This window comes from Prauserella halophila (genome assembly GCF_024171895.1).
Classification (GTDB): domain Bacteria; phylum Actinomycetota; class Actinomycetes; order Mycobacteriales; family Pseudonocardiaceae; genus Prauserella; species Prauserella halophila.
Genome location: NZ_JAMTCQ010000008.1, coordinates 402,094 through 458,249, shown reverse-complemented (window position 1 = coordinate 458,249; position 56,156 = coordinate 402,094). Strand labels below are relative to the sequence as shown.

Here is a 56,156-nt window from a genome sequence, read left to right as displayed (position 1 = left end):
CTCATCGACCTGTGCCCGGCTGTAACCGCGCTTCTCGAAGTCGAAGCCGGCCCCCAGTGGCACGAGATCCCGTTCGTCGCCAAGGCTCATGTCCCCACCCTAACCGCACGCCTGATCGCCACGCCGCTGAATGCGCTCGTGGCGTCGTGGTGCTTCACATCGGGTTCACAGCCGCGCAGGAACGTGCCTGCCGATCTCGCGCCGACTCCGTCGTGCGCTGGGTAAACGGGGATGTTCGGACCATCGCGCCGGGATTGACCGGGGGCCGGCCGAGGCGCATGCTGAGGTCAGGGGCCGCCGTCGTCACCGTGTCGTTCGGCAGGCCGGTCCACCGGCGCAGCTGCCGGCGCGTGGTCCGGCGGTCGTCCCCGGCAACGGGCACGTCGGTGTGCTCGTTGTGGGCCGACCTCCAGGAGGTGATCACGATGGCCGGATCATCGACCCATCCGGCACGTGCGTGGACCCGGCCGCACGACTGGGCCGAGGTCGTAGCAGGCGCCGTACTGGCGCTGTCTCCGCTCTGGATGAGCACCGGGGCCGCGGCAGCGTGGACCATGTCCGTGCTCGGCGCACTCATCGCCATCGACGGGGTGGTCTCACTGGCCATGCCCGGCATGATCGTCGGCGAGGGAATCCAAGTGGTACTCGGTGCGCTGGCGTTCGTGTCGCCGTGGGTGATGGGTTACACGGCCCTCACCGGCGCGGCGTGGACGTCCTGGATCATCGGTGCGCTGACCGTGCTCGTGGGCGCGGCGGCGGTGCCGGTGGCCAGCGCAGCACATCGGATGGCGGGCCAGCACTAGCGGCCGGGACACCGTCGCTCACGGCGTTGCCGCCAACGCCGTGAGCGCATCGCCGGCCCGCCGAGCCAGGCGGACTGCGCCGGTGTCAGGCGGGCTGCACCAGTTCCACGAGCACGCCGCCCGCGTCCTTGGGGTGTACGAAGTTGACCCTGCTGTCCGCGGTGCCGCGGGTGGCCTCGGCGTACAGCATCCGCAACCCCTTGCCGCGCAGCGCCTCCGCGGCGGCCTCGACGTCGGTGACCCGGTAGGCGAGCTGCTGCAGCCCCGGTCCCTTGGAGTCGAGGAACTTCGCGATCGTCGAGTCCTCGCGCGACGGGGCGAGCAGCTGCACCGCGGTGCCGCCCTCGTCGCCCGGTGCGTGCAGCATCGCCTCGCGCACGCCCTGCTCCTCGTTGACCTCGACGTGCGTGGCTTCCAGGCCGAAGCTGTCGCGGTAGAACGCGATCGCCTCGTCCAGGTCGGCGACGGCGACACCCACGTGGTCGATCGTCGTGATGAACGGCGCCAGCGCCGCGGTTGCCTGTTGCTGCATACGCGCAGGATAGGCCTGCCGGTGCAGCGGCGGGCGTGCGCTTGTTCACACCGTGGGATGCGGCGCCGCGGCGGCCGATTCCCCCGCGGGGACCGGTATCGTTTCCGGGCGAAGCGCCGCTGGGTGCACAGTGCACGCGAGACCCGTCGGGTCGGCGCCGAGAAGCATCGTCAACGCTTGGAGGAAGACACGTGTCCGGTTCCGTGATCCTGGGGGCGGCCCGCACGCCGATCGGCCGCTTGCTCGGTTCGTTGAAGGACTTCTCGGGTGCCCAGCTCGGTGGCGTCGCCATCAAGGCCGCGCTCGAACAGGCAGGCGTGGCGCCCGGGAAGGTGCAGTACACGATCATGGGTCAGGTGCTGACCGCGGGCGCCGGGCAGATGCCGGCGCGGCAGGCGGCGGTCGACGCGGGCATCCCGATGGACGTGCCCGCGCTGTCGATCAACAAGGTGTGCCTGTCCGGTCTCGACGCCGTCGCGCTGGCCGACCAGCTCGTGCGGGCGGGCGAGTTCGACCTGATCGTGGCCGGGGGCCAGGAGTCGATGACCCAGGCGCCGCACCTGCTGCCGAAGTCGCGCTCCGGGTTCAAGTACGGCGACGCGACGCTGGTCGATCACATGGCCTTCGACGGCCTGCACTGCGCGTTCGACCAGGTCGCGATGGGCGTGTCGACGGAGAAGTACAACGAGCGCTACGGCCTGACCCGCGAGCAGCAGGACGAGTTCGCCGCACGGTCGCACCAGCGGGCGGCCAAGGCCATCGCCGACGGCGGGTTCGCCGCCGAGCTGGCACCCGTCGCGGTGCCGCAGCGTAAGGGCGAGGCGGTCGTGTTCGACACCGACGAGGGCGTGCGCGGGGACACCACCGCGGAGTCGCTGGGCAAACTGCGCCCGGCGTTCGCCGCCGACGGCACGATCACGGCCGGCACCGCGTCGCAGATCTCCGACGGTGCCGCCGCGGTCGTCGTCGCGAGCCCGGAGATGGCCGAGAAGCTGGGCCTGACCCCGCTGGCCGAGATCGGTGCCCACGGTGTCGTCGCCGGCCCCGACGCGAGCCTGCACGAGCAGCCGTCGAACGCCGTCAACGCAGCACTGGGCAAGGCCGGGCTCGAGGCTTCGGCGCTGGACCTGGTGGAGATCAACGAGGCGTTCGCCGCCGTCGGCCTGGTCTCGACCGACAAGCTCGGCCTCGACCCGGAGATCGTGAACGTGGACGGCGGCGCGATCGCGCTCGGCCATCCGATCGGTGCCTCCGGCGCTCGCCTGGCCGTGCACCTGGTGCACGAGCTGCGCCGTCGCGGCGGCGGTCTCGGTGCGGCCTCGCTGTGCGGTGGTGGCGGCCAGGGAGACGCGCTGTTGCTGAACGTGCCGAAGTAGGCGAGGGCGCTCGACCACGCACCACAACTCGCATCACGCACCACCTCCGGCGCCGGTGAGCCCCGCGGCTCCCGGCGCCGGTCCGTGTCCGCAGCCGTCCGCGCTCACCGCGGTTGCGGCGCTTCGGTGGGCAACAGCTCGGCCGCGACGTCGTTGATCGCCTCGAGCGACTCGGTGACGAGCGGATGCCCGGCGTGACCGCTGCGCGTCGCGGCGAGCACGCGGCGCGCGGGCGCGGGATCGCCGGACAGGGGGACGCGCGCCACGGGCCGGTCGTCGTGCAGCCGCGCCAGCCGGGGCACGAGGATCACACCGAAGCGCCGCGCGACGAGAGCAGCTCCGGTGTCCCATTCGTCGGCGTAGTGCGCGATGTTGGGGGAGAAGCCCGCCGCGGAGCACGCGGTGCGCACCAGATCGTGATACGCGGTGCCGGGACGGCCGAGGATCCAGTCCTGGTCGGCGGCGTCGGCCAGGGTGACGCGGCGCCGCGTGGTGAACGGGTGGTCCGCGGGTACGACCAGGTCGAGCGGATCGTCCAGCAGCGGCTCTTGGTGGAACCGGTCGTCGCCGGTCGGTGGCGTGTGGGCCGTGTTGATCACCAGGGCCAGGTCCGCATCGCCCGCCAGGAGCAGGTCGAAGCACCGGCCGGGCTCGGCCTCGATGACGCGCATGCGGACGTGGGGGTGCCGATCGCGCAGGGTGGCGGCCACCGGGGGCAGCAGGTGGGTGGCCGACGTCGAGAAGCCGCACACGGTGAACGGTCCGCTGGGCTCGCCGGCGAGTGTGGCGAGCTCGGCGTAGGCGCGTTCGGCCTGTGCCGACAGCACGTCGACGTGCCGCAGCACCGTGCGTGCCGCGGTGGTCAGCTGGACCCCGCGGCCCTGCGCCTCGAGCAGCGGGACGCCGAGCTCCTCGGCGAGCTGCCGCAGCTGGTAGGAGACGGCCGACGGGGTGTAGTGCGAGGCCGCCGCGGCCGCGGTGACGGTGCCGTGCTGGGCGACGAGCTGGAGCACCCGCAGCTTCGGATCGATCATGCAATCATTTTGCATGATCCTGAGGAAAATCGTTTGATTCTCCTCAGAGGAAAATCCGGCCATCATGGTCCTGTGCTGCTGCTGGAACGTCTCGCCTCCCCTCGTCGTCTCCCCTTTCTCACCACTCCGGCGAGCACCGGTGCCTACGTGCTCGTCGTGCTGACTTTCGGTGCCTATCTGCCGAGCACGCTGTATCCGGCGTACCAGCAGACCTTCGGCATCGACGATCTGACGATGACCGTGGTGTACGCGACGTTCGCCCTGGTCAGCGCTCCGGCGCTACTGCTGTTCGGGCAGGCGACCGACGCGCTCGGTGCGCGGCCGGTGCTGCGCGGGGCGCTGATCGTCGCGGCGGCCGGTTCGGCGTGCTTCGTGTTCGCCACCGACACCACGTGGCTGCTGGTGGGCCGCGGGGCGCAAGGACTCGCGCTGGGCGCGGCGACGGCGGCGGCGAGCGCCCTGACCTCCCTCCACGGCGGCAGGCGGATCGCACCCGCGGCCTTGGCCGGCATCGCCTTCGTGGGCGGCACCGCCGCGGGACCGGTCGTCGGCGGACTGCTCGCGCAGTACGCGCCTGCTCCGGAGACCCTGCCGTTCGTGCTGCACCTCGGACTGGTGGCGATCGGCTGGCGCCGGGTGGCCGGCCTGGGCGGCAGCGCTCCCGGGATGGCCGTGGCGGTGGGCACCTCGGGCCGTGCGGGATGGCGTCCCACGCGGCCGGCGATCCCGCGTGGCATGCGCAGGGTGTTCGCCTCGGCTGCGGCCGCGGGCTTCGTCGCCTGGACGGTGGCGGGGCTGTTCCTGGCGATCATCCCGACGCTGCTGGACCGCGCGGGGCAGACCGACCCGGCGGTGACGGGCGCGATCCTCGGCCTGGTGCTGGTGTGCTCGGTGGCGACCCAGCCGCTCGTGGGCAGGGTGCGCGACCGGCGGGCACAGGTCCTCGGGCTCGCCGCGCTGTTGACGAGCCTCGCGTTGCTGGCGATCACGGCGGGCGGGTCGACGGTGGTGACGCTCGTCGCCGCCGTGATCGCCGGTGCCGGGCACGGCCTGGCCTACGGCGGTGCATCGGCGGCCGTGGACGCCGTCGCGCCCGTCGCACGCAAGGGAGCGATCACCGGGGCGCTGCACGTGGCGTTCTACCTCGGTTCCGGGGCGCCCGCAGTGGTGGTCGGGCTGATCACGCTCGCGCATCCGCTGGCCACCGCCACGACCTGGGTCACGGCCGCCGCGGCCGCGCTGGTGCCCCTGGTCGCGGCGGCGGTCGTCGCCTTCCAGCGCCCCGCGTACCCGGTCCGCCGGATGCGCGTGTGGTGGCCGGGCGGCCTGCGGCGCGGCCACGGTGGCAGCCGCAGGGCGTCGGCCGGGCCGTCGCGGACGTCCGCGACGCCGACCCGGGTCACCGGTGCGCCGTCGCGCGAACGCCGCATCCGGCACGCCGCCGCGCACCCCGGCCGCGGCCCGGCGTTCCTGCGCCCGCGCACGCGGTCGGCCGAGCGCCGGCGCAGGCACGCAGGCCGTTGAGCACCCGCCGGGGCCGCCGCCCGCAGGTCAGGCGGGCGGACGGCAGCGCAGGACGGTGACGTCGCCGGACAGTTCCGGCGCGCCCGCGCCGTAGGGCACGACGACGGTGTCGCCGCGGACGATCGGCGTGCTGCCGCGCTCCGACGTCAGCGTGCCCGCGCCGTCGATCGCCACGAGCACGGTGAATCCCGGTGTGAGCGTGACCGCGGAGGAGGGCGCAGCCGAGGGACGCAGGCGATCGGCGCGGAAGAATCCGTCGGCGAGCGGCGCGAGCAGTTCGGCGACCGCGGGGTCGGATGCTGCGTGGTCGGCGGGCGTGTGACCGGCGGGCGTGGGACCGGCGGGATCGCCGCTGCGCCGGATGATCGAGGCCAGGCGCTGCTCGTCCCACCCGGAGGTGTCCAGCACCTGCAACGCGGTGTCGAAGCCGAGGCCCAGGTGGCCCTTCTCCGGCGAGTCCAGGAAGTCCCGCCACTCCATCGTGAGCGAGAAGTCGGTGGGCTGTTGCAGTTCGACGACGAACACGCCCCCGCCGATCGCGTGCGGCAGGCCCGCCGGGATCACGACCGTGTCACCGGCGGCGACCGGGACGGCGTTGAGCGCCTCGAGCATCGACGGTGCGTCCTGGTCGCGCACCCAGTCCCGGACCGTCGCGGCAGGCGTCGTCTCCCGGAATCCGGTGTAGACGGTCGGCTCGTCGCCGGAGGTGCCGACGACGATCCACGCCTCGGTCTTGCCGAAGTGCGAATCGAAGTGGGAGCGGGCGAACCGGTCGTCGGGGTGGAAGTGAACCGGCAGCCGCTGGCCTGCGTCGAGCAGTTTCACCAGCAGCGCCGTCGAATCGCCGAACCGCCGCAGGTGCGCGTCGCCGAGCCAGCCGCGGGGATCGGCGGTGACGGCCTCGGCCAGCCACCGGCCGTCGGGCAGGCGGGTCAGCCCGTCGGGACCGCCCGCGAACCGCGTGGTCGTCGAGGCGATCCAGTCCTCGGGGCCGTACTCCCGGGCCTCGTCCCCGCGTAGCGCGGCGATCGCGGCCCCACCGCGGTAGAACTGCGGCGGCTGGTTGGCTGGCAGGACGATCGGTTCGAGTGGTTCCGGCACGGCTCCGCACTGTAGGCCACGCGCACGTCGGGCGGGGTGCGCGTGGCGACCCGTGTGTTCCGGTCGGTCGTGGTCTGATCGGCCGCGGGCAGTGATGCCGGATTCGAGGACAGGCGGTGGGATGTCGGAGACGACGCGCGGCGAATCCGTCGCGGGCGGGGCACTGCGCGCAAGCGTGGTCCCGGTTGTGAGCGGCTTGCTGGCCGGTGCGTTCGTCGCCTGGTGCTACTACGACGACGTCCTGCGTTCGCTGGCCCACACCTTCACGGTCTGGGTGGTGCTGGCCGTGGCGGTCGCCCGTCGGCGCACACTGGCGGACGCGTACGTGCGCGTGGCGGCGCTGCTGCTCGCGGCGGTGTTCTCGTTCTACGGTTTCCGCTCGGTGTTCTACGTGGTGCTGTACGGGGGTTTCTATCCGCCGCCACTCATGCGCCTGGTGACGTGGTTCGTGCTGGCGCTCGCGGCGGGGCTGGTGCTGGCGTTCGTCCTGCGCCACATCGGGGTCGAGAGCTGGTGGGGTTCACTCGCGTGTGCGGGTGCGATCGGGCTCGTGCTCGGCGATCTCGTGCGCCAGTTCGACGACGACGATGTGGCGCTGTTGGCCGTCTCGGGTGCGGCGATCGGCGTGATCGCGTGGCTCGGCATTCCGTCGGCGCGCCAGGCCGCACGGGTCGCCGGTGCCGTCGTGCCCTGCGCCGTGCTCGGGTTCGGTGTCGTCCTGCTGCCCGACCTGCTCGAAGACCTCGTCATGTGGTGACCACGTGTCCTGCGTGCCCGGGGACTCGTCGCCTGCGGCGGTCCCGGCGGCACGCCGCAGGCGTCAGCCCCAGACCTTCGCGGCCGTCTCGACGATCAGCTCGAGTTTGCGGATCTGCTCATCCTCGGTGATGTCGTTGCCCTCCTCGGTGGAGGAGAAGCCGCACTGCGGGGACAGGCACAGCTGGTCGACGTCGATGTACCGGGAGGCCTCGTCGATGCGCCGCCGCAGCCCGTCCACGGTCTCCAGCTCACCGCGTTTCGTGGTGACCAGGCCGAGTACGACGTACTTGTCCTTGGGGACGTGACGCAGCGGTTCGAACCCGCCGGAGCGTTCGTCGTCGAATTCGAGGAAGTAACCGTCCACGTCGAGCTCGTTGAACAGTGCCTCCGCGACGAAGTCGTAGCTGCCCTCGGCGGCCCAGGACGAACGGTAATTGCCGCGGCACAGGTGCGTGGTGATCGCCATGCCGTCGGGCTTGGCCGCGATCGCGGCGTTCATCGTCCGGATGTTGCGCAGGTGGAGCGTCTCGGGGTCGAAGCCCATCTCGGCGACGAACTCGCGCTGGTTCGGGTCGTTGAGATAGGCGAGGCTCGTGTCGTCGAGCTGCAGGTACCGGCACCCGCGTTCGCCGACGGCCGCGACCTGCGCGGCGTACGCGGCCCCGAGGTCGGCGAAGAAGTCGTCGAGATCCGGGTAGACGCCGAGGTCGACGGCCGCCCTGCCGCCGCGGTAGTAGACCATGCTCGGCGACGGGATCGTGAGTTTCGGCATGACCCCGGTGTCTACAGTGGACTGTAGGAAGTCGAAGTGGTCGCCGAAGATCGTGTGTCGGAGACCGACCTTGCCGTCGACCTTCAGGCCCGACGGGCTGAATTCGAGTTCGCCGTCGGCGTTGCGGAACGTCACGTGCAGCTTCTCGTCGCTCGTCGAGATGCCGTCGAGCTGGTAGATGAAGTCCATGTGCCACGACGAACGGCGGAACTCGCCGTCGGTGGCCGAGCGCAGACCGACCTTGCGCTGCATGTCGACGACCCCGCGGATCGCCTCGTCCTCGGCGGCTCGCAGCTGTTCGGCCGTGATGGCGCCCTGTGCGGCCTGCCTGCGCGCCTCGTGGAGTACGGCCGGGCGCAACAGGCTGCCGACGTGGTCCGCGCGGAACGGCGGTGTTTGACGCTGAGTCATGGTCGTATCGTCACACGGTTATCGGCTCCCATCAACGGCTCCGACAACGAGCCGAATCGGCTCCGGCCTCCTGGCGCCGCAGTCGTTCTCACCGCACCGTTCGTGGCCGGAACGACTTCGCCGTCCGGCGCCGGAACGATTGCGCCGTCCCATGCCGGTTCGGCCGGGAAACGCCCCGCGGGAGCAGCACGCCCGAAGCGGTGACAATTCGCACCGCACGGTTACGTGTCGTCCCCGTCTCACCAGGTCACGCCGATGTTCGTGAGTACCGTCACGGAACGCACGGGCATGTTGCGCGTCGCGGGCGGCGTTGGCGTATACAGCAAGTGACGTGGCCGCCCGTCCGTGGCGGCACAATCCCGAGCAGAGGAGGAACCGTTGTCGAACAAGGCTGCTGTCTTGTTCCGCGTGATCGCCGTGGCCGAAGCCCTGTCCTGGGCCGGCTTGTTGATCGGCATGTTCCTGAAGTACGCCGTCGAGCTCGGCGAGGGCGGCGTGCCCGTCCTGGGCGCCGTGCACGGTGCGATGTTCGTGGTGTACCTCGTCGTGACGCTGGGCGTCGCGAAGTCGCTGGGATGGAGCGTCGGCACCACCGTCACCGCGTTGCTGGCGAGCATCCCGCCGCTGTTCACCTGGTGGTTCGAGACGTGGGCGCTGCGCCGCGGCAAGCTCGACGGCCCGCAGCACGCCGAACGGGGCGGCACGGCGCTGTTCCGCCGGGAACCGGTCGGCGTCTGAGCCCGTTCACTCTCCCGTGACCACGACTGTGCCGTGACCACGGCTGGTTCGTGACCGCGGCTGTTCTGTGACCACTGTTTCGTGATGGATCGCTGTGTCGTGATGGATCGCTGTGCCGTCACGGCCGTGTCGTGACGGCCGTGGCCGGTGCCCGCATCGGCGGGCGGCTCACTCCGTGAAGTCGCCCGCCGCTTTGCGCACCTTGGTCAGCAACTCGGTGAGCTGCTGCGTCTGCCGTTCGGTCAGGCCGTCGAGTCCGAAGTCGATATCGGTGACGGCCGTCGTCGCCACTGCGTGGCGGTTGCGGCCGTCGTCGGTGATCTCGACCAGTGTCGTGCGCCGATCCGTCGGATGCGGCTGCCGGGTGACCAGCCCGCCGGACTCCAGCCGATCGACGATGTTGGTGACGCTCGTCGGGTGCAGCTGCAGCCGTTCGCCCATCACCCGCATCGGCAGTGCGCCGTGGCGGGCGAAGGTGAGCAGGACCAGCGCCTCGTAACGGGCGAACGTCAGCCCGTGCGGCTTCAGCGCACCGTCGACCGCCGATTGCACGATCTGCTGTACCCGCATCACACCGGTGACGGCCGCCATCGTGTCGGAGGGCCCGATGCGGTCCTCCCACAGTCGCGCCGCGCGGGCGATCGGGTCGAACGGCAACGGACGGTTCATGGCGTCCGAAGTTAGCAGCGTGGACGGACCTGCCGGGGATGCGCCCCGAGTCGGTCGCTCCTCGTCGTTCCCCGTGACCCGCGGGAACGAGTGACGACGCCCCGTGCCGACCGGGACATGACCGTGCGACGAGCGGATCACGGCCGGTGACGGCCGGTACCGTGGAGGCATGATCGTCGCCTTCAGCGTCAGCCCCGCCGGAACCGCCGAGTCGGACGGCGGGGTGAGCGAGGCCGTCGCGGCCGCCGTCCGGGTCGTGCGCGAATCCGGGCTGCCGCACCGCACCGGTTCGATGTTCACCGAGATCGAGGGGGAGTGGGACGAGGTGATGGACGTCGTCAAGCGCGCGACCGATGCCGCGGGGGAGAACGCCGCACGGGTCGGCCTGGTGATCAAGGCCGACATCCGTCCCGGGTACACCGGCCAGCTCGATGCCAAGATCGACCGCGTGGAATCGCACCTGCGCGACGACTGAGCAGCCACACCCGCCACGCTCGCCGCACCCGCCTCCGCGCGACCGTGCGGAGCTGCGGCTTCGTTAGAATTCCACCAGTAACCCAGCTCCCGTCAGTCCGTGCCAGGATGGAACCGTGACACAGCCACGCAACACTTCAGGGGTCCCGGCGGCGCTCTCCGGAGCGGTCGACCTGTCCGGTTTGAAGCAGCGCGCCGAGGCCGCGAAACAGCCGCAAGCCGGCCCGTCCGCGGCGAGTGGCGAGGCGCCACCGCAGTCCACGGGTGCCGGTGGTGGTTCCGGCGGTGCCGTGATCGATGTGACGGAGTCGTCGTTCCAGTCCGAGATCGTCGAACGTTCGATGCAGACGCTCGTCGTGGTCGATCTGTGGGCCGAATGGTGCCAGCCGTGTAAGCAGCTCAGTCCGTTGCTCGAGAAGCTCGCAGGTGAGTCGGGCGGCGCGTGGACGCTCGCCAAGGTCGACGTCGACGCCAACCCGCGGATCTCGCAGCTGTTCGGTGTGCAGTCGATCCCCACGGTCGTGGCGATCGCGGGCGGCCAGCCCGTCGACGCCTTCTCCGGCGCGCTGTCCGAGGCCGAGATCAAGCAGTGGCTGAACAAGCTGCTGGACGCGCTGCGCGACAAGCTGCCCGGCATCCGCGCCGCGGAGGAGGGCGCGACCGCGGAACCCGCGGAGGAACCGGAGGACGAGCGGTTCACCGCTGCCGAGGACGCGTTCGCCCGCGGCGATCTCGCCGCCGCCGAGGCCGCCTATCAGCGGATCCTCGACGCCGAACCGGCCAACGAGCAGGCCAAGGCCGCGCTGAACCAGGTGCGGTTCGCCGCCCGCGCCGCGGAATCCGATCCGTCGGCGGTCGCCACCGCCGATGCCGATCCGTCCGACCTCGACGCTCAGCTCGCCGCCGCCGATCAGGAGGTGGCCCAGCAGCAGGTCGAGGCCGCGTTCGCCCGCCTCATTGACGCGATCCGCCGTACCGCAGGGCCGGACCGCGACCGGGTCCGCGAGCATCTCGTCGGCTTGTTCGAGCTGTTCGACCCGGCCGACGAGCGGATCGGCAAGGCCCGCCGCGACCTCGCCAGCGCCCTGTTCTGACGCCGCTCGGCGGGACCGTCGTGACGCCGTGCCGACACGGCCCCGCACACGACGGCCCCGCACACGACGGCCCCGCACACGACGGCACGGCGCACGTCGGGGCCGGGTGACACGTGCCCCGGCCTCGTCGTGCTCTCACGCGATCGCGTCGACCAGTGTCGTCGCACCCAGCGCGCAGAGCGCCAGGCTTGCGCCGAGGTCGAGCCCCAGGCGCACGCGCGGCCGGGCCAGTATCGCGCCGAGCGAGCCGAGCGCCGTCACGTAGAGCGTCCACCACAGCGCGGCGCACCCGATCACCAGGCCGCCGAGCACCAGCGTCTGCACCGGCACCGAGCCCTCCACGCGCACGAACTGCGGCAGGAACGTCAGATAGAAGATCAGTGCCTTCGGGTTGACGACGTTGCAGGCGAATCCCTGCAGCACCGGTGACCCGGTGCGGCCGTGCGCCCCGGCGTCGGCGGTATCGGCGCTCCGGGAACGTGCGGACAGGGCGAAGGACACCCCGAGCCAGACGAGGTACCCGCCGCCGCAGATCCGGAGCGTCAGCAGCACGGCCGGGTCCGTGGCCGCTGCGGTGACCCCGGCCGCTGCGAGGAGCGTCAGCAGCACGAGCCCGCCGCAGATGCCGACCGTGGTGGCGTGGCCGCGGCGCGCTCCTCCGGTGGCGGTGTTGCGGGTGACGAGGACGAAGTCGGGACCGGGGACGACGAGCATCAGCAGCGTGGTCGCGAGGAACACGGACAGGTGCTGCGGCATGGGGACTCCCGCGTCGGTGGGACGGACATCCCGCAGCATCGGTGTGACGTCGGCAAGGATCCACACACTCCGGCTACAGTTCCTCGCATGAGTAAGAACGCCGAACTGGATTCGGTCGACGTGCGCATACTCGCGGCGTTGCAGAACGATTCCCGGATCCCGAACAAGGACCTCGCCGCCGCGGTGGGCATCGCGCCGTCGACCTGCCTGGACCGGGTCAACCGACTGCGTGAGGCGGGAGTCATCCTCGGCTACAGCGTCCGGGTCGACGCCGAGAAGATCGGGCGGCCGCTGCAGGCACTGCTGTACATCCGGGTCCAGCCGCACCGGCGGCCGTTGGTCGACCCGTTCGTCCAGCACGTGCTCGCGCTACCGGAGACGCAGGAGCTCTACCACGTCAGCGGGCCCGACGACTTCCTCGTGCACGTGGCGGCCGAGAACCCGCACGATCTCCAGCGGTTGGTGCTCGACGAGTTCACCGATCGTCCCGAGGTCGCGCTGGTTCACACGAACCTCGTCTTCGAACGCTGGGACGCGGGCCCGCTGCTGCCGCCCGAATGATCCGCGAGCCGGGAACCGGCCCGGTGTCGAGTCGTCGCACCGGTCCCGGGCGCTACGTGTAGGTCTCCGTGCAGACCGACGAGCCGTCGAGGTAGCCGTTGCGCAGGGCCTCGATACGAGCGAAACCGTTGGCGACCCGGTGCCCGAGGATGTCGGCGGCCAGCAGGCTGCGCGGCTGGAGCAGCTCGGCGATCGCTTCGTCCAGGTCGCCGGGGGACAGGTACAGCGTCGAGCCGCTGTCGGGGTTGTTGGCGAACTTGGCCCATGCGCCCACGAGACAGGCCGTGCGCAGTCCCGCCTGACCGCCCTCGGTCGGCGCGCCCACGCCCAGCTGGATCCCCTGCACGTACCGGGACGCCACCTCGGAGAACACGGCGAAGTCGCCGAGCCCCGCGTCGGGTGACTTGTCGCCGGTCAGCTCGCCCACCTGGTCGGCGGGCTGCCCGATCTTCTCGAGCGTGGCCAGGTCGATGTTGACCTCGTTGTCCTGCTCGCAGTACGACACCGGCGGCGTGGACCTGCCCTGCTCACAGGTGCCGTCGCCTTCGACGATCTGCGGGGGGTCGACGCCGGTGGCGGAGAAGGCCGAGTCCAGGCTGCGCTGGACGTGCACCATCGTGCCGCCGGTGATGGGCGCCTGGCCCTGCTGCGCCTGGTCGGTCTCGTTCTTGAACGGCACCTCGGTGATGCGCTCGTCGACCTCGTCCTGATCGATCTCCGCGCACCGCTTCGCGCCCTCTTCGAAGCCGAGCTGCACCGCGTAGGTCCGGTCGAATCCGGAACCGTGCGCCCCCCGCTCGTTGGCGTGCGCGCCCGGTGCGTCGCGGATCAGGAACAGCGCACCGAGCACCTCGTTCACGCCGTCCGATGTCGACAGCTCGAAGTACGTGCTCTCGTCCTCGGCGATCCAGCGCATGTACGAGCCGGTGACGCAGTCGGCCTGCTGCTCCTTGACGATCGTCCCCGTGCCGTCGTCGATCCCGGCCTTGTCCCCGAGCCGGGTCTGGACCGCGTGCCCGAACTCGTGGGCCAGCACCGCGGATATGGCCATGTTGCCGAACTTGTTGCGCAGCAGCGGCAGCAGGACTCCGCGGTCCCAGGCGACCAGGTCGTCCTTGGGGCAGTAGAAGGCGTTGAGCGCCATGTCCCGCGTGCTGGTCCCGCAGACGTCCTGCGCCTCGTCCTCCGGGTCGTACGACATGAGTTTGTCGACGCGGGCGAACTTCTCGCCGAAGTGCTCCGGCATCTGCTCGTCCCAGTAGTCGGTCACGTCGGCGATCGAGGCCAGCGCCAGCCGGTCCTCGATGACGTCGGTCGCGCCGTCCGCCTGCACGTCCGGTTTCGGCGCGTCGTCCTTGAGTCCGCTCTCGAAGTGCGTGACCGGCAGTCCGGCGACGTCTCCGACGGTCTGCAGTTCACCGGTGACCTGCTCACCCGCGCAGCCTGTCGCGGCCAGTGCCACGACGGCCGATCCGGCGATGAGTCGTGCTGCCTTGACGCGTCCCGGGCGCCCCCCTGTCCTCATGGGGCTGCACCTTACTGAGTACCCGTGTCCGGTACGCGACGATCCGGGTATCGAGGGCCCCGAATGCCGCCGATCCCGGCCCCCGTGCAGCGCGCGCGTGATCCAGTAGGTTGAATCGCAGCATGAGAGCAGTCCGCCGCTTCACCGTGCACGCGCACATCCCGGACCAGCTGGCCGGGCTCACTGCGCTGGCCACGAACCTGCGCTGGACCTGGCATCCGCCCACGCGTGACCTGTTCGCGTCGATGGACGACACGCTGTTCCGGCGGATCCGCGACCCGCTGCGCATGCTCACCGAGATGCCCGCGGCCCGGCTCGAGGAGCTGGCCCGCGACGAGGCGTTCCTGGAACGCACGCGCGAGGCCGTGGACGGACTGCACCGATACCTGACCGAACCGCGCTGGTACCAGCGGCTGGCCGCCGACCACGATCGCGTGCCGTCGGCCGTGGCCTACTTCTCGATGGAGTTCGGCGTCCACGAGGCGTTGCCGAACTACTCCGGCGGACTGGGCGTGCTGGCGGGGGATCATCTCAAGGCGGCCTCCGATCTGGGCGTGCCGATCATCGGCGTCGGCCCGCTGTACCGCGCCGGGTACTTCCGCCAGTCGCTCTCGCTCGACGGCTGGCAGGTCGAGCACTACCCGGTGATCGATCCCGACGGCCTGCCCCTCGAACCGGTCACCGAGGACTCGGGGCAGCCCGCGCTGGTGAGCGTCGCGATGCCCGGTGGTCGGGAGCTGCACGCCCAGTTGTGGAAGGCGAGCGTCGGCCGGGCGGTGCTGTTGTTGCTCGACACCGACGTCGAGGGCAACGACGACGACCTGCGGCGGATCACCGACCGCCTCTACGGCGGTGACGCCGACCACCGCATCCGCCAGGAGATCCTCGCCGGCATCGGCGGCATGCGCGCGGTGCGGCGGTACTGCGAGCTCACGGGACATCCGCAGCCGGAGGTGTTCCACACCAACGAGGGGCACGCCGGCTTCCTCGGCCTGGAACGCGCCAACGAGATCCTCGGCAGCGACGGGCTCGGCTTCGACGAGGCGTTGTCGGCGGTCCGCGCGGGCACGGTGTTCACCACGCACACGCCGGTACCAGCGGGCATCGACCGGTTCCCCGCCGATCTGGTGGAGCACTACTTCGGCGACGGCGCGCTGCTGCCGCACGTCGACCCGCGGCGGGTCCTCGCGCTCGGTGCCGAGGACAACCCCGGCATGTTCAACATGGCACACATGGGCCTGCGGCTGGCCCAGCGTGCCAACGGCGTCTCGGCGCTGCACGGACGTGTGTCGCGGCGGATGTTCGCCGGGTTGTGGCCGGGGTTCGACGTCGACGAGGTGCCCGTCCGCTCGGTCACCAACGGGGTGCACGGCCCGACGTGGGTGGCGCGCGAGATGACGGCGCTGCTCGGCGGCAACGACGAGGAGTGGGGCCACGAGGGCGAGGGCGACGGCACCCGTATCGCCGCGGACGTCACCGACGAGCAACTGTGGGCGCTGCGGCGCGAACTGCGGTCGAATCTGGTCGGCGAGGTGCGGCGGTGCGCGCGGGAGGCGTGGCTGCAGCGCGGCGCCTCGGCGCTCGAACTGGGCTGGACGGAGCAGATCTTCGACCCGGACGTGCTCACGGTCGGTTTCGCCCGGCGGGTGCCGACGTACAAGCGGTTGACGCTGATGTTGCGCGATCCGGAGCGGCTGCGTGCGCTGTTGCTCGACGAGCACCGGCCGATCCAGATCGTCGTGGCGGGCAAGTCGCACCCGGCGGACGAGGGCGGCAAGGCGCTCATCCAGCAGATCGTACGGTTCATCGACGACGATCCCGAGGTGCGCAGGCGCATCGTGTTCCTGCCCGATTACGGCATGCAGATGGCCCGTTACCTCTATCGCGGCTGCGACGTCTGGCTGAACACGCCGATGCGTCCCCTCGAGGCGTGCGGCACGTCCGGGATGAAGGCCGCGCTCAACGGGTGCCTGAACCTGTCCATCCGTGACGGCTGGTGGGACGAGTTCTACGACGGCAGCAACGGCTGGGCGATCCCGACGGCCGACGGCGTCACCGACCCGCTGCAGCGGGACGACCTCGAGGCCGCGGCGCTGTACGACCTGCTCGGCCAGCAGATCGCACCGCTGTTCTACGACCGGGATTCCCACGGGGTGCCGAAGGGGTGGATCTCACGCGTGTGGCACACGCTGCGCACCCTCGGTTCCAGCGTGCAGGCCTCGCGCATGGTGCGGGAGTACGTCGAGTCCTACTACCTTCCCGCGGCCGCGACGGTCGCGGAGGCCACCGCTGACGGCTACGCCGGCTCGCGCGCGTTCCACGACTACCGCACCCGTCTGGAGGAGGCGTGGCCGCGGGTGCGCGTCGTCGACACCGAGCTGGTCGCCGACGGGGTGGAGACGCTCGTGGTGGGCGGGGATGTGCGGGTGCGCGCCCAGGTCGATCTGGCCGGCCTGGACGCCGCCGACGTCGAGGTGGAGGCCGTGGTCGGCCGGGTCGGCGACACCGACGATCTCGCCGACGGTGTGCACGTGGCGATGGAGCCGGCCGAGCGCGGCGTGTTCGAGGCCGGGCTGCGGTTGCCGCACGCGGGCGCACTCGGCTACACGGTGCGGGTGCTGCCGCGGCACCGGCTGCTGGCGAGCCCGGCCGAGCTCGGCAAGGTCATCGTGGCGTGAGTCCACGGATTGGGCACGGCGGCGTGATGCGGGCCCACGCGCGGGCGCGCGTAGGCGGTCGGTGAGAATGTCCCCGTGAACGCGGCGCACGACACTCCACGGGACGATTCACGCACCGGCGAACCGGACAACCTCGAGGATCTGGTGGTCCACGCCTCGGGCGTCGAGGTCCGGCGGGGCGGCAGCAAGCTGCTCGCCGATTTCGACTGGTCGGTGGAACTCGACGAACGCTGGGTGATCCTCGGCCCCAACGGTGCAGGCAAGACCACGCTGCTCAAGCTGGCGGCTGCGGAGCTTCATCCGACGGCAGGCGCCGTGCACGTGCTGGGGGAGCGGCTCGGCCGCACCGACGTGTTCGAGCTGCGCCCGCGGATCGGTTTCACGTCGGCGGCCGTCAACTCGCGCGTTCCGGCCGAGGAGAAGGTGCGGGACGTCGTGGTCAGCGCCGGGTACGCGGTGATGGGCCGCTGGCGGGAGCGCTACGACGAGCTGGACACCGAGCGCGCCGACGAGCTGCTCGCCGCGCTCGGTATCGCCCACCTGGCCACGCGCGAGTACGGCACGCTCTCCGAGGGGGAGCGCAAGCGCACCCTCATCGCCCGCGCGCAGATGACCGATCCGGAGCTGTTGCTGCTCGACGAACCGGCCGCGGGCCTGGACCTCGGTGGGCGGGAAGACCTGGTGGCGCGGCTCTCGGAGCTGGCGCTCGACCCGGATGCGCCCGCCATGGCGCTGGTCACCCATCACGTCGAGGAGATCCCGCCCGGTTTCACCCACGCCCTGCTGCTGGCCGAGGGCCGTACGGTCGCGGCGGGCCTGCTCGACGACGTGCTGACGGCGGAGAATCTGTCGGCTACGTTCGGCCAGGATCTCGTGCTGGAGCGCTCGGGTGATCGCTTCTTCGCACGGCGCAGGTAAACTCATTACCGGCCGGTAGCTTCCGGTCGCAGGCACGTCGGGCAAGCGTTCAAGGAGGAAGTCGTGGGCGAGTTCGTACGACTCGAGGTCGAGGCAGGCGTCGGCACCATCAGGCTGGACCGGCCGCCGGTCAACGCGCTGAACAACCAGCTGCAGCGCGAGCTCGCCGAGGCCGCGGAGGAGGCGGCCGACCGGGACGACATCCGTGCGGTGATCCTCTACGGCGGCGAGAAGACGTTCGCGGGCGGTGCCGACATCAAGGAGATGTCGGCCAAGTCCTACGTCGAGATCAACAAGTTCGGTGCCGAGCTGCAGACGTCGCTGGCCGCGATCGCCGAGCTGCCGAAGCCGACCGTCGCGGCCGTCACCGGCTACGCGCTCGGCGGCGGTCTGGAGCTGGCCATGACCGCCGACCGCCGGATCGTCGGCGACAACGTGAAGGTCGGCCAGCCCGAGATCCAGCTCGGCATCATCCCGGGGGCGGGCGGCACGCAGCGCCTGACCCGCCTTGTGGGCCCGAGCAAGGCCAAGGACATGGTCTACACCGGACGGTTCGTCAAGGCGGAGGAGGCCCTGGCGATCGGCCTGGTCGACGAGGTCGTCGCGCCGGACGAGGTCTACGCCGCGGCGCACAAGTGGGCCGCGCAGTTCGCAGGCGGCCCCGCGATGGCACTGAAGGCGGCCAAGGCCGCGATCGACGGTGGTCAGGACCTGGACCTGCGCAATGCGCTGAAGCTGGAGACGCAGCTGTTCACGGCGCTGTGGGCCACCGAGGATCAGACGGTGGGCATGGAGTCGTTCCTCGAGCACGGCCCGGGCAAGGCCGAGTTCCGGGGGAAGTGACGCGCGTGTCCGACCGGACGGAAAGCCTCGCCCCCGCGCCGAACCCGCACGCGAGTGCCGACGAGGTGCAGGCCGCGTACGAGGACCCGAAACTGGCCAACGTGCTGTACCACGACTGGGAGGCAGGCACGTACGACGAGAAGTGGTCGATCTCGTACGACGAGCGCTGCATCGAGTACGCGACCGACGTGTTCACCGCCGTGGCGGGCGAGGAGGACGGGCCGTACCCGACGGCGATGGAGCTGGGCAGCGGCACCGGCTTCTTCCTGCTGAACCTCATGCAGGGCGGGGTGATCAAGAAGGGCTCGGTGACGGATCTGTCGCCGGGCATGGTCGAGGTCGCGCTGCGCAACGCCGAGCAGCTCGGGCTCGACGTCGACGGCCGGGTCGCGGACGCCGAACGGATCCCGTACGAGGACGACAGTTTCGACCTCGTGATCGGGCACGCCGTGTTGCACCACATCCCGGACGTCGAGGCGTCGCTGCGTGAGGTGCTGCGCGTACTCAAGCCGGGCGGGCGGTTCGTGTTCGCGGGTGAGCCGACCAAGGTCGGTGATCTCTACGCTCGCAAGCTCGGCCAGCTGACGTGGTGGCTCACGACGAACCTCACCAAGCTGCCCGCACTGAGCGGATGGCGGCGCGGGCAGGAGGAACTGGACGAGTCCTCGCGTGCGGCGGCACTCGAGGCCGTGGTCGATCTGCACACGTTCGACCCGTCCGAACTGGAGCGGCTGTCGCTGGCGGCAGGGGCGGTCGACGTACGGGCGGTCACCGACGAGTTCAGTGCCGCGCTGGCGGGCTGGCCGATCCGGACGTTCGAGGCCGCGGTGCCGGACGAAAAGCTCACGCTCAGGTGGCGCCTGTTCGCCTACAAGCTGTGGCTGCGACTGTCGGCTGTGGACAAGAAGCTGCTGTCGAAGGTGCTGCCGCGTGAGCTGTTCTACAACGTGATGATCACGGGCACCAAGCCGCCCGAGCCCGTCGAGCTGTAACCGACCCGCCTCCCTGGAGCACCGGAACCGTTGCCGTACGCCTTCTCGCCCGACGACGTCGCCTTCCTGGTCTCGGCCGAGGGTGAGAAGGCGATCGCGGCCTGTGACGGGCTGACGCTGACCGACGCGAGTTGGTTGGCCGACGTGACGGCGGCCCGTCGTCTCGTGGGTGACCGTTATGCCGCGGTGCTGGAAACCGTTCTGCTACGCCGAAAAGCGACGTCCAAACTGGACGAGTCGGATTCCTGGTTGATGACGTCCGACGCGCTGCAACAGGCGAGCGCCTCGCCCGTGGCGCGTAGTCGTGCGGAGCGGCTCGCGGGCCGCGACGTGCACGACGTGACGTGCTCGATCGGGGCGGACCTCGCGGCGCTGGCACGGACTGCGGCGCGGTGTGTGGGTTCCGACCTCGACGAAACCCGCCTCGCCATGGCCCGGCACAACACTGCGGCTGCCGGAGTGTCGCCCGGACTGGTGCGCGCCGATGCGCTCGCACCGGTCACCCGGGACGCCGTGGCGGTCGCCGACCCCGCACGCCGGGACTCGTCGGGGCGCCGCACGTGGAAACCGGCCGATTTCGTGCCCGCGTTGGACGAACTGGCCACCGCTTACGACGGCCGCGACCTGGTCGTGAAATGCGCGCCGGGACTGGACCCGTCGATCGTTCCGTGGGCGCGGGAAGTGGAAGTCGTCTCCCTTGACGGGCAGGTGCGCGAATCGTGTCTGTGGAGCGAGGGCCTCGCCACGACCCGCAGGCGCGCCACGGTGCTGCGGAACGGAGAGGCCGGGTCCGGCGGTACACAATGGACGATCACCGACGAGGAGCCGGACGAGGCCGGGGTCGGGGAGCCCGGAGAGTGGATCGTCGACCCGGACGGTGCCGTCGTCCGGGCCGGGCTGGTGCGCCACTACGGCGTGCGGCACGGTCTGTGGCAGCTGGACGAGCGCATCGCCTACCTCACGGGCGACGCGCCGCCACCCGGGGTACGCGCGTTCCGGGTGCTGGAGTACGGCCGCTACAGCGAGAAGGAACTGCGTTCGACGCTGCGGCGCCACGACGTCGGCAGGGTGGAGATCCTGGTGCGCGGGCTGGACGTCGACCCGAACACGCTGCGTCGCAGGTTGAAACCGTCCGGATCGGGCGAGGCGAGTGTCGTGCTCACCCGGATCGGGCGCAGGCCCACGGCGTTCGTCTGCCGAGCCGAACGCGTGCCCGCCTGAGCGGGGCGTCATCACCCGCGCGGGTCGATATCGCGGTTCCTGCGCCCGAGCCGGGTCCGGCGAGGCACAATCCGGCGCATGAATACCGCCACCCTCCTGTTCGCCCTGGCCGGCGTTCTCATCGCGGTCACCGTGCTGGCACTGTTCGCGATCAAGCGGAAGGGCTCGATCGCGACGGTGCCGATGACCAAGCGCCGGCAGGGCGTGCGCACCGGCGCGCCGCCGCAGCAGGTCTACGGCTGGATCACACAGCACTGTCCGGACGGGTTCTCCGTCGTGGACACCGACCCCGGGCGGGGCCTGGTACTGCTCGACTCACGAATATCGGCGGCCACCTGGGGCTTTTTCTACCCGGTCCTGGTGACGCCCGAGCACACCGGCACGCGGGTGGAGATCGGCATCAAGTCCAAGGCGGTGCAGTACGGCCCGCTGGTGACGCGTCAGCACCGGAAGCTCGCCGACGCGCTGGCCGCCCTGACGCACGGCCGCGTCGAGGCGGGGTGATCCGCCTCGCTCGGGCGCGCGAGCCCACCCTGTCGGCATTCACGGTCCGCGGCGGTCGGCGGCATCGACGAGTTCGTCGAGGCGGGCGAGCGTGGCGGTGAGCTCGTCGATCTGCGCGCGGATGCGGTCGCGTTCGGCCCTGAGCATCGCTCGTTGATGGTCGGTAGTGGTGTCGGTGTCCATGCACGGGAGCAGTTCGGCAATGCGGCGGCTGGGCAGGCCTGCGGCATAGAGCTGTTGTATGGCCCGAACCCGTTGGACGGCGTCCTCGGTGTACTCGCGCTGCCCTCCGGGGCTGCGGCCGGGGACGAGCAGTGCCTGTTCTTCGTAGTACCGCAGCGCGCGGGCGCTGACTCCCGATCGCCGGGCGATCTCTCCGATGCGCACGGCTTCCTTTCTCTCGACATCCCGGCGCGAGACTTGCACCTCACGTCCACGTGAGGTTTTAGCGTACGTGACATGACATCGAACACCGAATCCGTCGGACCCATCGCCCCGGTTTCCGGCCTGCGCATTGAGGGTGCCGTCGCGCTCGTCACCGGGGCGAACCGAGGGCTGGGCCGCCATTTCGCCCTGCAGCTCCTCGAACGCGGCGCGGCACGCGTGTACGCGACGGCCCGGCGGCCCGAGACGATCGACCTGCCCGGCGTCGTTCCGCTGCAACTGGACGTCACCGACGACGAGGCGGTCCGGGCCGCGGCCGCCGCGGCGACCGACGTGACGCTCGTGGTGAACAACGCCGGGCTCAGCAACTTCACGAGCCTCGTCACCTCCGACCCGGCAGCCGTCCGTGCGGAGATGGAGACGAACTTCTGGGGCACGCTGGCCGTCGTGCGTGCCTTCGTCCCGGCGCTCTCGGCGGGTGGAGGCGGCGCGATCCTCAACGTGTTGTCCGCGCAGTCCTGGCATCCCTACCCGGGCACGAACGGTTACCACGCGGCCAAAGCCGCCCAGTGGGCATTGACGAACGGGGTGCGCACCGAGCTCGCCGACCAGGGCACGCTGGTGACCGGTCTGCACCTGGGCGCCGTCGACACCGACTTCAGCGCCGCCTACGACGGCCCCAAGGGTGACCCGGCCGTGGTCGCCGGTGCGGGCCTGGACGGCGTCGAGGCGGGCTCGGTCGAGGTGCTCGCCGACGACTGGAGCGCACACGTCAAGGCTTCGCTGGCAGCCGATCCTCGCCGGATCTACGACGAGATCCGCGCAGGCGTCGTCTGACCGCTACCCTGTGCCCGGAGGCGAGAGCCACGACTCCGCGGCCGTGCGGGGTGCTCGCGAGTGCCCCGCACGGCCGTTACGTCACGACTGTCCCGACAGGGCGGCCTCGAACATGCCGGGCTGGTAGGACCCGCCCCGCTGGTGGACGAGCACGGCCATGCGGTTGGCCGCGTTGACCAGGCTCACGAGCGCGACGAGCGCCGCCGTCTCGTCGTCGTCGTAGTGTTCGCGCACCGCGGCCCACGTCTCGTCGGACACTCCCTGGTGGCCGTCGGCCAGCCGCGTCCCCTCTTCGGCGAAGGCGAGCGCCGCCTGCTCGGCCTCGGTGAACACCGTGCTCTCCCGCCAGACCGCGACGAGGTTGAGCCGCAGCGCGCTCTCGCCGTGGGCCGCGGCCTCCTTGGTGTGCATGTCGACGCACCAGCCGCAGCCGTTGATCTGGCTGGCACGCAGCGAGACGAGTTCCTGGACCGAGGTCGGCAGCGGTGACGCGGTGATGACGGCGCCGGCATTGGCGAACCGCTTGGCGAATGCGAGCGCCAGTTCGTTGCCGAACATGTCGAATCGGGTTTCCATAGCGATGGTCCTCCTCGTTGTCGTGGGACGTCGCTGTAACGCGTTGTCGTGGGACGAGCAGAAGACGCCGACGGCGCGCGACGTGTGACAACCGCGGCCGTTGTCGCGTGCCGGTTCCACCCGGGATGCCGTCGGGATGCGCGGTCGTGGCCGATCGGTGCCCCGGGGCCGTCACAACTCGGCGGTCGACGGCGTCGTAGGGGTGTCACCGCCGAAGGGAGACCCATGACTGCCACGCCACATGCGTCCGCGCGGGACGCCGACACGGCCACCGAGGTGTTCGTGGCGCACCGGAATCTGCTGTTCACGGTCGCCTACGAGATGCTCGGCTCGGCGGCCGACGCCGAGGACGTCCTGCAGGAGACGTGGCTGAAGTGGACGGGCGTCGACCTGGCGCGGGTACGTGACCGGCGGGCGTACCTGGTGCGGATCACGACCCGGCTGGCGCTCACGCGGATGCGCACGCTCGGCAGGCGCAAGGAGTCCTACGTCGGTGCGTGGCTGCCCGAACCGCTGGCCACGGCGGCCGACGTGGCCGAGGACGTGGAGCTGGCCGAGAGCGTGTCGATGGCGATGCTGCTGGTGCTGGAGACGCTGTCGCCGACCGAACGGGCCGTGTTCGTGCTGCGGGAGGTGTTCGCCGTCGGCTACGAGGAGATCGCCGAGGCGGTCGGCAAGAGTCCGGCGGCGGTTCGGCAGCTCGCCCACCGGGCGCGCGGGCACGTGAGCGCGCGCAGGCCGCGGAGTGCGGCCGCCTCGGACGAGGCGCAGCGGGCGCTCGAGGCGTTCCGCCGCGCGGTCGACACGGGCGACCTGCAGGGCCTGTTCGACGTCCTGGCTCCCGACGTCGTGCTCATCGGCGACGGCGGCGGACTGGCGCAGGCCGCGCCGAAGCCCGTCGTGGGTGCGGCCAAGGTGGGCAGGCTGTTGGCGTCCGGCCTGTGGCACCTACCCGAGATCGGCACGCTCGCCCCGGCGCGCGTCAACGGCCACCCTGCACTGGTGCTGCGGCGCGGCGACGAGGTCGACACCGTCGTGGCCCTGCGTATCGACGACGGCCTGGTCACCGGACTGTACGGGGTGCGTAATCCCGAGAAGCTGTCCCGCATCTCCGGCGAGACGGTCCTGACTCGCTGAGCGGTCCGGCCCGCGCCGGAAACCCTGCGGGAAGAAAATCCGAAGAATGTGGCCGCGGTGTCGAGAATGAGATGCCGGCTCCGTCCCAGGGGCACACGCGTTGACGAAGGGCCGCCACGACGAAGAGGTCGTCGACGCCCAGGCGCTGGCGCCGGAGGGCACGTTCGTGCGCTACGACGGCGCAGGACGCCACCGGTGACCGACGGTCCGTTCGCCGAGACCGCCGAGTGACCGCATGGACACGTCGTTGCTGCGGGAGCTGGTTCCACGGTGACCGGGGTGCTGGTCCGGCGCGGCGCGGTTTTCTCCTCGGCCGAGGACGCGGTGCCGGAAGCCGTGCTCCGGGCGCTGGAGAGCTGGCCGGATGGCCCGCCTCGTGGCCCGAAGGCAACCGATCCATGCCGAGCCCGGCTCGGCACCGCGATCCCTGCCCCTGAATTTCACGGGTCTCACTCGAACATGCGGTAGATGGCTTCCACTGCGCAGGCGGGGCGCTCGCTGCCTTCGAGTTCGATGGCCGCGTCGACGGTGAGCTGGACACCGCCCTTCGGCAGGTCCTCGTACTTACCGAGGGTGGCGTTCAGGCGCACCCGACCGCCCGCGGGCACGGGGTTGACGAATCGGACCTTGTTGAGACCGTAGTTGACCTTCGTGCTCACGCTGTTGACGGTGAGAACTTCCTCCCACATGGGAATGATCAGCGACAGGGTGAGGTAGCCGTGGGCGATGGGACCACCGAACGGGCTTTCGGCCTCGGCGCGTTCGGGGTCGGTGTGGATCCACTGGTGGTCGTCGGTGGCGTCGGCAAAGGTGTTGATGCGCTGCTGTTCGATGGGCAGCCAGGAACTGGTTCCCAGCGGCCTGCCTTCGAATGCCCGGAGATCGGCGAGGGTCTCCACGGTCGTGGTGGTCGTGGCGGCGTCGACGGACACGGTTCCTCCTTGTGTGAGGGGATGAAAAGACGGGACGGTTGCGCTACAGCAGGCCCAGGATCTTCAGCGCGTTGTCCTTGAAGATCAGCGGGCGGACTTCGTCGCGGATCTCCAGCTTGTCGAAGTCGCGCATCCAGCGGTCGGGTTGGATGACGGGAAAGTCCGAGCCGAACAGGACCTTGTGCCGCAGAATCGAGTTGGCGGCCTGCACCAGCTGCGGCGGGAAGTACTTCGGTGACCAGCCGGACAGGTCGATGTACACGTTGGGTTTGTGCGAGGCGCTGGAGATGGCGGCGTCCTGCCAGGGCACCGAGGGGTGGGCCATGATGATGGTCAGCTCGGGAAAGTCGGCCGCGACGTCGTCGAGCAGCATCGGGTCGGAATAGCGCAGTTTGATGCCGTGCCCGCCGGGCAGGCCGGCACCGATGCCGGTCTGCCCCGTGTGGAACAGGGCGGGCACACCGCACTCGGTGAGCGCCTCGTAGAGCGGGTAGAAGTCGCGGTTGTTGGGTTCGAATCCCTGCAAGCTGGGGTGGAACTTGAATCCCTTGACCCCGTACTCGTCGACCAACGTGCGTATCCGGTTGACGGCGGTTCTGCCCTGCCAGGGATCGACGGAGCCGAACGGGATGAGCACATCGTTGTGCCGGGCCGCCTTCTCGGCGATCTCCTCGACGGAGTTGACCGGGTGGCCGGTGGCGGAGCCGGCGTCGACGGTGAACACGATCGCGGCCATGTTGCGCTCGCGGTAGTACTCGGCCATGGATTCGATCCCGGGGGTGCGTTCCTGGCCGGACTTGAAGTATTTCTCCGAGGCCGCGATCAGGTCGTCGTCCAGGGATTTGTGTCCGCAGCCGTCGATCTCGACGTGGGTGTGGACGTCGAGCGCGGTGATGGCTTCGACGTCGATGCCGTAGCTGTAGCGGCTCATCGTGTTGTCGCCTCCTCGGGGAGCTTCTCGCCGACGGATTCGAGGTGCTCGGCGAAGGTGGTCGGCCATTCCGCGGCGATCGCGTCGGGGTCCCAGCCGCCGTCGTGGTAGGCGGTGACGGTCATGTCCGGGTGCGACCACAGCGCCAGGCGATCCCCACCGACAGCCACGGCCTGTCCGGTGATCTCGGCGGCCTCGTCGCCGGCGAGGTAGGCCACGATGCCGGTCGCGTCCTGTGGGCCGCCGAAGCCGAGTTCGCGTCGGGCGAAGGCGGGCAGTTCCTCGCCACCCCGCATCGCCTCGACGTAGGGCTTGAGGAACGGCACGGTTTCGGTCATCGCGGTGGCCGCGACCGGCACGACCGCGTTGGCGGTGATGTCCGCGCGCCGGAGTTCCATCGCCCAGGTGCGAACCATGCCCACGATGCCGGCCTTGGCGCCGGAGTAGTTGGTCTGCCCGAAGTTGCCGCGTTGGCCGGCCGGTGAGCCGATGCAGATGATGCGGCCACCCTCGCCCTGTTCTCGCATCCTGATCACCGCGGCACGTACGCAGGTGAAGGTCCCTCGCATGTGGACGTCGAGGACCTGGTCGAAGTCCTCGTCGCTCATCTTCCACACGACCTTGTCGCGCAGGATGCCGGCGTTGGTCACGAGGATGTCGAGCCGTCCGAACGCCTCGACCGCGCCGTCCACCAGGGCCTGGGCGGTTTCGGCGCTGCCCACGACGCCGGCGACGGCGTGGGCCTTGCCGCCTTCGGCGCTGATCGAGGCGACGGCGGCCTGGGCGGTCTCGGCGTTGATGTCGTTGACCACCACCGAGGCGCCACAGCGGGCCAGCTGCTGCGCGTAGGCCAGGCCGAGCCCCTGGCCACTGCCGGTGACGATCGCGACTTTGTTGCTGAGGTCCATGGGAACTCCCGACTGCTCGTGTCCGCGTGTTCGATAAATGACATCAACTACAGTTGATGATGTCAATTGTTGATGGATGGTACAGTGTTCGCAGTACGAACGAGAGGACCTCCGATGCATGCGAATCACCCGCTGACCGAAGACCTCGGTTTCCTGTTGTCCCGCGCCAGTGGGGTGCTGGCCCGGTCCGCCAGTGAGGCACTCGCCCCGTTGGGCCTGCGGGTCCGCTCCTACTCGGTGCTGGACCTCGTGGACGAGGACGGTGATGGGGTAACGCAGCGGCGTCTGGCTGCAACCATGGGGCTGGACCCGAGCCAGATCGTGGCTCTGGTCGACGATCTGGAGAAACGCGATCTGGTCACCCGTGCCCCCGATCCCACCGACCGGCGTAACAAGCTGATCGCGATCACCGAAGCCGGCCACCAGGTTTGCCGACAGGCGCGGGAGCGGGTCGCCGCGGCATCGGACGGCCATTTCGAGGGTGTTTCCCCGCAGGACCTCGATCATCTGCGTTACATGCTGCGGCGGATCGCGTTCCCCGAGTCGGACCTCGACGATCGGGAAGCCGTCGCTCTCGGCGGGCACGGGAACTGAAGCGGGGTGGTGCCGGTGGCACCGGCCACTGGCACCGCTGCACGGACGAGCCCGCGATGGTGAACGTTCCTTCCTCAGAAGGTGTCCTGGGTGAGCTCGTTGTCCTGGCTCTCGCGAGTGAGCAGGATGGCCACCACGCTGATCGGTCCCACCGCCGCCAGGAACCACACCACCGACATGATGTCGCGCCCACTGGCGACGTACAGCGACGTGAGGATCATCGGGGTCAGGCCGGCACCGAGCAGCCTCGCGAGCTGGTAGCCCGGGGACACGCCCGTGTAGCGGGCCGTGGTGCCGAACTGTTCGGGGATGGAGGCGGCGAATCCACGCCGCTTCTTGTTCGCGTGTTCCAGTGACATCAGTGCGGCACCGCCCCATTCGCCGCCCACGGCGATGCCCTGACGGATCCGCAGCTGCACCGGAATGACCGCTCCCCAGGATCCTATGGCCGCCAGCAGGCGGGATGAGGCCGATGGGGAAGGAGGCCACGCCCATGATGCTCACGGACACGACCAGCATCCGTTTGCGCCCGAGCAGGTCCCCGAAATCTCCCAGTACTGCCCCGCCGAGGGGACGCGCGAGGTAGCCGGCTGCGAAAGTGCCGAAGGAGGCGATCGTGGCCGCCAGCGGGGCGAGATTGGTGAAGAAGACCGGCCCGAACACCAGGGCTGCGGCAGTGGTGTGGAGCAGGAAATCGTAGTACTCGTGCTGCCGAGGTAACTGGCGAGGACGACCCTGCGGATCTCTCTTTTGCGTTGCGCGGCCGGCATGGCCGCGGCGACATCGGTAACCATCATGGGATTCCTGATCGGGAGGCGGTTTTTTTCGGGCAGGGCGGAGTGGGCGGCGAATGTCCGCCCGATGTCATGCGAATTCTCAGGAGAAATGGGAACGCCACCGGAAGGGCCGGTGCGGCGGGTCAGCCCGCGTAGTGCTCGCGGAGTTCGTTCTTGCGGATCTTCCCGCTGGCGTTGCGTGGGATCTCGTCGAGAAAGAGGAACGATTTCGGGACCTTGTACTTGGCCAGTCGTTCGAGCAGGAACTCGGTCATGTCCTGTTCGGACAGTTCGGATCCTTTTTCGAGGGTTACGGCGGCGCGGCCGACCTCGCCCCACTTCTCGTGGGGTACGCCGAAGACCGCACACGCGGCCACGCCGGGCAGGTCCAGCAGTGCGGCTTCCACCTCGGCGGGGTAGATGTTCTCCCCACCGGAGATGATCATGTCTTTCAGTCGGTCGACCACGGCCACGAAACCGTCCTGGTCGGCCACCCCGACATCACCGGAACGGAACCGTCCCTGTTCGTCGAAGGCGTCGGACGTGGCTTCCGGGCGATTCCAGTACCCGCTCGTGACGTTGGGCCCGCAGATTCGGATTTCGCCGCGCTGGCCCGGCTCGACCGGTTCGTCCGAGGGGCCGGCCAGGGTGACGTCGGTGAAGAAGTGGGGGACCCCGGTGGTGCCCAGCTTCCGCTCGACGTTGTCGGGGGTGAGGATCAGCGCGCCGGGGCCGGTCTCGGTCAGGCCGTAGCCTTGACAGAGCTTGACACCGCGCTCGGCATAAGCGTGCAGGGTCCGCGGCGGTACCGGCGCGGCGGCGACGATCATGCGTCGGATCGAGGACAGGTCCGTCGAGCTCCAGTCCGGGTGCTGGCTGAGGTCGTCGCACATGGTGGGTGCGCCGAACGTGTAGGTCACGCCCGCACGTTCGATCGCCTGCAGCACCTGCTGCGGGTCGAACCCTTCCTCGATGCACACGAGCCCGCCCTTGAGCAGGGTGGGCAGCGCGACGAAATCCAGTGCCGCGGTGTGGAACAGTGGCGCGCACACCAGCGAGACCTCGTCGCTGAGCAGGTCCAGGTCGACGACCGCGTTCATCACCGAGAACACGATGTTGCCGTGGGTGAGCACCACGCCCTTGGGGCGCCCGGTGGTGCCCGAGGTGTACATGATGAAGCAGGGATCGTTGTGCGAGACCACCTCGGCGAGGCGGTCGGTGCCGGCGCGGGCGATGATGTCCTCGTAGCCGACCGCGTCGCTGTCGGGGGCACCGTCCACGACGACGCGTTGCCGTGTGGCGGCCTGCTCGGCGGCGGTGATGCCGACTTCGGTCAGCTCGGCGGAGTGGATCAGTACCGACACTCCGGCGTCTTCGAGCGAATAGGCGAGTTCGGGCGTGGAAAGGCGCGCGTTGAGTGGGACGAAAATCGCCCCCAGTAGTCCCGAAGCGAACAGTGCCTCGAGGTAGGACGGATGATTCCTGCTCAGCAGCGCCACCCGATCCCCCTTGCCGACCCCGAGTTCGCGTAGGGCACGGGCGAGGCGCGTCACCCGCTCGTCGAGCTGAGCGTAGGTCAGGCTCTGTTCGCGGAACGTGATCGCGGTCTTGTCGGGAGCCAGTCGGACCCTGCGGTAGGGCCAGGACCCCACACCTTCGTTGCGCATGCTCGGTTCTCCTTGCGGGGAATGCGGATCATTGCCGGGTCAATTTCCGCCCGATGATTTCCTTCATGACCTCGGTCGTGCCCGCGTACAACGTGCTGCCGCGGCAGTCCAGGTAATCCTTGGCGACGTCGTATTCGGTCATGAATCCGTAGCCGCCGTGCAATTGCAGACAGCGATTGACGACCTTCTGCTGCAGTTCGGTCACCCACCACTTGGCCATCGCGGCGGTGACCTCGTCGAGCCATCCGTGGGCGGCGTCGAGAACGCACCGGTCGACGAAGGTCTGTGCGATCTCGATGTCGGTGGCCAGTTCGGCGAGGTAGAAGCGATTGGCCTGGAAGTCGGCGATCCGGGTGCCGAAGGCGGTGCGGTCGCGAGTGTGGTCCAGGGCCTGCTCGAACGTGCGCCGCATCGCCGCCATCGCCGTGACCGCGACGCTGAGCCGCTCCTGCGGCAGATTGCCCCGCAGGTAGCCGAAACCGTCGTTCTCGTTGCCGAGGATGTTGGCCCGCGGTACTCGGGCGTGATCGAAGGTCAGTTCTGCGGTGTCCTGAGCGGACAGGCCGACCTTGTGCAACGGGCCGGTGCGGGCGAACCCCGGAGTATCGGCCTCGACCAGCACGATGCTGAAACCCTTCCGTCCGGCCGCGGGATCCGTGCGGGCCACGACGAGGAAGACGTCCGCCGTCGTGCCGGTGCTGATGAAGGTCTTGGTCCCGTTGAGCACCAGCTCGTCGCCGTCGGGTATGGCCGTGGTGGTCAGAGCAGCCAGGTCGCTGCCCGCGCCGGGTTCGGTCATCGCCAGTGCGCCGATGAGGTCGCCGCTGCACAGCGGAGCCAGCCAGCGCCGCTTCTGCTCGTCGTCGGCCAGCGAGATCAGGTAGGGGGCGACGAGGTCGTTGAAACCGCTGAGGTTCATGGTCACCACAGTGGCGCCCACCCGGCAGAGCTCCTCGATGAGCACGGCGTGGAACCGGAAGTCGTCGATACCTCCGCCGTTGTGCTTGTCCTCGGCGGCGATTCCCAGTAGGCCGAGTTCGCCGGCGCGGCGGTAGAGCTCGCGGTCGACGTGACCCTGACGGGTCCACGTGTCCAGGTGCGGGGCGACCTCACGCTCGGCGAACGTACGGGCGGTGGTCCGGAACAGTTCGTGATCGGAGTCGAAGATGGTTCTGGGTAGAGCGGCCGGATGCATGGTCCTCCTCTCCTCGGGACGTCGCGAACGGTCCGATGGCGACGGCGTGGACCGGCGTGGTGTCGGGCTCGTGTCGTCGCGTCGGCGCCTCGCTTCGGACACCGTCCATGTTGTAGATCACAGAAAAACAGCAATCGTTGAGAATGTCAACAGAAGAGGAAGTCAAGGATATGAGGACGGTGAGCGAGGCCGTGCGCCCGGAGGATCGGCACTGTGGCCGGGAAACGTGAAGGCTGTGCGCTGTGGAGAGACACTCGCGGACGGGCGTTCAAATCCTCGGTGATCGTGGGTGACCTGTGTGCCCTCGGTGGCGGGGCACCGCCGACGGCAACCGCTTGCGTGCCGGTGTCCGGGTCGATGCGTTTGTCGTCGACCCGTGCCGCCGTGACCTCGACTGCGATGCACGAGAAACCAGGAATGCCGTGGCGCGGCGACGTTTTCCGTTCCGGCCGGCAAGCCCGCCGTGACCGGCCGGCTCGAGTAGGTGCCGCTGCGCGCCTACCGCGCGAGCATGACCGCCGCGACCTCGTCGGTGAGGTCGTCGGGGATGGCGGTCGCGGCCCGGTCGAGCACGTGCAGCTGGGCATCGGGGATCTCCCGCGCGAGGGCTTCGCCGTTGCCCACCGGGAAGAACGGGTCCCTGCGGCCGTGCACGACGAGCGTCGGAACGGCCAGTTCGGCGAGCCGTTCCCGCCAGCGCGGAGTGCAGTCCAGTGCGGCGAAGACCATGCCCAGCTGGTTGGCCCGGCCTGCCGCGGGATCCGCCGACGGCGTGCGATCGACGACGCGCGCGGCGGTGGTGCGTGCCGCTGCGGGGTCGTTGCCGAGGATCTCGGCGTGCGCTGCGGCGAACGCGGCCACGGCGTCGCGATCGGACCAGTCGGGCATCGGCAGCGCGAACATCCGCTCCATGGTGCGGGCGTCGTGGTCGGGCAGGTCGGCGTCGACCGGGCCCGGTGCGACGGGCCGCGTCCCGGCGAGGGTGAGCGCCGAGAACGCGTCGGGGTGATCGAGCGCGGCGACCTGGGCGACCATGCCGCTGATCCCGATGCCGCCCAGGTGCGCAGGCAGGTCGTCCAGACCACGGGCGAGCGCGGCGGCGTCGTCGGCGAGATCGCGCAGGGTGTAGTCCGGTGACTCGGGGTCGCCGGACGTCGACGCGCCCGCATCGCGCAGGTCGTAGCGCACGACGTGGCGTCCCCGGCGAGCCAGCGTCTCGCAGAGCGCATCGGGCCAGGAGAGCATGGTCGGCGCGCCCGCGAGCAGTACGAGTGGCGCGGCCGGATCACCGAAGTGCTCGAGTCCGAGCGTGATGCCGGCGGGCGTGCGGAAGGATTCGGTCGTCGTCTCCATGGTCACGCCACCGGCCGTCCTGCGCCGGCGTAGGAATCGCCCGGCTTGCGGTAGTTGTGCACCTGCACGGCCTGGCCGAACGTCGGCGCGTCGATCATCTGCTGGTTGCCGATGTACATCCCGACATGGTGGATCTTCGTGTTCGGATCGCCGAAGAAGACCAGATCGCCCAGCCGGGGTTGCTCGTCCGGGCCGATGATGGGGACGGACGAGTACTGCCAGTGTGCGGTGCGTTCCAGCGACACGCCCGCCGAGTCGTACGCGGCGGTCGTCAGGCCGGAGCAGTCGAAGCCGGCATCGCCCTGCTCCTGGCCGTTGCCGCCCCACACGTACGGCAGGCCGATCTTCTCGATGGCGAACGTGACGGCCTGGAGCACCTTCTCGTTGGGCGGCTCGTCCTCCATCCCGACCGTGCCGTAGACGTTGGCCGTCGCCAGTACGCGGTGCAGGAACAACGGCTCGTCGTGCAGGGAGGAGACACCCTCGAGCCACTGCTGGCCCCGGTCGAGGTCACGTCCCTCGTCGCACAGCGCACGGCCGGCGGTGAGCGCCGCGTCGTCGATGTCCTGGACGTTCGGTGCCGATCCGGCCGAGGTCGCCGCCCACTGCTGCCACACCGCGGGGGAGAGCTGCATCGGGCCTTTCGCGCCGGTTTGAGAGATGACGTCGCCGGAGAAGTCGCGCAGCTCGATGGTGCCGATGGGGGAGGTGGGCCTGCCGTCGCGGGTGAGGCTGCGCTCGCCCGTGCGGCCGTGGTCGCTGGCAGTGCGCCCGATGCCGGCGAGCGTGACCCACGACAGGTTGCAGCCGGGCTGTTCCTGTTCCATCCGGACGGTCGCGGTGGCGTAGGCACGCATGGCGCGCCGGGGAATGTCGAGCCAGCCCGCGACCTCGCCGACCCATTCCTCGAACTGCGTGCCCTGTTCCTGTGGCACGCGCTGAGCAGGGGCTGTCCGGTCGGGCGTCGGCTCGGGCTGCGGGCTCTGCCGGGACGGGGTCTGCCCGGACGCGGGTGCGCTGCCGGGGCCGGGTGCCTGCGCACCGGAGTCGGTGCCGTCCGCCGCGGCGGCCGCGGCGCCCGTGTCACCGGCCGGCGCGGGTGACAACCGGAGGACGGTGAGCACGCCCGCCGTCAGCACGACCGCGGTGGCGAGCGCGAGCAGCGCGGCGAACCGGCCCCGGCCGGGCCGGGCCGGGGCAGTGCGTGTCGAGGCTGTGTGTGCCGCCGCTGTGTGTGGCGACGTGGCCGGTGCCGTGGACGACGGTGCCGTGGACGACGGTGTCTCGGTCTCCCCCGATGTCATGGCTCAGAGGATACGGAGCGCTGCGAGGCGGGGCATCGTCGAGTCAGCGCAATCCGTCGAGCAGGAGTGCGCGCAGCGCGGTCAGGTCGGTGTCGACGGCGAGCTCGATGTCCGGTGCCGGATCCGGATCGTCGGTCGAGGCGCGCAGCGCGGGCAGGCGCCGATCGGCGTGGGTGGCGCCGCGGCCCGGTCCGAACGAGCACTCCACCTGCACCGGAACCCGCTCGGTCTGCAACGTGCCCGGGCGGATCGCCTCGGCGACGGCCACCGCGTCGTGGATCACCATGCCGTCCCAGCCGAGTGCGCCGCGATAGTGCTCGCGATAGTCCGGGGTGAGGGCGTGGAGTGCCGCGCCGATCGGTCCGGACGAGTCGAGCTCGTCGAGCCACGCCGCGTCGACGGCACAGCGATAGGTCAGGTCCATCGGCACGAGCACGCACGGGGCCTCGCCGCCCGTCAGTGCACGCTGGGCGGCCTCGGGGTCGCTCCAGATGTTGAACTCGGCGGCGGCCGTGGTGTTGCCGTGGCCGAGTGCGCCGCCCATGATCACGATCCGCTCGATCTTGGCCGCGGCGGCCGGATGCGCGGCCAGCAGCGCGGCGATATTGGTCAACGGGCCGATCGGGGCGATCGTCACCGGTTCGTCGGAGGTCTCGAGCAGCTCGGCCATCAGGGTGACGGCGTCGCGTTCGTCCAGCGGTCGGGCCGGTTCGGGCAGCGCCGCCGACCGGCCGGACAGGCCGTCGGCGCCGTGCACGTCACCGGCTTCGTTCGGGTGCCGGTGCACCAGGGGCCGGGCGGCGCCCGCGGCGACGGGCACGTCGGCCCGCTTGCACAGTGCCAGGATGCGGCGGGCGTTGATCGTCGTCGCCGACAGCGGGACGTTGCCGTACACGCTGGTCACGCCCAGCAGGTCGACCTCGCTGCTCAGGGCCGCCAGGGCGAGGGCGATCGCGTCGTCCACGCCGGGGTCGGTGTCGATGATCAGCTTCTTCGTCACGTCCGCTCCTCGCCGTCGGGTCGCCATCGTCTGGTCGTCAGCGTCTGGTCGTCACTGTTTGCCTGCCTGTCGACAGGCTACGGCTGCCGGATACGGGGGAGACGGCTGCATTCGGCCGGCGGAGGGTCCCCGGCCGTCGAGGTGGCAATGGCAGGTTCGTCAACATATCCACATTTCTTGCTGTCGAATGTTCGTGCGATAGCAGTGTAGCTCGATTCGGCACCGTCGCGCCATACCTGGTTGTGCTGGGTGATCGTGCGGCCGGGGGAGGGCTCATGAGCGCGCGGGTCGTATCAGTACAGGTCGGGTGGGTCGTATCAACAGGAGTGGCGGCCCATCGGCGACCGGCCGACGCCGGTCCGGGATTGGCCGTGGAGTGCAGGACTCTCTCCGCCGTGCCGGTCTCGCGGTCGCACTACACCGCAGCGGAGGAGCCTGCGACCCTCCATCGGGTGACACGCCGAGATCTGTCGTATCGAATACTGGTTCGATACTGTCGACGAGTGAGTGGTCCTGCGGACGATCGGGACTGCGTTGAGTTCTGTCACTGTAGTTCTGCCACTGGGGGTGTCATGAGTCGCGCGGAGTGTGCACGGGCTGAGCGTGCACGGGCGTTACGGGTGCGGCGTGCGCAGGTCGATGCCGAGGAAGTGGCGTTCCTTGCCGAGGCGGCCGCGGTGGAGGACGACTGGTGGAGTCTGGCCGAGGAGCTGACTCCCGAGCTGCGGGCCTCGCCGGTGGCCGTACGGGAGCGGATCCGACGTTCGGTCGAGCTGGCACGGCGAATGCCGCGAATACTCGAGGCGATGCGGGCCGGGGAGCTCGAATCGTATGCCGTGCAGCGGGTTCTGAAGGTGACCGCGGCCCTGGATGACGAAGCGGCTCGCGCCGTGGACCGGTTGCTGGCGGGGAAGCTCGACGGGGCAGGAGCGACGTTGTGGCAACCGCGGAATCTGACCCGGTGTGCGGCGAGGTTGGTGGAGAAGGTCGACCCGGGTGGGCAGGCCGGCCGGGCACGGAGAGCGCGTGCGGAACGCCGGGTCGAGCTCGTACCGGGCGAGAATGCGGTGTCGGTAGTGTCGGCGGAGTTGCCGGCCGAGGTGGCAGCGGCGTGTTACGCGCGGATCGAGGCGATGGCGCGGTCACTGCGCCGCGGCGGCGAGCAGCGTACGTGGGATCAGCTGCGTGCGGATGTCACCGCGGATCTGTTGCTGGGCAACGATCCGGGTGCGGCACCACCCGCGGCGCCGACGATGGTGCATCTGCACCTGCCGGTCGACACCGCCTTGTCGATCTCCGAGCAGGGGTGCGAGTTGGACGGTTACGGGCCCGTGCCCGCCGTGATCGCTCGGGAGATCATGACCGGTCCGGCCAGTGTGTGGCGCGCGGTGCTGTGCGATCCCGGAACCGGGGAACCGGTGGATCTGGGCAGGTCGCGGCGGCGACCCAGCGAGACGATCCGGCAGCTGGTGCGGGTGCGGGACCGCGAATGTGTCGTCCCGTGGTGTCATCGGCCTGCCCGGCACTGCGATCACGATCACGAACGCGAGTGGGTCAAGGACCGTGGAGCGACGTCGGTGGCCAACGCTGGGCCTCGATGCCGACGCCACCACCGGCTGAAGAACGACCCGCGGTGGGCCACCCGCTACGACCCGGTGCACGGCACCACCACGGTGACCACCCCGAACGGCGCCACCTACACCGGCCGCCGCGAACCCGTCCTGGCTCCACGGGAGGCTGGTACCGACGGCGCGGAGCGGCCGGAAACCGGCGGATGCTTGCCCCGTGTCGGTCCTGACCGCCGGGCGGGTTCCGACCAGCGCACCGGTCGTTGACGGCGCACCGGCAGTAGGCACGGCACCGGCTATGGACACGGCACCGGCAATGGACACGGCACCGCCGTCGGTCCGGCGCAGTGGGTCGGAGCTCCCGCCCACCACCCGACCGGAGACGCTGCATGGCACAGCTACTCTCCGGGGCATGACGTCGATGTGGGGTTCGCCGGTGCTGCACCGCGTCCAGGTCTGGCGACGGACGCGCAACGACCCGGCCCAGGCCCGGTTCCTGACGAAGGAGTCGTTGCGCTGGGTGTTGCGCCACCGCGCGTACACACCGTGGTATCTCGTCCGCTACTGGCGGCTGCTGAAGTTCCGCATCGTGAATCCCCACATCGTGCTGCGCGGCATGGTGTTTCTCGGCAAGAACGTCGAGATCCACGCTCGCGCCGGGTACGGGCGTATGGAGATCGGCCGGTGGGTGCACATCGGTGACGGCAACGCGATCCGCTGTCATGAGGGGTCGTTGCGCATCGGTGACAAGACGGTGTTCGGCGAGCAGAACGTGCTCAACGGCTATCTCGACATCGAGATCGGCGGTTCGTCGATCATCGCCGACTGGGTGTACGTCACCGACTTCGACCACGTGACCACCGACATCAACCTGCCGATCAAGGATCAGGGCATCGTCAAGGCCCCGGTGCGGATCGGGCCGGACACCTGGATCGGCACGAAGGTGTCGGTGCTCAAAGGCACGCGGGTGGGACGCGGCTGCGTACTCGGGGCGCACGCCGTGGTCCGCGGCGACATCCACGACTTCGGCATCGCGGTCGGCGCACCGGCGCGCGTCGTGCGCGACCGCCGGGCGGATTACGAGGCCGACGCCGAACGTCGTGAAGCCGTCAAGGACATGGCGCGCAAGGCCGACGAAGCCCTGCGGCAGACGCTCGACGAGTCCTGAACCCGTTCCGCGGGGCGTCCGGTACCTCCGTTGCCGCCCGCGGAGCGAGCCTGCCCGGCGTCCGATTCCCGCCCGGTTACGCGGGCAGGCCCGTCGTCGAGGTGATGTGGTCGGGGATGTCTCCGTCGTGATCGCCGGTACTGAGTGTTCCGGTCGGTTCGAGCAGCATCACCGCCGCGCCCTCCGGTGACTCCGGGCAGTGCTCGACCCCGCGCGGGACGACGAAGGCATCGTGCCGCGCGAGGTGCACGACGGTTTCAGTGGCAGCGGTTCCAGTGGCGGCGGCCTCGTCGCCCGACTGCCGGAGACGGATGTCGAGACTGCCGTCCAGCACGACGAACAGTTCGTCGGTGTCCGGGTGGGAATGCCACACGAACGCTCCCTCCACCTTGACCAGGCGCACGTCGTAGTCGTTGACCCGTGTGAGGATCCGCGGGCTCCACCGTTCCTGGAAGGAGTCCAGGACGGCGTCGATGTTCACGGCCGAGTTCGTCATGCCCCGATCCTGCGGCTTGCACTGCGCCGCCGACAGTGCAAGGAATGACACATGTCGCAAGATTCCTCGCACCGGCACACGGTCGTCGCCCTGGTCGACGCGGGCTCGAACCCGTTCGAGCTGGCGTGCCTGACGGAGGTTCTCGGCATCGACCGGCCCGAGATCGGCGGGCTGCTCTACGACGTGCAGTTGTGCGCGCGCGAACCGACGGTGCCGATGCGACAGGGCTTCTTCGCCATGACCGGCGTCGCGAGCCTGTCGGCGCTGCAGCATGCGGACACGGTGATCGTTCCGAATCGGCCCGACACCGCGACGCCACATCACCCCGACGTGCTGCACGCGATCGCGCAAGCCTCCGCACGGGGAACACGCATGATCGGGATGTGCACCGGGGCGTTCACCCTCGCCGACGCGGGCGTGCTGGACGGGCGCCGCGTCACGGTGCACTGGCAGTGGACCGACGAGTTCCGCGCCCGCCATCCCCGGGTGCGCGTCGACGATGCCGTTCTCTTCGTCGACGACGGCGACGTCCTCACCTCGGCGGGTAGCGCGGCGGCCCTCGACCTGGCACTGCACGTCGTCCGCCGCGATCACGGCGCCGAAGTCGGCGCGGCCGTCGCGCGCCGCCTCGTGTTCCCGGGACATCGCCCGGGCGGGCAACGGCAATTCATCGAACGTCCCCTCCCCGCGGAGGCCGAGAGCCCGCTGGCTGCGGCGCTGAGCTGGGCCGAGCAGCACGCGACCGGACCCGTCTCGGTCGCCGACATCGCCGCACGCGCGGCCATGAGCCCGGCGACCCTGCACCGGCGTTTTCGCACCGAGCTCGGCTGCACCCCGATCCAATGGTTGACCACGGTGCGGGTCGAGCACGCTCGCCGGCTTCTCGAACGGACCGACCTCGCCGTCGACCAGATCGCGCACCACAGCGGCCTGGGCACGGCCGCCAACCTCCGCAACCGCCTCACCGAGCACACGGGCCTCACGCCGACCGCCTATCGCCGGGCCTTCGCCGCGTGATCCGCTGCGGCGCGTCACTCCCGCGAGGCGCCGCAGCGGCCGAGCCGGGAGCCGGCGAGCCTTCCCGCGGCGGGTGTCACTCCTCGGGCTTCGGCACGGCCGGGTAGGGGACGAACGTGCTGGTGTTCTCGTCGACCGTGAGCTGCTTGCCGATGTGGGGGAACGCCCGCTGCGGACAGGCGGGACGTTCGCAGACCTTGCAGCCCATGCCGATCGGCGTGGCCGCGGTGCGGTCGTCGAGGTCGAGCCCGGCCGAGTACACTAGCCGCCGGGCGTGCCGCAGTTCGCAGCCGAGTCCGACCGAGAACGTCTTGCCCGGACTGGCGTAGCCGCCGACGTTGCGGGAGATCGTCCGCGCGATCCAGAAGTAGCTCTTCCCGTCCGGGAGCGTGGCCACCTGGGTGATCACCTTGCCCGGCGAGGTGAACGCCTCGTAGATGTTCCACAGTGGGCACGCCCCGCCGACCCGGGAGAAGTGGAACCCTGCTGCGGACTGGCGCTTCGACATGTTCCCGGCCCGGTCCACGCGCACGAACGAGAACGGCACCCCACGCGCTTTCGGCCGCTGTAACGTCGACAGCCGGTGACACACCGTCTCGAACCCCACCCCGAACTCGTCGCACAGCCGCTCGATGTCGTAGCGGTACTTCTCGGCCATCGACAGGAACGGCCCGTACGGCAGGATCAGGGCGCCCGCGAAGTAGTTGGCCAGGCCCACGCGCGCCAGTGAGCGTGCGGCGGGGCCGGAGAACGCCCACGAGTCGGCCAGTTCGGTGATCAGGTCGTCGTACTCCAGCAGCGCGATCTGCGAGGCCATGCGGAACGCCCGTTGCCCTATGCGCAGGCTCGGGGCCAGGCGCAGCACCTTCGCATCCGGCTCGTAGCGGTGTTGCTGACCCGCCGACTCGTCGATGCCGTCGCTGGTGACCTGCACGCCGTAGTGGTCGGTGAGCCGGTCGAGCAGCGTCCGGTGCACGGTCTCGCCCCGGCGCAGGGCCATGTCGGACGCCATCCGTTCGGCACGCTCGTCGAGCTCGCCGACGTAGTTCTCGCGCTCGTAGAAGAAGTCGCGCACCTCCTCGTGCGGCAGGAGAGCGGCGGCACTGCCGTGCTGGCCCATGCCGTTCTCGGTCACCAGCGCGGCGGTGGTCTCGACGGCACTGCGGTAACTGCGGTGCAGCTTGACCAGCGCCGAGGCCACGTTCGGCAGGTTCGAGGCGAGTTCGTTGAGTTCACCGGTGGTCGCCTCGATCCCGACCGCCTCGTCGAGCAGCGCCTCCTTGACGTCGGCAACCAGGCGCGCCGTGTCGGTGTTGGAGAAGAACTCCGTGTCGACACCGAACGTTTCGGTGATCCGCAGCAGCACCGGAACGGTCAGCGGACGGGAGTTGTGCTCGATCTGATTGAGGTAGCTGGGCGAGATGTCGAGCAGTCTGGCCATGTCCGCCTGGCTCATCGAGCGGCTTTCCCTCAGATGGCGCAGCTTCCCCCCGGCGAAAGTTTTGTCCATCGCAGCATCACGTCCCGTAGATCTTTCGTACCGAAACGGTCAAGTAACCGGTTCAGTCTTCGCCTTTTCCCGTTGGTGCGAACACCTCGTTCACAACCTTCGCAACATGGTACGTAAATTTTGCAGAAATTTGCAAATTGGAGATGTGGTCGAGTTTTCGCAGCGCATGTCATGGTCGATCTACACAGCGAGTCAATCGCAAAGTTCGCAAAGGTGGAGAGTTCGATGGCACAGAACCTGGAGCAGACGGCCGCGGAGCTGAAGAAGCAGTGGGACAACGACCCCCGTTGGAAGGGTGTCGAGCGCGCCTACTCCGCGGAGGACGTGGCCAAGCTGCGCGGCAGCGTCGTCGAGGAGAACACGCTCGCGCGCCGTGGTGCCGAGAAGCTGTGGGACCTGCTGCACACCGAGAATTACGTTCACGCCCTCGGTGCGCTGACCGGTAACCAGGCCGTCCAGCAGGTGCGTGCCGGCCTCAAGGCGATCTACCTGTCCGGTTGGCAGGTCGCGGCCGACGCCAACCTGTCGGGCCAGACCTACCCGGACCAGAGCCTGTACCCGGCCAACTCGGTCCCGGCCGTCGTGCGCCGCATCAACAACGCGCTGGGCCGCGCCGACCAGATCTCCTGGTCCGAGGGCAACACCGACATCGACTGGTACGCCCCGATCGTCGCCGACGCAGAGGCGGGCTTCGGTGGCCCGCTCAATGCGTTCGAGCTGATGAAGGGCATGATCAGCGCCGGTGCGGCCGGTGTGCACTGGGAGGACCAGCTCGCCTCCGAGAAGAAGTGCGGCCACCTGGGTGGCAAGGTCCTCATCCCGACGAAGCAGCACGAGCGGACGCTGAACGCCGCCCGGCTGGCCTCGGACGTGATGGACGTTCCGTCGCTCATCATCGCCCGCACCGACGCCGAGGCGGCGACGCTGATGACCAGTGACGCCGACGAGCGCGACCAGCAGTTCCTGACCGGCGAGCGCACCTCCGAGGGCTTCTACAAGGTGCGCAACGGCATCGAGCCCTGCATCGAGCGTGCCAAGGCCTACGCGCCGTACTCCGACCTCATCTGGATGGAGACCGGCACGCCGGACCTCGAGGTGGCCCGCAAGTTCGCCGAGGCGGTCAAGTCCGAGTACCCGGACCAGATGCTCGCCTACAACTGCTCGCCGTCGTTCAACTGGAGCAAGCACCTCGACGCCGACACGATCGCGCGCTTCCAGCGCGAGCTCGGCGCCATGGGCTTCAAGTTCCAGTTCATCACGCTGGCCGGCTTCCACGCGCTGAACTACTCGATGTTCGACCTGGCCTACGGCTACGCCCGCAACGGCATGACGGCCTACGTCGACCTGCAGGAGCGCGAGTTCGCCTCGGAGGAGCGTGGCTACACCGCCACGAAGCACCAGCGTGAGGTCGGCACCGGCTGGTTCGACCTGGTGTCCACCGCCCTGAACCCGGAGAGCTCCACCACGGCGCTGACCGGCTCCACCGAGGAAGCGCAGTTCTGAGAAAACAGCGTGTCACGGCCGTTGCGTAGCGCTTCCCGTGACACCCCATAGCGGGTGGGCCGGTCACTTCCACCGGGCCGGCCCACCCGCTTTCCCATCCCACTCCGGACATCCAGTGCCCGGGGTGCCGCCCGAGAGGGGTCCGATCATGGCTGACAGGTTCGACCACAGGCTGACCGTCACCGGCGAGACTGCCGACCGGTACGACGAGATCCTCACTCCCGCCGCCCTCGCGTTCGTGGCGAAGCTGGACAACGCCTTCGCCGAGCGTCGCCGTGAGCTGCTCGACACGCGGCGCCGCCGTCGGGAGCGGATCGCCGCGGGTGAGGAGACGCTCGACTTTCTGCCCGAGACCGCCGCGATCCGCGACGACGCCTCCTGGCAGGTGGCGGCCCCCGCCCCGGGGCTGGAGGACCGCCGGGTGGAGATCACCGGCCCGGTCGAGGCCAGGATGACCGTGAACGCCCTCAACTCGGGCGCGAAGGTGTGGCTGGCCGACTTCGAGGACGCCACGTCGCCCACCTGGGCCAACGTCGTCGACGGGCAGCTGAACCTCTACGACGCGATCCGCCGGGACATCGACTTCGAATCGGGCGGCAAGCACTACACGATCGGTGAGGACCCGGCCACACCCGTCGTCCGGCCGCGCGGCTGGCACCTGGTGGAAAAGCACGTCCGCATCGACGGACGTCCGGTGTCGGCGAGCCTGTTCGACTTCGGCCTGTACTTCTTCCACAACGCCAAGCGCCTGGTCGCGAAGGGGATCGGCCCGTACTTCTACCTGCCGAAGCTCGAGAGCCACCACGAGGCGCGGCTGTGGAACGACGTCTTCCGCCTGGCTCAGCGCGAGATCGGCCTGCCGCAGGGCACGGTCCGCGCGACCGTGCTCATCGAGACGATCACCGCGGCGTTCGAGATGGACGAGATCCTCTACGAACTGCGTGAGCACGCCGCGGGCCTCAACGCGGGCCGCTGGGACTACATCTTCTCGATGATCAAGACGTTCGGGACCGTCGGTGCGGACTTCGTCCTGCCCGACCGCGGCGACGTCACGATGACCGTCCCGTTCATGCGCGCCTACACCGAGCGCCTCGTGCAGACCTGCCACAAGCGCGGTGCGCATGCGATCGGCGGGATGGCCGCGGCCGTCCCGAGTCGGGACGCCGATGCGAACGCCGCGGCGTTCGCGAAGGTGCGCCGGGACAAGGAACGTGAGGCGGGCGACGGCTTCGACGGCTCGTGGGTCGCCCACCCGGGCCTGGTCGGCACCTGCCGCGAGGTCTTCGACGGCGTGCTCGGCGCCGAGCCGAACCAGCTCGGCGTGCTGCGCGACGACGTCGACGTCACCGCGGCCGACCTGCTGGACGTCGCCAGCGCGGGCGGCGAGGTCACCGAGGAGGGCGTGCGCGGCAACATCAACGTCGCGCTGCGGTACCTCGATGCGTGGTTGCGCGGCACCGGCGCCGCCGCCATCCACGGGCTGATGGAGGACGCCGCCACGGCGGAGATCGCCCGCTGCCAGGTGTGGCAGTGGATCCGCCATGACACCAAGCTCACCGACGGCACGGTCGTCACACGTGAGCTGGTCACCGAATGGCTCGACGAGGAACTCGCCGCGGTGCGTGCCGATCTTGGGGATGAGACCCGGCTGTCCGACGCGCGCGAGCTCTTCGTCGAGACCGCGCTCGGGGAGAAGCTGCCGGGCTTCGTCACCACGGGTGCGTACGCGCGCTACTTGACCAACGCCACGGTCTGAGCAGCGCGACCCGGGCACCGTCTGCAGCGCCGCCTCGCGGCAGACGGTGCCCGTTCGTGTGCGCGGGAGCCCGGCGCCGAAATCGCTCGGACGGCAACGGCGGGATGCCTGCCTCTGCCAGGATGGCGCTCATGACAGGGCGGACACCTCAGCGGCCGGTGGGCGGCGCGCAACCACAGCAGCCCTGCGGCGACCCGCGGCAGCCGGCGCAGGGGAGGCCGTCGCACGGCGCTCCGCCGCAGCAGCAGTCGCAGCAGCCGCAGCAGTCGTACGGCGCCTCACTGCAGCGGCCCCGGCGCGTGCATCCCGGAGTGCTGGCCGGGGTCGGCCTGTGGCGGCTCCTCGTCGCCGGGTGCGCGCTGTACGGCGTCGGCAACGCGACCGGTTGGAACGAGAACTTCGAGGCGCTGAGCCAGCTCGCCAGCCTGTTCGCCGGCATCGTCTACCTCGGGTTGCTGGCGTACCCGTTGTTCACGGGCGGCAGGCGGCACGAACCGCGCAGTCCGTGGCTGCGTGGTGCCACGACGGTGCTGTTGTTGCTCGTCGCGGGCGTCTACTTCGGGCTGCTGGGCGGTGATGCCGACCACCTGCCGTTCGAGCACATCGTGACGCCGCTGCTGGTGTTCGTGGACTGGTGCGCAGTGGGCCGGAATCAGGCCGCGACGCGGTGGTGGCATCCACTGACGTGGATCGCGTTGCCGCTGGTCTACCTCGTCTACTACCTCGCCGCGGGGTTGAACCTCTACGCGTTCCTGGACTCCGGTGACGACGGGTTCGCCGGCATGCTCGCGATGCTGCTCGTTGCGGTGATCGCCGCCGGCTACGTGCTCTACGGCATCGGCAAGCTCGGCGGCGCAGTGCGGCAGGTGAACACGCCTGCGGCATCGTCGCCCCACGTGGGCCCGCCGATGCGGTGACGCGTGGACGCCCCCGGGGCCGCACGTCACCGCATCGGGGGCAGGCCGCCGCGGTCCGGCCTCGGTGATGTGGCCCTCACCGGCCGCTCGCGGGTGTCGCAGCTGGTTATCCTTGTCGGCGTGATGGCGAGCGAGGAGACGGCGCGTCCCGGTCCGATCCGCTGGCTGCGGTACTCGGTGGGCGGCCGCCTGCCGGCCGAACTGGCTCCGTGGGTGCTGAAGGACGCGACGAGCCGGGCGTGGCGCTGGCGGCTCGCCGCGCGCAACTTCGTGTACCTGCTACCGCTCGCGTCGGTGTGGTTGCTGCTGCCCGGCCCGTTGGGCCTGCGGCTGTCATTGTCGCTGATGGCGCTCGTCGTGGGCGTGTTCTACTCGCAGGCCTACGGCGACGAGAGCGTCGAACTGCGCGTCGCCAAGCACGGCTTCGCCTACGGCCAGGCACGTGCGATCCGGCGTGAGCGCGCCATCGCGGCCGATGCCGCGAACCGCGAGGTCTACGAGGCGATCTACCGGTCGTGAACCGCGGCCGCGGCGAGCCCGCGTGGGGCGCGGGAGGCCCGAGGTGCGATCGGTGGCGGGCTCGCGGCATCCGTCGTCGGCGTATCCGGCTGCATCCGAGTGATGCGAACGGGCCGTTCGCGAGGGTTCGGGGTCACACGAGTGGACCGTTCGTGACGATCTGACAGGCTTCGGGAACGCTGCCGGCCGGGAGTCTCCGGTGACCCGCAGTGGTACGGACCTGCGGATTTCTTCCCGTGACCAGGACAAACACAACTGGCGCCGCGGTGCAAGCCCCGATTTCACCAGTACCTCCGTCGCTTGCCGGGCCTGGGCGTGATGCGCTGCCATATGTGGGCGGTCAGTGACTTTCCCACATCGGAGGTAGCTCCCCATGACTCGAAACGCACGCACCCTCGCCCGCGCCGCGGGCGTGAGCGTGGCGACGCTGGCGGTCGCACTCGGCTCGCTCACGGTCGCCGGCGCCGACGAAACCACCGGCGTGACGCCCAACATCGTCGGCGGGTCACCCGCGGACATCGCCGACGTCCCGTACGCGGTCGCCCTCACCGACGCTGCGGGATTCCAGTTCTGCGGCGGTTCGCTCGTCGCCGAGGACAAGGTCCTCACGGCCGCGCACTGCGTCGAGGGCCAGGACCCTTCCGACGTCGTGGCCGTCACCGGCCGCACGGATCTGACGACGAGCGAGGGCAGCGAGACCCCGGTCACCGACATCTGGCTCCACCCGGACTACACCGGCGTCACCACCGGTGCCGACATCGCGGTGCTGACCCTCTCGTCGCCGGTGACCGATGCCGAACCCGTCGAACTGGCCTCCGCCACCGACGGCCCGGGCTACAGCCCGGGTGCCGACGCGACGGTCGCGGGCTGGGGCACCACGTCCGAAGGCGGCCCCTCGCCGGACACCCTGCTGCAGGGCAGCGTGCCGGTCACCTCGGACGAGGACTGCGCCGCGGCATACGGCTCCGAGTACGACCCCGAGGGCATGGTCTGCGCCGGGTTGCCCGAGGGCGGTGTCGACGCCTGTCAGGGTGACTCGGGCGGTCCGCTGGCCGTCGACGGCGTGCTCGCCGGCGTCGTGTCGTGGGGCCAGGGCTGCGCTCGCCCGGACTTTCCGGGCGTGTACGCACGGGTCGGCACCTATGCCGAGGACATCGCCGAGCAGTTGACCCGACCGGCGACGTCCCCGTGACGGCACCGCAGGGACGACGGGGCGGTGCCGCCACGGGGCGGTCAGCCGGCGCCGTGTTCCGGGTCGAAGGCGTTTCCGGTCGGGATCTTGGGCCGGTGGAGGTCCTGCGGGCCGCCGGGGCGGGCGCCCCGGTAGACCTCGGCCGTGCTGGTCGCGATGTGGGCCCAGTCGAAATCGGCGGCCAATCGGGACTGCGCGGCGTGCGCGCGGCGTTCGGCCGCGCCGGTGTCGGCCAGTACGGCGTCGACCGCGTTCGCGATCCCCGGAACGTCGCCCGGTACGAACGCCAGGCCGGTCTCGCCGTCGATCACGACCTCGCCGAGCCCGCCCGCCGTGGACGCCACGAGCGGGCGCCGGGCCGCGGCGGCTTCGAGTGCGACGATGCCGAACGGCTCGTATCGGCTCGGCAGCACCACGGCGTCGGCGGCAGCCAGCACCGCCCGCAGCCGCAGGTCGGGAAGGTGGCCGACGAAGTCGACCGCCTCGGCCATCCCGAGGGTGTGTGCCTGTTCGACGAGGTCGTCGTGGTGCCTGCCGATGCCCGCCACGACCAGTCGCGTGCCCGGATGCCGCTCGCGCACCTCGGGGAGAGCGCCGAGCAGGTCCTGTACGCCCTTCTCCCATTCGAGCCTGCCGAAGTACAGCAGCAGGGGAGCGCCGTCCGGGCTGTGACGCTCGCGCGCGGTCGCAACCTCCTCGGCGGGTACCTGCCAGCCGCGTTCCTCGATGCCGTTGTGGATCACGCTGATCGTCTGCGCGTCGAGGTCGAACAGCTGGGCCACCTCCCGGCGCATCGCGTGCGAACAGGTGATGAGGGCGTCGGACCGGTTGGCCAGCCACCACTCCGCCGAGTGCACCTGCTGGTTCAACGGGTGCGACAGCCACCCCGAGTGCCGGCCGGCCTCGGTCGCGTGGATCGTGCCGACCAACGGCACTCCCGCGGCCTCGGCCAGTCCGATGGCGGGCTGGGTGACCAGCCAGTCGTGCGCATGCACGACGTCCGGCCGCCAGGTGCCGAGCAGGGCGTGTCCGGCGCGCGCCATGGCGTGCCCCATCGACAGCGTCCAGGCGACCAGGTCGCGTTCGAACGTCAGGTGCATCGGGTCCTCGGCGACGCGCACGACCCGGACTCCGTCGACGACCTCGTGGGACGTCGGATGCGTCCCGGCATCGGTACCGGCGACATGCCGGCACAGGACCGTCACGTCGTGGCCGTCGGCGACGAGATGCCGGGCCAGTGCGTGGACATGCCGGGCGAGCCCGCCGACCACGACCGGCGGGTACTCCCACGAGAGCAGCAACACGCGCATGGTTGGAGGTTACTCGTGGGTACGTACACCGGCCAGCTACACCCGCCGGAGCGGCCGGGCGCCCGTGCCCCGCCGGTCCGTCCGCCCTGCCGGTCGTGACGGGGCGCGGTTCACCCGATGGGCGGGACGCAGCGCCGCGCGACGGGAGGACCATGGCGGTCCGGGTCGGTGCTTCCCCTCTCCGTGGCGGCTCGGGGTGCGGAGTCCCGCACGCGCCCGGCGACGGGGCGTGCGGGGCTCCCGACGTACGGCGCTTCCGACGTGCAGCGTTTCCGACGTGCAGCGTTTCCGATGTGCAGCGTTTCCGACACGCGGTGGCCATGTGCCTCGCGCAGCCACCTGCAGTGCGGCGTCTGGAACCATCGACGGTGATGAACGCCGACGTCCCTCCGGCCACCGGCCCCGAACCCGCCTCGGACTCCGCCGCCGCGTCAGACGCGGACTCCGCCACAGCGCCTGACGCGGACTCCGCCGCCGTGCCCGCCGCGGATCCCACGGCCGCTCCCGTTGCTCCCGACGCCCACGCGCTGGCTGCGGCATCCGCGCCGACCGCGCCGACCGCGCCGGTGGCGCCGGAGGCCGGTTGCGGCTCCGCCGGTACGGCGGTGACCGGGCCCGACGGACGGCCCGTCGCACCGTTGACCACGCCGTGGACCGCCGACGTCGACCCCGACGCCCCGTTGCCGGAGCACCCTCGGCCACACCTCACGCGCGGCGACCGCTGGCGCACCCTCAACGGGCGCTGGGAGTACACCGCCGCAGGCGGTGACGGCGAGCCGCAGGGCAGGGAGGAGATCGTCGTCCCGTTCCCGCCCGAGGCGGCCCTGTCCGGAATCGGCCGTCGCGTCGAGCGGATGTGGTACCGGCGCACGTTCGACGTGCCCGCGGACTGGCGCGGCGGCCGGGTGCTGCTGCACTTCGGCGCGGTCGACCAGATCGCCACGGTGTGGGTCAACCACCAGCTCGTCGCCCGGCACGAAGGCGGATACACGGCGTTCTCCGTCGACCTCACCGAGGTGCTGCGGGCCGACGGTGCCTCGGAAGGCAGGGGGAGCGGGGAGCAGGAGATCGTCGTGCGTGCCGAGGACACGGGCAACAGCGGCACGTTCCCCGTCGGCAAACAGGCCAACCGGCCCGGCGGGATTCTCTACACCGGTGCCTCCGGCATCTGGCAGACCGTGTGGCTGGAGGCCGTGCCGCACACCCGCATCGATCGGCTCGACGTGACCTCGGACCTCACGGGGGTCGTGGTCACCGCGATCCCGGCCGGAGCCGAGGTGGCCACTGCTACGGGAGCCACTGCGGCGGGAGCCACTGCGGCGGGAGCGGCTGCCACGGGAACGGCTGTCGTCGAGGTCGAGGTGGCCGGGGTGACGGGCACCGGTGCGGCGGAGCGGCCGGTGCGGGTCGACGTGCCGTCGCCGCGGCCGTGGAGCCCGGACGATCCGCACCTGTACGCGGTCACCGTCCGGCTGCACGCGAGCACGGGTGATCTTCTCGACGAGGTCCACAGCCATGTCGGACTGCGCACGATCGGGCTCGTCCCCGATGCCGAAGGGCGGTCCCGGATCGCCCTCAACGGGCGGATCACGTTCCTGTACGGCCCGCTCGACCAGGGCTATTGGCCCGACGGGATCTACACCGCGCCCACCGACGCGGCGCTGCGCCACGACCTGGAACAGGCGAAGGCCTACGGCTTCAACACGGTCCGCAAACACGTGAAGGTCGAGCCCGCCCGCTGGTACCACTGGGCGGACCGGCTCGGGCTCCTCGTCTGGCAGGACATTCCGTCGCTGCCCGTCGTGCTCGACAATCCGCCGGGCCCGCAGGCGCCGCCCGTGGACCGGGCCCGCACGCGGTTCGAGGAGGACCTGGCCGGCATCGTCGCGGCGCTGCGTTCGGTGACGTCCCTGGTCGTGTGGACGCCGTTCAACGAGGGCTGGGGCGAGTACGACACGGCCCGCATCACCGAGCAGCTGATGGCGGCCGACCCGGAGCGGCTCGTCGTCGCCGACAGCGGCGTCAACTGCTGCCATTCGCATCCCGATTCCGGTGCGGGGCACGTCTACGACGACCACACCTATGTCGGTCCCGGCAGGCCGCTCGCGACCGACCACCGCGCCACGGCCGACGGCGAGTACGGCGGGCTGGGACTGGCCGTCGGAGGGCACCTGTGGCCCGGTGATCCGGTGGCCTACGAGATGACCGGTTCCGCCGAGGAGCTGACCCGGCGGTACGTCGAGGTGGCCCGCGAACTGCGCACCGTGGTGCGCGAGCGTGGGCTGTCCGCGGCGATCTACACCCAAGCCACGGATGTCGAGAACGAGGTCAACGGCCTGCTGACCTACGACCGGCGCGTGCACAAGGTCGACCTCGACGCCGCGGCCGAGGCCAATCGCGCGGTGCTCGCGGAGGGTGCGGGTGCCGACCGGCCGAACGCCGACCGGCAGGGCGCCGACCGGCAGGGCGCTGGCGGGCCGGCCCCCGACCGGCAGGGCGCCGGCGGGACAGGTCGCGGCGCGGCGGGGTCCGGCGGGGCCGGTGACGTGGACGCCGCGGCCGGCAGCAGCTGACCCGCAGGGGCGATCCGCGTCGTCAGAGGGAGCGGGCGTCGAGCCGGCCGAACGGGCTCGCCCGGCGCCGCTCGGCGGCCCTCCGGACGGCGTTCGGATCGCCGGTGCGGTGCAGTGCCGCCAGTTCGTCGAACCGGTCGGTGTGCTCACCCGCCCGCCTGCGGGCGTAGTCGGCGGCCGAGTCCTTGGTGACCATGAACGCCCAGTCGCTGGACAGGGCGAGCAGCGCCTCGCGCACGGCCTGGTCCGCGACCGGGTCGCGGTGGCCGCGTGGCACGTCGAGTGCCAGCAGCCGCTGCTGCAGCTGCGCGTTCGCGTCGACCATGTCGGCCACCTGTTCGCCGTCCCACACGCGCCAGTCCTTGCCCGACCCCCATGAGGAGGCGGGCAGGTCCACGGGCGCGCCGACGTGCCCGGCCTCGGCGGCTCCGCGCAGGGTGGTCACGCGCACGCCCGCCTCCGGCAGCGCGCGCAGAATGCCCTCCAGCCATTGCGGGCCCTCGTGCCACCAGTGTCCGAACAGCTCCGTGTCGTAGGCGGCCACCACGAGCGCCTCGCGACCGTCGCGTTCGCGCAGCGAGCGCAGCCGGGCCACGACGGTGTCGACGAAATCCGTGACGTGCGTCTGCACGGTGTCGGCGGCACGGGCGGGGTCGTAGGGTGCCTTGTCCTGCGGCGGCACCTCTTTCCCGGTGACGCGTGAGGGTTTGATGCCCACGTCGTGTGCCCACGTGTGGAAGTCCCGGTACCGCGCGTGACCGGGGTAGCCGGCTTTCGGCGACCAGACCCGGTAGGTGACCTCGAGGTCGCGGCCGAAGCAGACCACGTCGGAGTCGCCGACCGTGCGCGCCGTCGCCGTGTCGCCGTGCAACGCGGGGCCGTCGACGAGGAAGCGCTGCACGCCCGCCGCCGCGTACGTGTTCTCCATGCCGGGCGCATAGCCGCACTCCGGTGCCCAGATGCCCTCGGGCCGGCTGCCGAGGCGCAGTGCGGTGTCGGCGAGTCCTTCCGACAGCGCGAATCCGCGGACCCGTTCGTCGAGCAGCGGCTGGAACGGATGCGCGAGCGGACCACCGAGGAGTTCGACCACGTCACTGTCCACAAGCGACCGCAGTACGGGGGAGAATCCGTGCCGCCACGTGGTTTCGAGTTCGTCGAGGGCGCGGGTGGCGGCGCGATGCTCACCGGCCGCGAGGTCGGACAGCAGGCCGTCGCCGCGCCACAGGTCCGCGGCGTGCTCGGCCCGCAGTCGCCACGTGCCGAGCCAGTCGTGCATCGCGCGCAGGGCGTACGGGTCGTCGAGTTGTGCCGCCAGCACCGGGGTCACACCGAGGGTCAGCAGGTCGCGTTTGCCCTCGTCGGCGAACCGGCGCAGCAGGTCCATCACCGGCAGATACGAATGCGCCCACGCCTGGTGGAGCCATTCCTCGCCGACCGGCCAGGTGCCGTGATGCGGCAGCCACGGCAGATGACTGTGGAGGACGAGGCAGAACGTGCCCTCGGTCTCGGTGCCGGTCTTGGTGCCGGTCTCGGTGTCGGCTGCGCGGCCGTCGTGCGTGCCCGTCACGGCCGGACCGCCACGGCGAGGAGGTCGAGGCTGGCGTCCAGGTTGCGATCGTGGATGTCGAAGTCGTCCGCCCGGATCGCGGCGACGTCGGCGAGCAGCGATCCGGGCCACGACGCCTGCCCGGGCAGCGAGCCCATGACGACGTCGAGCTGGGCGTCGATGACCGACCCGCCGTAGCGTTCGTCGAGTGCGCGCACCCCGGCGCCGTGGTGCAGACCGGCGAGCCAGTGCACCGCGAATCCGGCCTCGCGGAGCATCTCGTCCAATTCGGACGGTGAGAGCTCGCGGGTGTGGTACGGGTTCAGCGGGGTGTCGCTGCCGGGGGTGAAGGTGAGCCGGTTCGGGGTGGTGACCAGCAGCCGTCCCCCGGGTCGGAGGACGCGGCGGCATTCGGCGAGGAAGCCGTACTGGTCCCACAGGTGTTCGAGTACCTGGAGATTGGCGACGACGTCGAGGCCGGCGTCGATCAGCGGCAGCACCGCGAGGTTGGCGTGCAGCGCGTGCGCGGTGGGATAGCTCCGGGCGACGTGCCCGATCGCGGCACCGTCGTAGTCGAGTGCGATCACCTGCGCCGCGTGCTCGGTGAGCAGGCCGGCGCCGTACCCCTCACCGCATCCGGCTTCGAGGACGACGGCGTCGGCGCAGTACGGCAGCAGCGCGTGATACGCGGCTTCGTGTCGGCGGTACCAGTAATTCTCGTGGCGAACACCGGGGACTGTACGCTCCCCGGAAGCCGCGAGGCAAGCGGCCTCACCTGCGATTTCGTCGGACACTGTCGCTGACACCCGCTTACCGTCGGTTTCGTACATCGTTGTCTGCCACGGGAACCGCGGCTATTCTGCCTTGCGTGGATCACCTTAACGATTGGCTCGACGAGTGGTTGCTGGAGCTCGCAGCGGGCCGTCCCGGCAACGAGACGATCAGGGTCTATCGGCGCAGCGTGGACCAGTTCCTCACCTGGCTGCGCACCGCATACCCGGCGGTGACGATGCCCGCGGACCTCACGCACGCGCACGTGCGTGATTGGTTTGCCCACCTGGTCGACAAGGGCATGGCCGACAGCACCCGGCGGGTGCGCGGTATCGCGGTGCGGAAGTGGCTCGGCTACGTCGCGGCCGAGCCCGACAGCGGTCTTGAACACAACCCCGCCGCGCGGCTCGAGCTGCCCATGCCGCAACCCGAGCCCGTCCCGGTGATCAGTGACGACGACCTGTCAACGCTGCTGAGAAGCATGTCGGGCGGCACGTTCGTCGACCGGCGAGACACCGCGATCGTGCGCGTGCTGCTCGACTGTGGACTACGCCGCGCCGAACTCGTGGGCATCAATGTCGAACACCTCGACGTGCGGCACCAGACGGTCACTGTGACCGGCAAGGGCAGCAAGGTGCGCGCGGTGCCGTTCGGCGGCCGTACCGCCCTCGCGCTCCGTAAGTACATGCGCGCCCGGGCGCAGCGGCCACAAGCGAACGGCTCGGCGCTGTTCCTGTCGACGCGGGCCGACCGGCCCGGCGCCCGCGTGACCGGGGGAGGGGTGGCCGAGATGTTGTCCCGGCGAGCGGAGGCCGCCGGGCTGACTCATCTGCACCCGCACCAGTTCCGGCACACCTGGGCCGCGGACCTGAAGGGCGCGAACATGTCCGACGACCAGCTCGAACGGCTCGCGGGGTGGACCACTCCGACGATGTCCCGACGTTACGGCTCGCATGTGGCCGACGAGCAGGCTCGCGAGGCCGCGCGCCGGCTCGCGCGGGGTGACCGGCTGTGAGCGCCAAGGGCCGGGTCGCCGAGGCGCTCCGGATGTTCTACGGCCTGGAGGGGGACCCGGCGACGTTGCATCGTCTTCACGCCGTGCGATGCCCCGCCGGCCGGCCGCTCTACACGGTGTGGCTCGTGCCCGGTCACGGCCGGTGGGTGGCCGGACAGGTCCGGTCCACGCGCACCACTGTGGACGGAGAGGCGACGAAGTCGATGTTCACGACGCACCCGCTCGAACGGGTCATCGGGCGCGAGGTGGAATACGTGTGTCAGTGCCACCCGACACGGAGTGTCCGAATCGAGCCCTGATTCGCACATCGGTTACGGTGTAGCCACAACGTCATTTAGGGCCCCGCGCGCAGCGCAAATCTTCACCGCATGGGACAGCGGCTAACCCCGGAAGGGGTGGCCTCCCCATGCCCGAACTTCCCACGCCCGAGCAAGTATCCGCGTACATGTCGGCTGCTGCTCACGCCTCGTGGGCCCGCACGACCGACCGCCGCGCCCGCCTCGCGGCGACGTGGGCCGGACGCGATCGCCGCATCGCACGCGAGTACGGCATCCCCGACGAGCTCGAACAGAGCGACCCCGGCGAGTACGCCCGGCGACTCGAATCGGCCAAGCGCGCCTACTTCAAGCAGATGGCCGCCAACCGCGAGGCCAAGCGGCGCGCCCGGAAGGCCGCGTCCACGTCGGACCGTCAGGCCCGCGGTGATGCGGCGTGATGGCAGAGAAACGCCGCCCCGGCTGGGCAACCGAGGCGGCGGACAACGACACGAACACGTCACCCTCGACGGTACCGCAGCGGTCCGACCTCGACCGTCGTCGCCGCGCCGCTGCGCGCCGGCTCGCCCCGCTCGACTGCGGCCACGCCGACCCGTACGACTGCCGTGCCGCGGTGCCACCGTCGCCGCGGTCCACCGAGGCCGCCCGCCTCGCCTGGCACCACCTCCACGGCCTCGGCCTTCTGTCGGAGCTCTCCGAGGCCGTACTCGCCGAGGGGGTGGCCGCGTGATCGGCTACGGCAACGAGGGGCCGGTCGACTGGGACACCGAGACCGGCGAGGTCGTGTACCTCGCCGACCGCGATCACGCCGAGGGGGTGGCCGTCGACCCCTGGGCCGACGTTCCGCCACACGAGGAACCGCCCGGGGAGGCCAGCCAGCACCCGGCCAACGAGCAGGGTGCGGCCGCTGGCCGCACCCATGGCGGCCCGTCGACCGCGCCGGCGGCCGAGCCCTCGGCGTGGCGACCGGTCGACCTGGGCCCGTATCTGCGCGGCGAGATCACGCGGCCCGAACCGGCCGTCGGCATCGTCCGCGACGACGGACTGCGCACGCTCTACCCCGGCAAGGAACACACCGTCATCGGCGAGATGGAATCCGGCAAGTCCTGGTACGCGCTCGCCTGCGCCGCCGCCGAGCTACAGGCCGACCAGGTGGTCGTGTACGTCCACTTTGAGGAGTCCGACCCCTCCGACACCGTGGAACGTCTACAGGCGCTCCACGTGGACGACAGGGCCATTCTCGACCGGTTCCGGTTCGTGGCGCCCGAGCGTGCGATCACCGAGGCCGACCGGGCCGAGCTGCTCGCCCTGTCGCCGGCGCTGGTGATCCTCGACGGCATCAACGAGGGCATGGCGCTGCACGGGGCCGAGATACGCGAAGAGGGCGGCGTCGCGGCGTTCCGCCGACGCCTGATCACCCCGTTTACCACCGCCGGGGCGGCCGTGCTCGGCTGCGATCACGTCGTCAAGGACCGGGAAGCGCGCGGCCGGACCGCGCTCGGCAGCATCCACAAAGGCAACGCCCTGTCCGGCTCGCTGCTGGTACTCGAGAACGCCGAACCGTTCGGCCGAGGCCGGCGCGGCGTCTCGCACGTGTTCGTCACCAAGGACCGGCCCGGACACCTGCGACGCCACGGCAAGGCCACGCGCACACCCGGCCGGACATACCTCGGCACACTGATCGTCGACGACGAGCGCGAGTGGAAGGACTTCCTCGACCTCGCGTTCGTCGCACCGCCGGAGGACGGGCAGCAGGCGGCCGAGACCGACCCGCACGCCGAACTCGACGCGCACGTGCTCGCGGTCGTCACCGAGATCACCGCGGCCGGTCAGCAGGCCACCCAGAACAAGGTTCGCGTCACAGCAGGCGGGAACCGACAAGCAGCCTGCGACGCACTCGAACGCCTCGCGATCGCCGGCCACCTCACCGAGTCGACCGGTTCCCGCGGCGCTCGCGTGTTCGTACCGACTTGTTCCGGCGCCCACACCTCCCATCCGGGCAGCGCGACCTGTTCTTGTCCCGGCCCTAAAGGGCCGGGAACAAGAGAACAAGACGCGCACCTGTTCCCGGAACAAGACGGAACAAGTGGGAACAAGACGCAAGGGCCGACCGGATGACCCGCGAGTGCGACCGCACCGAC

55 protein-coding genes and 1 pseudogene (2 of these 56 only partly in view) are annotated in these 56,156 nt (G+C 70.4%); 32 read left to right on the top strand and 24 right to left on the bottom strand.

All coding sequences use genetic code 11. The features are described 5' to 3' along the window. On the bottom strand, positions 1–90 hold the start of the coding sequence (locus tag LY41_RS02365) for a coiled-coil domain-containing protein (RefSeq protein WP_253862153.1). Its footprint begins 1,032 nt before the window's first position; 90 of the gene's 1,122 nt are visible here — the first part of the coding sequence; it begins with the start codon at positions 88–90; its stop codon lies off the left edge, out of view. Positions 91–425: 335 nt separating this feature from the next. On the opposite strand from LY41_RS02365, the gene LY41_RS02360 reads away from it, so the two are divergent. Then, positions 426–803, top strand: coding sequence for an SPW repeat protein (locus tag LY41_RS02360; protein ID WP_253862152.1), 378 nt, complete (start codon positions 426–428; stop codon positions 801–803). An 85-nt stretch (positions 804–888) separates the two neighbouring features. Here the strand turns inward: LY41_RS02360 and mce are convergent, their stop codons facing one another. Further along, the gene (gene mce, locus LY41_RS02355; RefSeq protein WP_253862151.1) at positions 889–1,335 is read right to left on the bottom strand and encodes a methylmalonyl-CoA epimerase; all 447 of its coding nucleotides are present in this window, start codon (positions 1,333–1,335) and stop codon (positions 889–891) included. Between the two features lie 191 nt (positions 1,336–1,526). On the opposite strand from mce, the gene LY41_RS02350 reads away from it, so the two are divergent. Further along, positions 1,527–2,711: an acetyl-CoA C-acetyltransferase gene (locus tag LY41_RS02350; protein ID WP_253862150.1), complete on the top strand. Its 1,185-nt coding sequence runs from the start codon at positions 1,527–1,529 to the stop codon at positions 2,709–2,711. A gap of 104 nt (positions 2,712–2,815) precedes the next feature. Here LY41_RS02350 and LY41_RS02345 read toward each other — a convergent pair whose 3' ends face one another. Further along, positions 2,816–3,745: a LysR family transcriptional regulator gene (locus LY41_RS02345; protein ID WP_253862149.1), complete on the bottom strand. Its 930-nt coding sequence runs from the start codon at positions 3,743–3,745 to the stop codon at positions 2,816–2,818. A 72-nt stretch (positions 3,746–3,817) separates the two neighbouring features. Between LY41_RS02345 and LY41_RS02340 the strand changes: the two genes are divergently transcribed. Next, positions 3,818–5,269 carry an MFS transporter gene (locus LY41_RS02340; RefSeq protein ID WP_253862148.1) on the top strand — a complete coding sequence of 484 codons (1,452 nt, stop codon included), beginning with the start codon at positions 3,818–3,820 and terminating at the stop codon, positions 5,267–5,269. 27 nt (positions 5,270–5,296) lie between these two features. Here the strand turns inward: LY41_RS02340 and LY41_RS02335 are convergent, their stop codons facing one another. Then, a complete protein-coding gene (locus LY41_RS02335) occupies positions 5,297–6,370 on the bottom strand; it encodes a class I mannose-6-phosphate isomerase (protein WP_253862147.1) in 1,074 nt (357 codons plus the stop codon). Between the two features lie 121 nt (positions 6,371–6,491). Between LY41_RS02335 and LY41_RS02330 the strand changes: the two genes are divergently transcribed. Further along, complete coding sequence (locus tag LY41_RS02330; RefSeq protein ID WP_253862146.1) at positions 6,492–7,127, top strand: hypothetical protein; 636 nt, start codon at positions 6,492–6,494, stop codon at positions 7,125–7,127. 63 nt (positions 7,128–7,190) lie between these two features. Here the strand turns inward: LY41_RS02330 and LY41_RS02325 are convergent, their stop codons facing one another. Further along, positions 7,191–8,312: a 5-methyltetrahydropteroyltriglutamate--homocysteine S-methyltransferase gene (locus LY41_RS02325; protein WP_253862145.1), complete on the bottom strand. Its 1,122-nt coding sequence runs from the start codon at positions 8,310–8,312 to the stop codon at positions 7,191–7,193. A 378-nt stretch (positions 8,313–8,690) separates the two neighbouring features. Here LY41_RS02325 and LY41_RS02320 point away from each other — a divergent pair, with 378 nt between their 5' ends. Then, positions 8,691–9,050 (top strand): DUF3817 domain-containing protein, encoded by a 360-nt coding sequence (locus tag LY41_RS02320; protein ID WP_253862144.1) that lies wholly within the window; start codon positions 8,691–8,693, stop codon positions 9,048–9,050. 168 nt (positions 9,051–9,218) lie between these two features. Here LY41_RS02320 and LY41_RS02315 read toward each other — a convergent pair whose 3' ends face one another. After that, a complete protein-coding gene (locus tag LY41_RS02315) occupies positions 9,219–9,719 on the bottom strand; it encodes a MarR family winged helix-turn-helix transcriptional regulator (protein ID WP_253862143.1) in 501 nt (166 codons plus the stop codon). Between the two features lie 169 nt (positions 9,720–9,888). Between LY41_RS02315 and LY41_RS02310 the strand changes: the two genes are divergently transcribed. Then, positions 9,889–10,194, top strand: coding sequence for a thiamine-binding protein (locus LY41_RS02310; protein ID WP_253862142.1), 306 nt, complete (start codon positions 9,889–9,891; stop codon positions 10,192–10,194). A gap of 115 nt (positions 10,195–10,309) precedes the next feature. Continuing rightward, positions 10,310–11,287 (top strand): tetratricopeptide repeat protein, encoded by a 978-nt coding sequence (locus tag LY41_RS02305; RefSeq protein ID WP_253862141.1) that lies wholly within the window; start codon positions 10,310–10,312, stop codon positions 11,285–11,287. 135 nt (positions 11,288–11,422) lie between these two features. Here LY41_RS02305 and LY41_RS02300 read toward each other — a convergent pair whose 3' ends face one another. Continuing rightward, entirely contained in the window at positions 11,423–12,043 is a 621-nt protein-coding gene (locus LY41_RS02300; protein WP_253862140.1) for a LysE family translocator, read from the bottom strand. Between the two features lie 87 nt (positions 12,044–12,130). Here LY41_RS02300 and LY41_RS02295 point away from each other — a divergent pair, with 87 nt between their 5' ends. Further along, entirely contained in the window at positions 12,131–12,604 is a 474-nt protein-coding gene (locus LY41_RS02295) for an Lrp/AsnC family transcriptional regulator (protein WP_253862139.1), read from the top strand. 52 nt (positions 12,605–12,656) lie between these two features. On the opposite strand, the gene LY41_RS02290 is transcribed toward LY41_RS02295, so the two are convergent. Next, positions 12,657–14,129 (bottom strand): neutral zinc metallopeptidase, encoded by a 1,473-nt coding sequence (locus tag LY41_RS02290; RefSeq protein WP_253862138.1) that lies wholly within the window; start codon positions 14,127–14,129, stop codon positions 12,657–12,659. Positions 14,130–14,251: 122 nt separating this feature from the next. Here LY41_RS02290 and glgP point away from each other — a divergent pair, with 122 nt between their 5' ends. The 6 genes from glgP (at position 14,252) to LY41_RS02260 (ending at position 21,285) form a co-directional block, all read left to right on the top strand. Then, positions 14,252–16,807, top strand: coding sequence for an alpha-glucan family phosphorylase (gene glgP / locus LY41_RS02285; RefSeq protein ID WP_253862137.1), 2,556 nt, complete (start codon positions 14,252–14,254; stop codon positions 16,805–16,807). Between the two features lie 75 nt (positions 16,808–16,882). Then, positions 16,883–17,725, top strand: a complete 843-nt coding sequence (locus LY41_RS02280) for an ABC transporter ATP-binding protein (RefSeq protein ID WP_253862136.1) — start codon at positions 16,883–16,885, stop codon at positions 17,723–17,725. Positions 17,726–17,788: 63 nt separating this feature from the next. Further along, positions 17,789–18,568 carry an enoyl-CoA hydratase/isomerase family protein gene (locus LY41_RS02275; protein WP_253862135.1) on the top strand — a complete coding sequence of 260 codons (780 nt, stop codon included), beginning with the start codon at positions 17,789–17,791 and terminating at the stop codon, positions 18,566–18,568. Further along, a complete protein-coding gene (locus LY41_RS02270) occupies positions 18,565–19,560 on the top strand; it encodes a class I SAM-dependent methyltransferase (RefSeq protein ID WP_253862134.1) in 996 nt (331 codons plus the stop codon). Before LY41_RS02275 ends, LY41_RS02270 begins: the two co-directional genes overlap by 4 nt. 30 nt (positions 19,561–19,590) lie before the next feature. Next, positions 19,591–20,781 (top strand): THUMP-like domain-containing protein, encoded by a 1,191-nt coding sequence (locus LY41_RS02265; RefSeq protein ID WP_253862133.1) that lies wholly within the window; start codon positions 19,591–19,593, stop codon positions 20,779–20,781. A 78-nt stretch (positions 20,782–20,859) separates the two neighbouring features. Then, positions 20,860–21,285 carry a hypothetical protein gene (locus tag LY41_RS02260; RefSeq protein ID WP_253862132.1) on the top strand — a complete coding sequence of 142 codons (426 nt, stop codon included), beginning with the start codon at positions 20,860–20,862 and terminating at the stop codon, positions 21,283–21,285. A 39-nt stretch (positions 21,286–21,324) separates the two neighbouring features. Here the strand turns inward: LY41_RS02260 and LY41_RS02255 are convergent, their stop codons facing one another. Continuing rightward, a complete protein-coding gene (locus LY41_RS02255; protein WP_253862131.1) occupies positions 21,325–21,672 on the bottom strand; it encodes a MerR family transcriptional regulator in 348 nt (115 codons plus the stop codon). Positions 21,673–21,792: 120 nt separating this feature from the next. On the opposite strand from LY41_RS02255, the gene LY41_RS02250 reads away from it, so the two are divergent. Further along, complete coding sequence (locus LY41_RS02250; RefSeq protein WP_253862852.1) at positions 21,793–22,506, top strand: SDR family oxidoreductase; 714 nt, start codon at positions 21,793–21,795, stop codon at positions 22,504–22,506. Positions 22,507–22,587: 81 nt separating this feature from the next. Here the strand turns inward: LY41_RS02250 and LY41_RS02245 are convergent, their stop codons facing one another. Next, positions 22,588–23,082: a carboxymuconolactone decarboxylase family protein gene (locus LY41_RS02245; protein WP_253862130.1), complete on the bottom strand. Its 495-nt coding sequence runs from the start codon at positions 23,080–23,082 to the stop codon at positions 22,588–22,590. A 225-nt stretch (positions 23,083–23,307) separates the two neighbouring features. Between LY41_RS02245 and LY41_RS02240 the strand changes: the two genes are divergently transcribed. Together LY41_RS02240 and LY41_RS24155 are read left to right on the top strand one after the other, a co-directional pair. Then, positions 23,308–24,219: an RNA polymerase sigma-70 factor gene (locus tag LY41_RS02240; protein WP_253862129.1), complete on the top strand. Its 912-nt coding sequence runs from the start codon at positions 23,308–23,310 to the stop codon at positions 24,217–24,219. 124 nt (positions 24,220–24,343) lie between these two features. Then, a pseudogene (locus tag LY41_RS24155) lies at positions 24,344–24,447 on the top strand (YciI family protein); the annotation flags it as partial. Positions 24,448–24,668: 221 nt separating this feature from the next. Here LY41_RS24155 and couM read toward each other — a convergent pair. From couM to LY41_RS02220, 3 genes are read right to left on the bottom strand one after another with little or no spacing between them, the layout of a single operon-like run. After that, complete coding sequence (gene couM / locus LY41_RS02230) at positions 24,669–25,151, bottom strand: p-hydroxycinnamoyl-CoA hydratase (protein WP_253862128.1); 483 nt, start codon at positions 25,149–25,151, stop codon at positions 24,669–24,671. 43 nt (positions 25,152–25,194) lie between these two features. Beyond that, on the bottom strand, positions 25,195–26,082 hold the full coding sequence (locus LY41_RS02225) for an amidohydrolase family protein (protein ID WP_253862127.1): 888 nt from the start codon (positions 26,080–26,082) through the stop codon (positions 25,195–25,197). Then, positions 26,079–26,990 (bottom strand): SDR family NAD(P)-dependent oxidoreductase, encoded by a 912-nt coding sequence (locus LY41_RS02220; protein WP_253862126.1) that lies wholly within the window; start codon positions 26,988–26,990, stop codon positions 26,079–26,081. Before LY41_RS02220 ends, LY41_RS02225 begins: the two co-directional genes overlap by 4 nt. A gap of 114 nt (positions 26,991–27,104) precedes the next feature. On the opposite strand from LY41_RS02220, the gene LY41_RS02215 reads away from it, so the two are divergent. Further along, positions 27,105–27,584: a MarR family winged helix-turn-helix transcriptional regulator gene (locus tag LY41_RS02215; protein ID WP_253862125.1), complete on the top strand. Its 480-nt coding sequence runs from the start codon at positions 27,105–27,107 to the stop codon at positions 27,582–27,584. 74 nt (positions 27,585–27,658) lie between these two features. Here the strand turns inward: LY41_RS02215 and LY41_RS23485 are convergent, their stop codons facing one another. From LY41_RS23485 to LY41_RS02185, 6 genes are all read right to left on the bottom strand, one after another. Continuing rightward, positions 27,659–28,003, bottom strand: a complete 345-nt coding sequence (locus LY41_RS23485) for a hypothetical protein (RefSeq protein WP_301296470.1) — start codon at positions 28,001–28,003, stop codon at positions 27,659–27,661. A 500-nt stretch (positions 28,004–28,503) separates the two neighbouring features. Next, positions 28,504–30,027 carry an acyl-CoA synthetase gene (locus LY41_RS02205; RefSeq protein ID WP_253862124.1) on the bottom strand — a complete coding sequence of 508 codons (1,524 nt, stop codon included), beginning with the start codon at positions 30,025–30,027 and terminating at the stop codon, positions 28,504–28,506. Positions 30,028–30,055: 28 nt separating this feature from the next. Further along, complete coding sequence (locus LY41_RS02200; RefSeq protein ID WP_253862123.1) at positions 30,056–31,222, bottom strand: acyl-CoA dehydrogenase family protein; 1,167 nt, start codon at positions 31,220–31,222, stop codon at positions 30,056–30,058. A 498-nt stretch (positions 31,223–31,720) separates the two neighbouring features. Next, positions 31,721–32,575, bottom strand: coding sequence for an alpha/beta fold hydrolase (locus LY41_RS02195; protein WP_253862851.1), 855 nt, complete (start codon positions 32,573–32,575; stop codon positions 31,721–31,723). 2 nt (positions 32,576–32,577) lie between these two features. After that, a complete protein-coding gene (locus tag LY41_RS02190; RefSeq protein ID WP_253862122.1) occupies positions 32,578–33,879 on the bottom strand; it encodes a C40 family peptidase in 1,302 nt (433 codons plus the stop codon). Between the two features lie 43 nt (positions 33,880–33,922). Then, positions 33,923–34,879: a nucleoside hydrolase gene (locus tag LY41_RS02185; RefSeq protein ID WP_253862121.1), complete on the bottom strand. Its 957-nt coding sequence runs from the start codon at positions 34,877–34,879 to the stop codon at positions 33,923–33,925. 572 nt (positions 34,880–35,451) lie between these two features. Between LY41_RS02185 and LY41_RS02180 the strand changes: the two genes are divergently transcribed. Together LY41_RS02180 and LY41_RS02175 are read left to right on the top strand one after the other, a co-directional pair. Continuing rightward, entirely contained in the window at positions 35,452–36,714 is a 1,263-nt protein-coding gene (locus tag LY41_RS02180; protein ID WP_253862120.1) for an HNH endonuclease signature motif containing protein, read from the top strand. 145 nt (positions 36,715–36,859) lie between these two features. Then, positions 36,860–37,615 carry an acyltransferase gene (locus LY41_RS02175; RefSeq protein WP_253862119.1) on the top strand — a complete coding sequence of 252 codons (756 nt, stop codon included), beginning with the start codon at positions 36,860–36,862 and terminating at the stop codon, positions 37,613–37,615. Positions 37,616–37,691: 76 nt separating this feature from the next. On the opposite strand, the gene LY41_RS02170 is transcribed toward LY41_RS02175, so the two are convergent. After that, entirely contained in the window at positions 37,692–38,111 is a 420-nt protein-coding gene (locus LY41_RS02170) for a cupin domain-containing protein (protein ID WP_253862118.1), read from the bottom strand. Positions 38,112–38,162: 51 nt separating this feature from the next. Between LY41_RS02170 and LY41_RS02165 the strand changes: the two genes are divergently transcribed. Continuing rightward, positions 38,163–39,128, top strand: a complete 966-nt coding sequence (locus LY41_RS02165; RefSeq protein ID WP_253862117.1) for a GlxA family transcriptional regulator — start codon at positions 38,163–38,165, stop codon at positions 39,126–39,128. Between the two features lie 76 nt (positions 39,129–39,204). On the opposite strand, the gene LY41_RS02160 is transcribed toward LY41_RS02165, so the two are convergent. Further along, positions 39,205–40,638, bottom strand: coding sequence for a short-chain fatty acyl-CoA regulator family protein (locus tag LY41_RS02160; protein WP_253862116.1), 1,434 nt, complete (start codon positions 40,636–40,638; stop codon positions 39,205–39,207). Positions 40,639–40,863: 225 nt separating this feature from the next. On the opposite strand from LY41_RS02160, the gene aceA reads away from it, so the two are divergent. The 5 genes from aceA to LY41_RS02135 all read left to right on the top strand — a co-directional run bounded on the left by aceA (position 40,864) and on the right by LY41_RS02135 (position 46,525). Then, positions 40,864–42,141 carry an isocitrate lyase gene (aceA, locus tag LY41_RS02155; RefSeq protein WP_253862115.1) on the top strand — a complete coding sequence of 426 codons (1,278 nt, stop codon included), beginning with the start codon at positions 40,864–40,866 and terminating at the stop codon, positions 42,139–42,141. Between the two features lie 148 nt (positions 42,142–42,289). Then, positions 42,290–43,897 carry a malate synthase A gene (gene aceB, locus LY41_RS02150; RefSeq protein ID WP_253862114.1) on the top strand — a complete coding sequence of 536 codons (1,608 nt, stop codon included), beginning with the start codon at positions 42,290–42,292 and terminating at the stop codon, positions 43,895–43,897. Positions 43,898–44,028: 131 nt separating this feature from the next. Then, on the top strand, positions 44,029–44,814 hold the full coding sequence (locus LY41_RS02145; RefSeq protein WP_253862113.1) for a Pr6Pr family membrane protein: 786 nt from the start codon (positions 44,029–44,031) through the stop codon (positions 44,812–44,814). Positions 44,815–44,937: 123 nt separating this feature from the next. Next, positions 44,938–45,333: a DUF5313 family protein gene (locus LY41_RS02140; protein ID WP_253862112.1), complete on the top strand. Its 396-nt coding sequence runs from the start codon at positions 44,938–44,940 to the stop codon at positions 45,331–45,333. Between the two features lie 373 nt (positions 45,334–45,706). Next, positions 45,707–46,525 carry a serine protease gene (locus tag LY41_RS02135; protein WP_253862111.1) on the top strand — a complete coding sequence of 273 codons (819 nt, stop codon included), beginning with the start codon at positions 45,707–45,709 and terminating at the stop codon, positions 46,523–46,525. Positions 46,526–46,566: 41 nt separating this feature from the next. Here the strand turns inward: LY41_RS02135 and LY41_RS02130 are convergent, their stop codons facing one another. After that, positions 46,567–47,835: a glycosyltransferase family 4 protein gene (locus tag LY41_RS02130; RefSeq protein WP_253862110.1), complete on the bottom strand. Its 1,269-nt coding sequence runs from the start codon at positions 47,833–47,835 to the stop codon at positions 46,567–46,569. A 371-nt stretch (positions 47,836–48,206) separates the two neighbouring features. Here LY41_RS02130 and LY41_RS02125 point away from each other — a divergent pair, with 371 nt between their 5' ends. After that, positions 48,207–50,408, top strand: coding sequence for a glycoside hydrolase family 2 protein (locus LY41_RS02125; RefSeq protein WP_253862109.1), 2,202 nt, complete (start codon positions 48,207–48,209; stop codon positions 50,406–50,408). A 22-nt stretch (positions 50,409–50,430) separates the two neighbouring features. On the opposite strand, the gene LY41_RS02120 is transcribed toward LY41_RS02125, so the two are convergent. Then, entirely contained in the window at positions 50,431–51,975 is a 1,545-nt protein-coding gene (locus LY41_RS02120; protein ID WP_308292188.1) for a 1,4-alpha-glucan branching protein domain-containing protein, read from the bottom strand. Next, positions 51,972–52,784, bottom strand: a complete 813-nt coding sequence (locus LY41_RS02115; RefSeq protein WP_372493053.1) for a class I SAM-dependent methyltransferase — start codon at positions 52,782–52,784, stop codon at positions 51,972–51,974. Before LY41_RS02115 ends, LY41_RS02120 begins: the two co-directional genes overlap by 4 nt. A 38-nt stretch (positions 52,785–52,822) precedes the next feature. Here LY41_RS02115 and LY41_RS02110 point away from each other — a divergent pair, with 38 nt between their 5' ends. The 5 genes from LY41_RS02110 to LY41_RS02090 all read left to right on the top strand — a co-directional run. Then, positions 52,823–53,740, top strand: a complete 918-nt coding sequence (locus LY41_RS02110) for a tyrosine-type recombinase/integrase (protein ID WP_253862107.1) — start codon at positions 52,823–52,825, stop codon at positions 53,738–53,740. Between the two features lie 406 nt (positions 53,741–54,146). Further along, a complete protein-coding gene (locus LY41_RS02105; protein WP_253862106.1) occupies positions 54,147–54,455 on the top strand; it encodes a hypothetical protein in 309 nt (102 codons plus the stop codon). Continuing rightward, a complete protein-coding gene (locus LY41_RS02100) occupies positions 54,455–54,745 on the top strand; it encodes a hypothetical protein (protein ID WP_253862105.1) in 291 nt (96 codons plus the stop codon). Before LY41_RS02105 ends, LY41_RS02100 begins: the two co-directional genes overlap by 1 nt. Then, positions 54,742–56,133: a hypothetical protein gene (locus LY41_RS02095; RefSeq protein ID WP_253862104.1), complete on the top strand. Its 1,392-nt coding sequence runs from the start codon at positions 54,742–54,744 to the stop codon at positions 56,131–56,133. The genes LY41_RS02100 and LY41_RS02095 overlap by 4 nt, the downstream gene beginning before the upstream one ends. Then, on the top strand, positions 56,130–56,156 hold the beginning of the coding sequence (locus LY41_RS02090; RefSeq protein WP_253862103.1) for a hypothetical protein. The gene runs 201 nt beyond the window's last position; 27 of the gene's 228 nt are visible here — the first part of the coding sequence; the start codon lies at positions 56,130–56,132; its stop codon lies off the right edge, out of view. The genes LY41_RS02095 and LY41_RS02090 overlap by 4 nt, the downstream gene beginning before the upstream one ends.

Coding starts and splice junctions, on each gene's coding strand:
- LY41_RS02360 (WP_253862152.1), top strand. CDS start 426: ATGGCCGGATCATCGACCCATCCGGCACGTGCGTGGACCCGGCCGCAC.
- mce (WP_253862151.1), bottom strand. CDS start 1,335: ATGCAGCAACAGGCAACCGCGGCGCTGGCGCCGTTCATCACGACGATC.
- LY41_RS02345 (WP_253862149.1), bottom strand. CDS start 3,745: ATGATCGATCCGAAGCTGCGGGTGCTCCAGCTCGTCGCCCAGCACGGC.
- LY41_RS02330 (WP_253862146.1), top strand. CDS start 6,492: ATGTCGGAGACGACGCGCGGCGAATCCGTCGCGGGCGGGGCACTGCGC.
- LY41_RS02325 (WP_253862145.1), bottom strand. CDS start 8,312: ATGACTCAGCGTCAAACACCGCCGTTCCGCGCGGACCACGTCGGCAGC.
- LY41_RS02315 (WP_253862143.1), bottom strand. CDS start 9,719: ATGAACCGTCCGTTGCCGTTCGACCCGATCGCCCGCGCGGCGCGACTG.
- LY41_RS02310 (WP_253862142.1), top strand. CDS start 9,889: ATGATCGTCGCCTTCAGCGTCAGCCCCGCCGGAACCGCCGAGTCGGAC.
- LY41_RS02300 (WP_253862140.1), bottom strand. CDS start 12,043: ATGCCGCAGCACCTGTCCGTGTTCCTCGCGACCACGCTGCTGATGCTC.
- LY41_RS02295 (WP_253862139.1), top strand. CDS start 12,131: ATGAGTAAGAACGCCGAACTGGATTCGGTCGACGTGCGCATACTCGCG.
- LY41_RS02290 (WP_253862138.1), bottom strand. CDS start 14,129: ATGAGGACAGGGGGGCGCCCGGGACGCGTCAAGGCAGCACGACTCATC.
- glgP (WP_253862137.1), top strand. CDS start 14,252: ATGAGAGCAGTCCGCCGCTTCACCGTGCACGCGCACATCCCGGACCAG.
- LY41_RS02260 (WP_253862132.1), top strand. CDS start 20,860: ATGAATACCGCCACCCTCCTGTTCGCCCTGGCCGGCGTTCTCATCGCG.
- LY41_RS02245 (WP_253862130.1), bottom strand. CDS start 23,082: ATGGAAACCCGATTCGACATGTTCGGCAACGAACTGGCGCTCGCATTC.
- LY41_RS02240 (WP_253862129.1), top strand. CDS start 23,308: ATGACTGCCACGCCACATGCGTCCGCGCGGGACGCCGACACGGCCACC.
- LY41_RS02225 (WP_253862127.1), bottom strand. CDS start 26,082: ATGAGCCGCTACAGCTACGGCATCGACGTCGAAGCCATCACCGCGCTC.
- LY41_RS02220 (WP_253862126.1), bottom strand. CDS start 26,990: ATGGACCTCAGCAACAAAGTCGCGATCGTCACCGGCAGTGGCCAGGGG.
- LY41_RS02215 (WP_253862125.1), top strand. CDS start 27,105: ATGCATGCGAATCACCCGCTGACCGAAGACCTCGGTTTCCTGTTGTCC.
- LY41_RS02205 (WP_253862124.1), bottom strand. CDS start 30,027: ATGCGCAACGAAGGTGTGGGGTCCTGGCCCTACCGCAGGGTCCGACTG.
- LY41_RS02200 (WP_253862123.1), bottom strand. CDS start 31,222: ATGCATCCGGCCGCTCTACCCAGAACCATCTTCGACTCCGATCACGAA.
- LY41_RS02195 (WP_253862851.1), bottom strand. CDS start 32,575: ATGGAGACGACGACCGAATCCTTCCGCACGCCCGCCGGCATCACGCTC.
- LY41_RS02190 (WP_253862122.1), bottom strand. CDS start 33,879: ATGACATCGGGGGAGACCGAGACACCGTCGTCCACGGCACCGTCGTCC.
- LY41_RS02180 (WP_253862120.1), top strand. CDS start 35,452: ATGAGTCGCGCGGAGTGTGCACGGGCTGAGCGTGCACGGGCGTTACGG.
- LY41_RS02175 (WP_253862119.1), top strand. CDS start 36,860: ATGACGTCGATGTGGGGTTCGCCGGTGCTGCACCGCGTCCAGGTCTGG.
- LY41_RS02170 (WP_253862118.1), bottom strand. CDS start 38,111: ATGACGAACTCGGCCGTGAACATCGACGCCGTCCTGGACTCCTTCCAG.
- LY41_RS02165 (WP_253862117.1), top strand. CDS start 38,163: ATGTCGCAAGATTCCTCGCACCGGCACACGGTCGTCGCCCTGGTCGAC.
- LY41_RS02160 (WP_253862116.1), bottom strand. CDS start 40,638: ATGGACAAAACTTTCGCCGGGGGGAAGCTGCGCCATCTGAGGGAAAGC.
- aceA (WP_253862115.1), top strand. CDS start 40,864: ATGGCACAGAACCTGGAGCAGACGGCCGCGGAGCTGAAGAAGCAGTGG.
- aceB (WP_253862114.1), top strand. CDS start 42,290: ATGGCTGACAGGTTCGACCACAGGCTGACCGTCACCGGCGAGACTGCC.
- LY41_RS02145 (WP_253862113.1), top strand. CDS start 44,029: ATGACAGGGCGGACACCTCAGCGGCCGGTGGGCGGCGCGCAACCACAG.
- LY41_RS02140 (WP_253862112.1), top strand. CDS start 44,938: ATGGCGAGCGAGGAGACGGCGCGTCCCGGTCCGATCCGCTGGCTGCGG.
- LY41_RS02135 (WP_253862111.1), top strand. CDS start 45,707: ATGACTCGAAACGCACGCACCCTCGCCCGCGCCGCGGGCGTGAGCGTG.
- LY41_RS02130 (WP_253862110.1), bottom strand. CDS start 47,835: ATGCGCGTGTTGCTGCTCTCGTGGGAGTACCCGCCGGTCGTGGTCGGC.
- LY41_RS02125 (WP_253862109.1), top strand. CDS start 48,207: ATGAACGCCGACGTCCCTCCGGCCACCGGCCCCGAACCCGCCTCGGAC.
- LY41_RS02115 (WP_372493053.1), bottom strand. CDS start 52,784: ATGTACGAAACCGACGGTAAGCGGGTGTCAGCGACAGTGTCCGACGAA.
- LY41_RS02105 (WP_253862106.1), top strand. CDS start 54,147: ATGCCCGAACTTCCCACGCCCGAGCAAGTATCCGCGTACATGTCGGCT.
- LY41_RS02100 (WP_253862105.1), top strand. CDS start 54,455: ATGGCAGAGAAACGCCGCCCCGGCTGGGCAACCGAGGCGGCGGACAAC.